Annotated in this window: 37 protein-coding genes; 23 read left to right on the top strand and 14 right to left on the bottom strand. The window is 63.0% G+C overall.

Annotated features, from left to right (window positions below; translation table 11 throughout):
- The coding region (locus R3P93_RS23305; RefSeq protein WP_317534247.1) for a hypothetical protein at positions 1-731 on the top strand (731 nt) is incomplete at its 5' end.
- 1070 nt (positions 732-1801) lie between these two features.
- On the opposite strand, the gene R3P93_RS23300 is transcribed toward R3P93_RS23305, so the two are convergent.
- The gene (locus R3P93_RS23300; RefSeq protein WP_317534246.1) at positions 1802-2506 is read right to left on the bottom strand and encodes a hypothetical protein; all 705 of its coding nucleotides are present in this window, start codon (positions 2504-2506) and stop codon (positions 1802-1804) included.
- Positions 2507-2768: 262 nt separating this feature from the next.
- On the opposite strand from R3P93_RS23300, the gene R3P93_RS23295 reads away from it, so the two are divergent.
- Positions 2769-3005, top strand: coding sequence for a hypothetical protein (locus R3P93_RS23295; protein ID WP_317534245.1), 237 nt, complete (start codon positions 2769-2771; stop codon positions 3003-3005).
- Positions 3006-3613: 608 nt separating this feature from the next.
- On the opposite strand, the gene R3P93_RS23290 is transcribed toward R3P93_RS23295, so the two are convergent.
- The gene (locus R3P93_RS23290) at positions 3614-4915 is read right to left on the bottom strand and encodes a nucleotide-binding domain-containing protein (protein ID WP_317534244.1); all 1302 of its coding nucleotides are present in this window, start codon (positions 4913-4915) and stop codon (positions 3614-3616) included.
- A complete protein-coding gene (locus tag R3P93_RS23285) occupies positions 4912-5526 on the bottom strand; it encodes an SLATT domain-containing protein (protein WP_317534243.1) in 615 nt (204 codons plus the stop codon). The genes R3P93_RS23290 and R3P93_RS23285 overlap by 4 nt, the downstream gene beginning before the upstream one ends.
- 481 nt (positions 5527-6007) lie before the next feature.
- Between R3P93_RS23285 and R3P93_RS23280 the strand changes: the two genes are divergently transcribed.
- Positions 6008-10045 carry an Eco57I restriction-modification methylase domain-containing protein gene (locus R3P93_RS23280; protein WP_317534242.1) on the top strand — a complete coding sequence of 1346 codons (4038 nt, stop codon included), beginning with the start codon at positions 6008-6010 and terminating at the stop codon, positions 10043-10045.
- Entirely contained in the window at positions 10042-13428 is a 3387-nt protein-coding gene (locus R3P93_RS23275; RefSeq protein ID WP_317534241.1) for an SNF2-related protein, read from the top strand. The genes R3P93_RS23280 and R3P93_RS23275 overlap by 4 nt, the downstream gene beginning before the upstream one ends.
- A gap of 429 nt (positions 13429-13857) precedes the next feature.
- On the opposite strand, the gene R3P93_RS23270 is transcribed toward R3P93_RS23275, so the two are convergent.
- Complete coding sequence (locus tag R3P93_RS23270; protein WP_283347921.1) at positions 13858-14202, bottom strand: hypothetical protein; 345 nt, start codon at positions 14200-14202, stop codon at positions 13858-13860.
- Between the two features lie 326 nt (positions 14203-14528).
- On the opposite strand from R3P93_RS23270, the gene R3P93_RS23265 reads away from it, so the two are divergent.
- Complete coding sequence (locus tag R3P93_RS23265) at positions 14529-14978, top strand: hypothetical protein (protein WP_317534240.1); 450 nt, start codon at positions 14529-14531, stop codon at positions 14976-14978.
- A gap of 551 nt (positions 14979-15529) precedes the next feature.
- Here the strand turns inward: R3P93_RS23265 and R3P93_RS23260 are convergent.
- Positions 15530-16351 (bottom strand): hypothetical protein, encoded by an 822-nt coding sequence (locus R3P93_RS23260; RefSeq protein WP_317534239.1) that lies wholly within the window; start codon positions 16349-16351, stop codon positions 15530-15532.
- A 110-nt stretch (positions 16352-16461) separates the two neighbouring features.
- On the opposite strand from R3P93_RS23260, the gene R3P93_RS23255 reads away from it, so the two are divergent.
- Both R3P93_RS23255 and R3P93_RS23250 read left to right on the top strand, forming a co-directional pair.
- Complete coding sequence (locus R3P93_RS23255; protein WP_317534238.1) at positions 16462-17637, top strand: ATP-binding protein; 1176 nt, start codon at positions 16462-16464, stop codon at positions 17635-17637.
- A 349-nt stretch (positions 17638-17986) separates the two neighbouring features.
- The gene (locus tag R3P93_RS23250; protein WP_317534237.1) at positions 17987-18511 is read left to right on the top strand and encodes a DUF6998 domain-containing protein; all 525 of its coding nucleotides are present in this window, start codon (positions 17987-17989) and stop codon (positions 18509-18511) included.
- A gap of 176 nt (positions 18512-18687) precedes the next feature.
- Here R3P93_RS23250 and R3P93_RS23245 read toward each other — a convergent pair whose 3' ends face one another.
- Genes R3P93_RS23245 through R3P93_RS23235 form a run of 3 tightly spaced genes read right to left on the bottom strand, consistent with a single transcriptional unit; the run spans position 18688 to position 20389 of the window.
- Positions 18688-19308: an HNH endonuclease gene (locus R3P93_RS23245; RefSeq protein WP_052053475.1), complete on the bottom strand. Its 621-nt coding sequence runs from the start codon at positions 19306-19308 to the stop codon at positions 18688-18690.
- Complete coding sequence (locus tag R3P93_RS23240; protein WP_317534236.1) at positions 19305-19469, bottom strand: hypothetical protein; 165 nt, start codon at positions 19467-19469, stop codon at positions 19305-19307. Before R3P93_RS23240 ends, R3P93_RS23245 begins: the two co-directional genes overlap by 4 nt.
- Positions 19469-20389, bottom strand: coding sequence for a PASTA domain-containing protein (locus R3P93_RS23235; protein WP_317534235.1), 921 nt, complete (start codon positions 20387-20389; stop codon positions 19469-19471). The genes R3P93_RS23240 and R3P93_RS23235 overlap by 1 nt, the downstream gene beginning before the upstream one ends.
- Before the next feature lie 331 nt (positions 20390-20720).
- Between R3P93_RS23235 and R3P93_RS23230 the strand changes: the two genes are divergently transcribed.
- Positions 20721-20984, top strand: a complete 264-nt coding sequence (locus R3P93_RS23230) for a hypothetical protein (RefSeq protein WP_317534234.1) — start codon at positions 20721-20723, stop codon at positions 20982-20984.
- 272 nt (positions 20985-21256) lie between these two features.
- Here the strand turns inward: R3P93_RS23230 and R3P93_RS23225 are convergent, their stop codons facing one another.
- Positions 21257-24139 (bottom strand): NACHT domain-containing protein, encoded by a 2883-nt coding sequence (locus R3P93_RS23225; RefSeq protein WP_317534233.1) that lies wholly within the window; start codon positions 24137-24139, stop codon positions 21257-21259.
- Positions 24140-25678: 1539 nt separating this feature from the next.
- On the opposite strand from R3P93_RS23225, the gene R3P93_RS23220 reads away from it, so the two are divergent.
- The 6 genes from R3P93_RS23220 (at position 25679) to R3P93_RS23195 (ending at position 36453) form a co-directional block, all read left to right on the top strand.
- Positions 25679-26155, top strand: coding sequence for a hypothetical protein (locus R3P93_RS23220; protein ID WP_317534232.1), 477 nt, complete (start codon positions 25679-25681; stop codon positions 26153-26155).
- Positions 26156-26413: 258 nt separating this feature from the next.
- Positions 26414-27076, top strand: a complete 663-nt coding sequence (locus R3P93_RS23215; RefSeq protein ID WP_317534231.1) for a TraI DNA relaxase — start codon at positions 26414-26416, stop codon at positions 27074-27076.
- Positions 27070-28959, top strand: a complete 1890-nt coding sequence (locus R3P93_RS23210) for a type IV secretory system conjugative DNA transfer family protein (protein WP_317534230.1) — start codon at positions 27070-27072, stop codon at positions 28957-28959. The genes R3P93_RS23215 and R3P93_RS23210 overlap by 7 nt, the downstream gene beginning before the upstream one ends.
- A complete protein-coding gene (locus R3P93_RS23205) occupies positions 28956-29420 on the top strand; it encodes a DUF4913 domain-containing protein (RefSeq protein WP_052053473.1) in 465 nt (154 codons plus the stop codon). Before R3P93_RS23210 ends, R3P93_RS23205 begins: the two co-directional genes overlap by 4 nt.
- Before the next feature lie 245 nt (positions 29421-29665).
- Positions 29666-30280 (top strand): hypothetical protein, encoded by a 615-nt coding sequence (locus R3P93_RS23200; protein ID WP_317534229.1) that lies wholly within the window; start codon positions 29666-29668, stop codon positions 30278-30280.
- Between the two features lie 353 nt (positions 30281-30633).
- Complete coding sequence (locus R3P93_RS23195) at positions 30634-36453, top strand: helicase-related protein (protein WP_449619218.1); 5820 nt, start codon at positions 30634-30636, stop codon at positions 36451-36453.
- 68 nt (positions 36454-36521) lie between these two features.
- Here the strand turns inward: R3P93_RS23195 and R3P93_RS23190 are convergent, their stop codons facing one another.
- Complete coding sequence (locus tag R3P93_RS23190; protein ID WP_317534228.1) at positions 36522-37124, bottom strand: DUF4190 domain-containing protein; 603 nt, start codon at positions 37122-37124, stop codon at positions 36522-36524.
- A 413-nt stretch (positions 37125-37537) separates the two neighbouring features.
- Here R3P93_RS23190 and R3P93_RS24665 point away from each other — a divergent pair, with 413 nt between their 5' ends.
- Positions 37538-38224 (top strand): DUF2510 domain-containing protein, encoded by a 687-nt coding sequence (locus tag R3P93_RS24665; protein ID WP_394855351.1) that lies wholly within the window; start codon positions 37538-37540, stop codon positions 38222-38224.
- A gap of 60 nt (positions 38225-38284) precedes the next feature.
- Here the strand turns inward: R3P93_RS24665 and R3P93_RS23185 are convergent, their stop codons facing one another.
- The 3 genes from R3P93_RS23185 to mobF form a co-directional block, all read right to left on the bottom strand.
- Positions 38285-38674: a hypothetical protein gene (locus R3P93_RS23185; RefSeq protein ID WP_317534227.1), complete on the bottom strand. Its 390-nt coding sequence runs from the start codon at positions 38672-38674 to the stop codon at positions 38285-38287.
- A 167-nt stretch (positions 38675-38841) separates the two neighbouring features.
- The gene (locus R3P93_RS23180; protein WP_317534226.1) at positions 38842-39687 is read right to left on the bottom strand and encodes a hypothetical protein; all 846 of its coding nucleotides are present in this window, start codon (positions 39685-39687) and stop codon (positions 38842-38844) included.
- Positions 39688-39772: 85 nt separating this feature from the next.
- Positions 39773-45955 carry a MobF family relaxase gene (mobF, locus tag R3P93_RS23175; RefSeq protein ID WP_317534225.1) on the bottom strand — a complete coding sequence of 2061 codons (6183 nt, stop codon included), beginning with the start codon at positions 45953-45955 and terminating at the stop codon, positions 39773-39775.
- 200 nt (positions 45956-46155) lie between these two features.
- Here mobF and R3P93_RS23170 point away from each other — a divergent pair, with 200 nt between their 5' ends.
- From R3P93_RS23170 to R3P93_RS23135, 8 genes are all read left to right on the top strand, one after another.
- Positions 46156-46536: a hypothetical protein gene (locus tag R3P93_RS23170; protein ID WP_317534224.1), complete on the top strand. Its 381-nt coding sequence runs from the start codon at positions 46156-46158 to the stop codon at positions 46534-46536.
- Positions 46533-47351 carry a hypothetical protein gene (locus R3P93_RS23165; protein ID WP_317534223.1) on the top strand — a complete coding sequence of 273 codons (819 nt, stop codon included), beginning with the start codon at positions 46533-46535 and terminating at the stop codon, positions 47349-47351. The genes R3P93_RS23170 and R3P93_RS23165 overlap by 4 nt, the downstream gene beginning before the upstream one ends.
- A 2-nt stretch (positions 47352-47353) precedes the next feature.
- On the top strand, positions 47354-47908 hold the full coding sequence (locus R3P93_RS23160; protein ID WP_317534222.1) for a PHD finger domain-containing protein: 555 nt from the start codon (positions 47354-47356) through the stop codon (positions 47906-47908).
- A 111-nt stretch (positions 47909-48019) separates the two neighbouring features.
- Positions 48020-48355 carry a hypothetical protein gene (locus R3P93_RS23155; protein ID WP_317534221.1) on the top strand — a complete coding sequence of 112 codons (336 nt, stop codon included), beginning with the start codon at positions 48020-48022 and terminating at the stop codon, positions 48353-48355.
- Positions 48356-48635: 280 nt separating this feature from the next.
- Positions 48636-49121, top strand: a complete 486-nt coding sequence (locus R3P93_RS23150; protein WP_317534220.1) for a hypothetical protein — start codon at positions 48636-48638, stop codon at positions 49119-49121.
- A gap of 189 nt (positions 49122-49310) precedes the next feature.
- The gene (locus R3P93_RS23145; RefSeq protein ID WP_317534219.1) at positions 49311-49745 is read left to right on the top strand and encodes a hypothetical protein; all 435 of its coding nucleotides are present in this window, start codon (positions 49311-49313) and stop codon (positions 49743-49745) included.
- A 118-nt stretch (positions 49746-49863) separates the two neighbouring features.
- Positions 49864-50811, top strand: a complete 948-nt coding sequence (locus R3P93_RS23140; RefSeq protein WP_317534218.1) for a hypothetical protein — start codon at positions 49864-49866, stop codon at positions 50809-50811.
- A complete protein-coding gene (locus tag R3P93_RS23135) occupies positions 50808-51158 on the top strand; it encodes a hypothetical protein (RefSeq protein ID WP_317534217.1) in 351 nt (116 codons plus the stop codon). The genes R3P93_RS23140 and R3P93_RS23135 overlap by 4 nt, the downstream gene beginning before the upstream one ends.
- A gap of 97 nt (positions 51159-51255) precedes the next feature.
- Here R3P93_RS23135 and R3P93_RS23130 read toward each other — a convergent pair whose 3' ends face one another.
- Complete coding sequence (locus R3P93_RS23130; RefSeq protein WP_317534216.1) at positions 51256-51534, bottom strand: hypothetical protein; 279 nt, start codon at positions 51532-51534, stop codon at positions 51256-51258.
- Between the last annotated feature and the right edge of the window lie 158 nt (positions 51535-51692).

The raw sequence follows: 51692 nt of genomic DNA, 5'->3' as shown, positions 1-51692 counted from the left end.
CCGACAACGGAAACATCGGTGCGGCCCATAATCTCGGAGTCACCGCTGACAAAGCTGGTCCGAACGCCGTCATCGAAGACCACACCGCCACCGAATGGTGGGCTCTTGCGGCCGACAACGGCATTGCCGCCGCCGCCTTCAATCTGGGAAACGCCGCGAATCAACTAGGCCCCGACGCCGCCATCGAAGGTCACACCGCCACCGAATGGTGGAGAATCGCCGCCGACAACGGAAACATCGGTGCGGCCCATAATCTCGGAGTCACCGCTGACAAAGCTGGTCCGAACGCCGTCATCGAAAGCCACACCGCCACCGAATGGTGGGCTCTTGCGGCCGACAACGGCCACGCATCCGCTGCGTTCAATCTAGGCATCATTGCAGCCAGGGCGAGCGTCGCCGCCAACAAGCTCGGTCCCGACGCAGTCGTCGAAGGACGCACCGCCACCGGATGGTGGCTGCTCGCCGCAGAACGTGGCGACCCCCGAGCCGCATACAAACTGGGAAACGTCGCGGATCGGGCGGGTCCGAATACCGTCGTCGAGGGGCGCATCGCCGTCGACTGGTGGGTGCTCGCCCACGAACGCGGTGGTCCCGCGGCGTTGATGGCCGCCTCCAATCTTGCAGCGGTCGCCGAGGAGTTCGGACCAGATGCCACTATCGGGGGACGCACTGCTTTGCAGTGGCGGCGTCTGGCTCGTGGTGAGACCGACGGCCCCACGGCGAACCCCTGAGTCCGGATGTATCGCCGTCACAGACTGATCGGGGCCCCGACACGGTTTCCGCGTCGGGTGCTGGTGAAGTGGAGTACAGATTCCGGGGCGTCGCTTTTGGCGGGGTCGGTGGTGGCCTGGCTGGCGACGAGGAGTTTGTGGTGGTCGGCTCAAAGTGGTGGGAGTACGCGGGCGCTGACAATTGCTGTTGGAACCGTTACGCCTCAGGAGCAGCTTCCGAAAGCACGAGTGTCCATTACAAACAGAGGAGCTATTTGCAGGATATGCGAATGACCAATTCACCACTCTAAGCAGATTTCGCGCTACCTTGCAGACAGCTCAGGGTCGACAGCGGCGTCCTGTTGATTCGTCGGATGCAACATGCAGTAATTCACTGGATAAGACCGTTATCGGACCTTGAGTTATTCGTCAATAACCATGGATCAGTCGGGCCTCAGCGTGCATGGAGTTACACCGCAGATCGACTGACTCACAGCGTGCACGGACGTGCACCGCCAGTATGTGCACGACCCGTCACGCGTGTCCTCACGATGGTGCAGGAGCGACGTGGCCCGAGTCGCAACAGGTCACAGCCCACCCGCACAAGGCGGGAGTTAGGACCACATCTCATCAGGAATTTCGCCCAGGCGGGTATGATTGAAATACAGTGCCCAACAACGCTTTCAAGCCGCTGCTGGTATCCCTGCATATCAAAACTGGCCGTATTGCTCCTGGCCCGGTGGCGGTGAGCGCCCCACGTCCGTCAAGGAAGCTTGACGGTGCACCTGGCATGGTACGCGTTATCGGTAGATCGCGCGATGTTTCGCGCAGGCGCACAGGTCGGAGATGCACTGACGCGCTCGACTGTCGATGGAGCCGAATATGATCAGGACGGCGATGTGCGCGAAGGTCGAACCGCTCCCCGGCACGTGAGGGCCTCCTGGTGACGGGTGAACGGTGGGAGTGAATGCGCCGGGATTGAATTCTGGGCGCGCGGTGTTATCGTATGAGTAGCAAGGAACCGGTCCTCCGGGCGTGAGCCTCGACAGCCGGTCTGGCCCCTGGTGTAGCTACGGCAGCCAGGGGTTGCTTCATTTCTGGGCCTTCTCCGGCTCGCTGACCTCGACGAAGTGCACATTGTCGGCGATCACGTCGAACAGTTTGCTGGTGCTGTTGGTGTGTGTGAGGGTCCGCCGATAGGCCATTGAGACCAGGTCGGGCAGCCACAGCAGGTGCTCGTGGCGCGGTGACGTCGACAGGAGACGGGTGTTGCGGGGGATCAGTTTCTCGGACACCAAGGCTTTGTGGTCGGCCTTGTCTTTGTTGCGGAAGTTGCTCTGATTGCGTTCCTCGAGCACGAATAGATCGATAGCTGGCCAGACATCGCCGCGGCCGGCTCCGAGCTCGATCGCGAGCTGGCGATAGCAGGCGGTCCGCGCGGTCTGAGCGTCGGTGTCGTCGGCTCCGACTGGGATTTGGTGCGCGATCACACATGCTTCGTTCCCATCGGCGAGGAAGTCGAGCATGTCGCGGGTCTGGTCGATTCCAGCTGAGGTTTGCAGCGCTTTCGTGGTGTGCCAGTACGTTCCGTCGGCGATGCTCTCGATGCCCACCCGTAGCTCATCCATCGCGTCAAGTTCGACGATGACGGCGGTGAACACATAGAAGGTGTCCCGGTGTGCAGCAACACCGTCTGGGGCCTGATACGACTCATCCAGGAAGGCCACCGGGCCAGAGGTGCGTTGGTAGGCGTCGAACACGATCTGTGCAGCGGGATCGGGGCGGCGCGAAGGCATCACGACATCCTAGGGGCGGGCTCAGACACGCCAGTTGTTGTCCACGGCTAGACGCATAGCCTGTTCATAGATCCGTCCGGTCGGTGTGCCAGAGGCGCACCGACCGGACACTGAGCTCGGAGGTGCGATGCGTGCAAGCGCGAAGGCGTCTGTCGCAACAGCGGCGGCAGCAGTATTACTAGTCGTGGCCCTGGCAGGCGCATGGACGATGACTCGCGATTCGAATACGCCAGTATCGAGAACCGAACAGGAGACCAGCACCGTGAGCGATCCAAGTAGTCGACCAGACGGCCAGCCCATCGACGACCAAACGGACGACGACTACGACCCCGCCTTGGAAGAACCGACCATCAACGGTGACGAATCACGGACCGCACGTGACCTCATCGAGGACTCGCGACCCGATTCCAACACCGTCGACGACGGATTCCTCGCGACCGACCCCGAAGAGGAATCAGGTCCGGGCGAAGGGTGGACCTCGTACAACCCTGGCCCATAGGCATTCCAGCCACAATGGGTGTCCGTCGGAGCTCGCTCCAACCAACTGTCCTACGGCGGCGAACGCCGGCAGGCAGTCCGGGCGCTTTAGCCTGTTCGTCGAACCCGCTCCACTGGAAATTATCGACTGGTTTCGGTTTCAGCGCATTAGCGAAACATGTTGCCGCATAGCATATGCAGACGTTTACTTGACGTAATATCTGTTATCGGTAATGAATGTCGTTGTAGAAATACCTGGTCAGGCGCGCGTTGACAGCGCAACTCGTTCGCTCGTGAAACGTGTGCAGCCGATCGAAGAACCGGCAAGCTCGACGCGGTGTGGTTTCATCCCGGCTCATCAACGAAGACGGCGTCTGCGAGGCGTTCAACAGCGCAATTGAAGAGGCGAGCTCGTGGTAAGTGAGCTCCGACGAATCCATGGCAAGGACGGCAGCTGTCCCCGCGCGCTCTCTCCAGCAAACGCTGCGTCTTGGCTTCGGTCACAATGTTCTGGTATAGACCCAGTTGCCCATTTCATGCCCTCCGTCGGTGGTGCCGGCCTGATCGAAGACTGCCCTATCTGACGCCAGGTCGGACTGCCGGTCCCCTGCGTGTCAAGGCGGTATCAACCTAGGCGGAAGCACCAGGCGTCGCGCTGATCGGCACGTCAATGCGGTCCCGTGCGACCACTACTCCATCCTGTACCACATAGCATTCGACCACATGCTCGCCGCGGAAGGAGGTGCGTTCGTGCCTGCCGGTCACGCGGTTCGGCTCGACGATCTGCCCGCGAATTTGGTTCCGATGCTCGGCTTCATCACCTTGGTTGAGCACTTTCCAACGGACATCGTATGAACCAGGAACGTCGCACTCGGCGATGGTGAAGTCCAATTCCTTGTTGGGCAGGAGCAGAGATTTGGCGTGGAGCATCTCGCGCAGGGATGCCGGACGCCAACCGTTTTGGGCAACGGTGCAGTCGATTGCGAGCATGTACTGGACGTCGATCGGGTACTTCTGCTCGACAAACTCTTCGGTGTTGTCGAAAGAGCGAGCCGATTCGACGACGGCCTTGAGTGGCACTGATGTTCCAAAGACCTCGCGCCACTTCTTGTTCGCCGAAGCCTTACCCTCTTCAGCGATCGCTTCGAGGCAACGGTTGTATGCCTTCTTGGCTTTCGACTGGAACCGCGCCTTGACCTTTACTCGCTGGCTACTGCCCAGTGCCAGGTAAAAGTCCTTGTCCGGCTCCTGGTGGAGGAACCCGAAGAAGTCGCGGACCATCAAATCGAACGATCCACTCCCAGCCGAGTCGTAGTCAGTGGTCTGAGCGAAGAACCGATGCACCAGTGTGTCAATGAGCAGGCCACCGATACCTACACCGTTGGCGTTCTTCCACGCTCGGGCCATCCTCGCAAGATGCCGCATATTCGTCGAGGTGCGGTCGTTGCACACCTTTGTGGCCTCGATCTCGGCGCGAGGCTTGGTGACCTTCCAACTTCCCGCGGCTGTGTCCGGGTAATCGAAACTGCCATCAGAGTTCTCGAACGCTGGCTGGACCTCGAACTTGAAAGCATTGCTCGTGAATTGCACGCGCACAACGCACTGATCGACGCGGATGTCGGTGTTCGAGTAGCGAGCCTTCAGGTCGTCCCGGACGCGCTCGAGCATCCTCCGCGGACCGGACTCACTGTTGTAATCGGTCCGGATATCGGAAGGGAGGATGTAGATCATATCGAGATCGGAGACACCTTTGATGGCGGTGTGCCGGCCGTAGGAGCCGACCATCAACTTGTGGGCGGTGTCGCCGTCCTTGGACCGGAAGTCCTTGTTCAGCGACTTCGTAATTTCGTCTCTGCGCGCCCCGACCGACGCCGCCGTGCCCCCGACTTTGAGGTTCGTGAGTAACACGTCGAAGATTTCCGATGTCTTCACGATCGTGCCTCGCCCCGACTAAGACGAAGCGCTTCGGGGAGGAACAGGTCGATCTCGTTGCCAGAGAAGGTCATCTCCTCGTTGTGCTTGAGTCCTTCTTGCGCCCGTGTGTATGCCTTCGAGGTCGTCCTCGGAGAGTCGGCGTAAGCGCCGCGGGTGGCCTCCTGGAGCTCGTCGCGCCGAGTCCTGGCCTGCTCATCGGAGATACCGCCGGACATCAGGTCGGAGATCAAGGAGATGTAAGACTCACGGATGTCCCAGAGCTGGGAGGCGACGCCGCGATGGGCGTCGGATTCGTCCGCGAACCTGAAATTCTTGGCCCCGAGGCTGATCCAGGTCACCAGGAGCGCGATGAACGATGTGACCAGACTGGTAAGTGCCGGGTCTCCGAATAGGCCGACCACCGCGACCAGGAAGGTGCCGGAGCTGACAGCCGTGAGCGCGATAAGGACGCCCTGCTGCCACCGGTGCTTCGTGAAGCAAATGTCGGCCTGTTTTTCGCGGGTTTTGTGGCTGTAGACCACGCGACCGAAGGACTCCCGTACCTGCGCTAGCAGGTACGAGTCCTCTCCAGCCTGACCTGTACAGCCAGGCTCCGTCTCTTCTGCCACGTCTCTCCGATCGTCGTCACCGGCCGGTGCATCCCCTTAGGGATCTCCGAGTCGTGTCGCCCGAATGCGACGCCTGACGACGGTCGCTGCACTTGGTGCCAAGTATGCCCACGGACACCGACACGAAGAGAATCACTCTTCGATTACACCCTCGCTTCGCCGACCTCGTGCCAGAGCAACTGCTTATGCCTGTCTACCCGCCACGGACCGCTTGATCTGGACCCGGCCTCGATACGGGAAGAACGCGAATCGCAGGTAGCGAGTCCACGTGACCGTCCCTCACCCGCCCAATTTCCACCGTCTTCTCTGGGCCACTTCTGCGGGCGTTGGGATGCCGCACATCACGAGATGTCAGCTGTGATGAGCAGCAATATGGCCTGTCGGCCACGCTGCGTATGGGCCGATCACTCTTCGTTCGACCTCCGCAAACTAGGGTCGACAACGTTGATCTCGTGATTGAAGTAACCCCCACGGAGGCTTAGTGAGCGACTTCGAGCAGTTCCTCGGTGACGCGGATGTCCGTGAAATCCCGTGGGCGAAGCCAACCGGTGCCCCGGTGTCGCTCGTTACTGACAGAGTGCTCATCGCGGACGGCACCGACGCATTGGAAATCGCGGTGGCCTCTGCAGCGATCAGACCCAAAGTCGACGAGGTTCGTCGGTTGTGGTCCATTAGATGGGGACGTCGGGCAGCGCCGGTCGTTCTCGTTGTCGCTTACGTTGTCGACGGAACTTACAAAGCTGCTGTGTGTGGCACTAAGGACGACCCTGTCGTCTTGACCGACTTGGACCTATCGCAGGTCGAGAGGATCTGCGCGGCCGCGCTCTCTGCGCCAGACCAGGCCAACGCTGAACGCGCCTTCCATCGGCTGCTGATCGGACAAAAAGATCAACTTGTTGCCGGCCTTACCAACGCTGGATTATTCGCCTCTCACGAACTGAGGGCAGGTGTTCCTACACGACCGGATTGGCAGAGTGAACGCGACAAGGGAAGCGCACTACTGCGGCAGCGCGGAACCGATCTGATTCGTGGCCTGGGATACAAGGCCACACCCCACGGATCTGTCGCACTGATCCTGACTTCGAACGACACCCACCGCGCAGTAGCCGTTCTGCTCGACGACAACGAGGTATTTGATCGCCCAACAGCTCGCTTCGGCGCAGTATCGCCGGTCGCGCAAGGTCTTGCTATCGCCCAACAACAAGGCCTGCCTTGGCTGGTCGTCACTAGAGGGACACAGATTCGGCTCTACCCTGCCAAACCCGACGTCGGCGTCGGGCGGAAGGGCCAGGCAGAGACATTCACGGAACTGGACTTGGCGTTGCTCGCCGACAGCGATGCCGCATACCTTCCTTTGCTCTTTTCATCCGATGCACTGAGCTCTAACGGCAGCGTCTCCGCGATACTCGATGCCTCGTCCGATCACGCCGCCGCACTCGGAAAGCGACTCCGCGACCGGGTCTACATCGACGTGGTCCCTCAACTGGCTGTGGCTGTCGCCAACCGGATGGGTGCGATATCTGAGGCCGATCTCGGGGAGGCCTACCACCGAACACTGATCATCCTGTTCCGACTTCTCTTCATCTCCTACGCAGAAGACAGGGGCCTGCTCCCCTACCAACGAAACCCCCGCTACACCAAGAAGGCACTTAAGACCTCCGCACGGGAATTGGCGGAGAACTCGGACATGACGTTCGACCCGACGGCCACCGACCGGTGGGACGACCTCCTAGCGATCTGGCGCGCGGTCGACGACGGAAACAAAGAGTGGGGCGTGCCGGCCTACAACGGTGGTCTCTTCGCAAGTGACGATGTGCACCCATCGGGCAAGGCCATAGCCTCGATGCGGCTGACCAACGCCGAGATCGGCCCAGCCCTTAGAGCGCTCGTCGTCGACACCGGGGAGGACGGAACTTTCGGTCCCGTCGACTTTCGATCACTATCTGTACGCGAGTTCGGCACGATTTATGAAGGCCTTCTCGAATCATCACTCAGTATCGCGCCGCACGATCTGACAGTCGATCCGAAGACGGGTGCCTATCACCCTGCTAAGCCCTCGGACACGGTCGAGATCCCATCGGGCCAGGTGTATTTTCACAATGCCTCCGGCTCAAGGAAAGCGTCCGGCTCCTACTTCACCAAAGCATTCGCCGTAGAGCATCTGCTCGACGCATCTCTCGAACCAGCCCTCACCGCGCATCTCGCAGCAGTTGCGCTGCTGCTTGAACAAGGTGACGACGCTCAGGCCGCCGACAGGTTCTTCGATTTCCGCGTAGCCGACCTCGCCATGGGATCCGGCCACTTCCTTGTAGCAGCAATAGACCGCATCGAGAACCGGTTCGCGACATTTCTCGCGACTCACCCGATACCAGAGGTGACGGAGGAACTACGTCGGTTGACCGTCACTGCGCAGGAAGCATTGGGCGCGGAGTCGCTTGACATCGAGCTGGAGTCCCGGGCGGTCCTGCGCCGGCAAATCGCGCGGCGATGCATTTACGGGTTGGACTTGAACCTCATTGCCGTCGAGCTGGCGCGCCTCGCTATCTGGATCCACACATTCGTGCCAGGACTGCCTATGAGCTCACTGTCGCACGGGCTGGTTGTTGGCAACAGCTTGACTGGAATCGCCACGGTCGATGAAGTACTGGACATCCTCGATCCCAACGCAAACGATGGCACCATCAGCATTTTCGAGGACCAAATTCTTGATGAACTGAACACGGCGCGCGAACGACTACTCAGAGTCGCTCGGACATCCGAAGCAACCAAGAAAGAGGTCCGAGAGGCTACCAAAGCACATGCTCAGGCACGCAAGGACGCACAGGGCGTCTCGGCGATCTTCGACGCCGCTATTGCCACCAGACTGGGATTGATCAATCGGGTCGCGACCCCGGACTCTGCGATCCGCGCCGCAGAGAAAAGTGACGTGCAGGAACAGATCAGGGATCTTCAAGCAGCGCATTTTCCCGTACTGTTTCCCGAGGTATTCCTCCGCGAGCGACCCGGCTTCGACGTACTGCTCGGCAACCCCCCGTGGGAAGAAACCACCGTCGAAAAACTGGGATGGTGGGCACTTCGCTTCCCTGGGTTGAAGAGTTTGAAAGATAAAGCGCAGAAGGAGCGGATTGCAGAACTCGAAGAAACGCGCACGGACCTCGTCGCCGAGTACGAGGCAGCAACCATTGAGGCCGGTCTGCTGCGCGGCGCTCTTCTCAAGGGCCCGTTTCCGGGGATGGGCACGGGCGATCCAGACCTGTACAAGGCGTTTACATGGAGGTTCTGGCAGGCACTTCGTCGAGACGGTGCAATCGGGGTCGTCCTACCGCGAAGCGCTCTCAGCGCCGCAGGCAGTGCCGAGTGGCGTGAAGACGTTTTAACGAACGGCACTTTCTCCGACGTAACCCTTCTGGTCAACACTAAAGGATGGGTATTCGATGACATGGAGCACCGCTACACGGTTGGCCTGGTAACGATCAGAAAGGGCCAGCACTACGCCGGTGCGCTTAAGCTTCGCGGTCCGTTCGCGTCACTTTCCGAGTATCGACAGAAGGTTGGACTGGGGAGTGCGGAAGTATCGACAGAAGACTTTCGGGGATGGTCCGACGGCGCAGCGTTCCCTGCAATTCCAGACGCTGCGGCGCTGTCGATCTTCATCAAGATGCGGTCACACCCGCGGCTCGACGTCCGTTCAGGATCGTGGAGGGCACGTCCTCAACGTGAATTCGACGCGACGAACGACAAGAAGCATTTCTCGACAGATCTATCCAACGCAGTCGGATGGCCGGTCTTCAAAGGTGCCTCTTTCGACATATGGCAACCCGACACCGGAACTTACTACGGATGGGCGGACCCCAACCATGCACAGGCCGAGCTCCAATCTCGCCGACACCGACAGGCACGCCTGAAAAGGTCCGCGTTCTCCGAATTCTCTCAATCCCAAATTGAAGATGAGACCACTCTGCCGTGTTTGAATACTCGTATCATGTTCAGGGATATATCCCGATCGACTGATACCCGGACGATGCGCGCTGTGTTGGTTCCCGCCGGGCGGGTTGCCACCAACAAAGCGCCGTACTTTTTGTTTCCGTCTGGAGATAGCCGGGACGAAGCGTACCTCCTCGGTGTCCTCTGCAGCATTCCGCTGGACTGGATCGCGCGTACGGTCGTCGAGCTCAGCATGAACTTCCACATTCTCAATGGACTCCCCATCCCGCGGCCAGACCCAGACAGTGTTTTGCGAAAGCAGGTAGTCGAGATCGCCGGACGCCTGGCAGCTACGGACGAGCGCTACCTCGAATGGGCTGATGAAGTCGGAGTTCCAACCGGTTCCGTCACAGACGAGACAATGAAGTCGGACCTGATTGCCGAACTCGATGCGCTGGTCAGCTTGCTGTACGAACTCGACCGCGACGAGGTCGTGCACGTCTTCGAAACTTTCCACCGAGGATGGAACTATCAACCGCGCTTGAACGCGGTTCTGAGTCATTTCGACTCCTGGAAGACCAAGGTGACAACGTGACCAACGACGGACCCAATGCGACATACCGCGCCGAGTTCAGCACCAACAAGGAAGGGATCGAACGAGTCGCGGACGCGATCAACGGCCTCCTGGGAGGCCTTCGCACCCGTCTCGTCGTTCCCCCTGCCCTGGCCATCGCCACGGCGTACTTCAATCCAGGTGGGTTCAATCTGCTAGCCGAGGAGCTCGAGCAGACCGGAGGTGTGAGGCTTCTGCTCGGTGCCGAACCTATCGAGGCCGAGGACCGTCCACGTGTTCGCGCCCTTGCCGAGCGCCGTCGCCGACGCGGGCCGTCTGCGGAGGTGCAACGTGCGTTAGAGGGCCACCGTCGCTCGTTGGAAGACGACCGCGACCTCCTGGGGTTCACACGGGACTCCGACCGGCAAGCGCGCAGGCTCGTTCGATGGCTGAGTGACAATCCGTCCGTTCAGGTTCGCCGCTACGAGCAGGGTTTTCTGCACGGCAAAGCCTTCATCGTCGAAACGGATGCGACAGCCGTGATCGCCGGATCGTCGAACTTCACTTACGCCGGTCTCGCCAAGAACAAGGAACTCAATCTCGGCAAGTACGACCCCCACACCGTCAACCAGGTGCTGGACTGGTTCAACGAACAATGGGAGGCATCGGCACCCTACGATCTGGCTGCACTGTTCGAGGCTCGCTGGTCACAGCACCAACCGTGGGATGTGTTCCTCCGAATGCTGTTCGAGCTCTACGGCGCTGACCTCGATGAGGAGACTGCCATCTCCTCCCGACTGGGGTTGACAGCCTTTCAGGCAGACGGCGTCTGGCGCGCCCGCCGCATCCTCGCACGGCGTAAAGGTGTCCTGATCGCCGACGAAGTCGGACTCGGTAAGACCTTTCTCGCCGGCGAACTTATTCACGAGGCCGTGTTCGACCGTCGCCAGAAGGTACTGATCATCTGCCCGGCCACCTTGCGTGATTCGACGTGGACACCGTTCCTGCGGGAGAAGAATCTGAGGGCCGACGTCTTGTCGTTCGAGCAGCTGGTCGCGGACATCGAAGATGCAGGTGCACGAACAGCGAGGCTGCAAGCGCTCGATGAATACGCCATGGTGGTCGTCGACGAGGCGCACGCGTTGCGCAATGACAAGACGCTGCGCGCAGATGCGATGCGGCAGTTGCTATCCGGGCCCAATCCGAAGGATCTCGTCGAACTGACTGCGACACCGGTCAACAACAGTCTCGAAGATCTGTACAACTTGATCACGTATTTCGCGCCGAACGATGCCGCTTTCGGCGATGTCGGTATCCCCTCGCTTCGCGCGTACTTTCAGCGTGCAATCGCGATGAATCCCGATGATCTCTCCCCCGAGCATCTTTTCGACGTTCTCGACGAAGTGGCCGTTCGCCGCACCCGTCGGTTCGTCAAGAACCACTACGTCGGGGACAAGATCGTCATCAACGGTGTCGAGAAGGAGATCACGTTCCCGACCTGCCGGGTGGTCAAGGTCGATTACAACCTCAACGATGTACTGCCCGGCGTGTTCGACGACCTCGCGATCGCGCTCGGCGCGAACGTGCAGGATGACCCCGATTCCGATGCCCTCGCCGCCGGTGTGATCCTCGACGATCCCGGCGCGGTGCTGACAATGGCGCGGTACGTGCCTTCCCGCTTTCGCAAGGACGGCGACACCGAGCAGTACGAGGCTCAGAATGCGGGTCTGCTCCGGTCAGGTCTGCTCAAGCGATTCGAGTCGTCGTCGTTTGCGTTCGAGCGCACCGTCGGCAAGATGATCGGCTCCCACGATCAGTTTCTCGCCGCACTGGACGCCGGCCTCGTCCTGACCGGCGACACCCTGCGGGAGTGGGCGACGACCAACGTCGAGGACGTCGACGAGTGGATGGACTCCTTGGACGATCTGGACGGTGTCGCGCCTGCCGCCGACTACGACGTCGCGGCACTCACCGACGCAGTGCGAGCGGACCGCGACCTGCTCGAAGCATTCGAGCTCCGGGTACGCACGGTCCATTCGGGCACCGATCCCAAGATCAAGGCCCTCGTCGAGGAACTCGCCGCTATTGCCCACGACGCCGCTGCCGAGGGCATCGGTGAGCAGGACACCCGCAACAAGCGCAAGGTTCTGGTGTTCACGTACTTTGCGGACACTGCGCGATATCTCGAGACTGCCTTGGTGGGTGCGATACAAACCGATCCTCGGCTTGCGGTGTACCAGGGACGTGCGGTCACTGTGAGCGGTCCGGACAAGATCAACCGGTCCGACGTCATCATTGGCTTCGCGCCGCTCACCGCCGGGACCGGTGTGGAAGAAGACAAGTACGACCTCATCGTGACCACCGACGTTCTCGCCGAAGGCGTCAATCTGCAGCAGGCTCGGCACATCATCAACTACGACCTGCCCTGGAACCCGATGCGTTTGGTGCAGCGCCATGGCCGCATCGACCGCATCGGATCACCGCACACGGAAGTGTTCATGCGGTGTTTCTTCCCCGACGTCGACCTCGACAGGCTGCTGCGCTTGGAAGAGCGGCTGCAACGCAAACTCAAACAGGCGGCGGCGTCTATCGGTGTCGGTGAAGTCCTCCCCGGCGTCGCCCCGGTCGATCGCAGCATCACCGACACACGAGAGCGCATCGAGCAGATCCGGCGGGAAGAAGCGGCGCTGTTCAACGATGACGGCAACGCCACGCTCTCCGGAGAGGAATACCGCAGGCGCTTGGCGAACGCGTTCCGCGACACGAACACCAAGCATCGCGTCCTCGCCCTGCCGTGGGGCTCGGGCACCGGCTTCGCGCGAGCAGGAGCCGATCCTGGTTTCGTGTTCTGCGCGCGCATCGGTGACCACGCGAAGCCCTGGTATCGATATGTCCCCCTGAATGCGGACTTGACCGTCCAGACTGTCGGCGACGATCCCGTCGTTGTCGAGGACACTCTGTCGTGCCTGGCGCACGCCGACCCGCAGGTCGAGACGACGCCGGTGATCCTGGGCGAAACCATGTACGAGGCAGCGTTCGCCGCGTGGGCGATAGCGCAGCAGCACATCCACACGCAGTGGATGTATCAGACCGACCCTGCCAATCTCGCAGCTCAGGTGCCGCGGGTGATGCGCGATGCGGCAGCTCTGGTTCGCGATCACGGCAGCTTTCTCGGCGATCTGCAGGATTCGCTGGCGACCAGGCTCAATGCACCGTATGCGCTGCGTATTCAACGCGAGATTCGCCACGAGCTGACCATGGCGGGCGTATCGGACCGCGACAGAGTTCTTGGGTTGCGGGACTTGGCCGATCTTCGCGGGCTGACTCCGCCTCCCGCGCCGCCTGTGCTGCCGGTGATCGACTCCAACGACATCTACTTGGTCTGCTGGACGGCGATAACACCGGCGGACCCTGTTGTTGCCTAACTATTCGTCCGATACCACGCATGCGACTAGGCCCCTGGTCGGCCTGACATAAGGGCCGCTTATCGGCACACCTAGCCCATGATGGACCTGCACAACACTTCCCGGCCCGTATGGTTCGTGCGTAGCCGTGTCGGACAGCGGGTGTGGCGTGCAGCCACTGACGCAGGGAACCCGAGTGAGTTGGGTCGGGACGGTCGGTAGCCTCGTCAGATGAGACAGCTGGCGAGGCAGCACGACAGGCCTTCTCAGTGCTGCGCGTCGCCGCAAGTGCAGGGTCCACCACAGCTCGCGCAGTGTCCAACGCAGGTTTCGCGTCAATAGGGTCGGGCCTTCGTTGCAACCAGCCCCCGACTCAAGCGATGTTCAGGACTGCGTACTACGGGACTGCGCATTACGGGCAATGGAAGCGAGATGGGTCGGCCGCGACGACTATCCGCAGACGAGTTCGCGGATCTGCGCAAGTACCTGCTGAGCGTCGCTGTCGACAACCTGCATGAGAATTTGGTCGCCAGGTTCGCTCGGCTCGATGACGGCTCGGATGACATTTCCGAGAGGAGTGCCGAGCTGGTACAGGCGAACCTCTTCCCACTGATACGAGGGTAGTTCGGCCGGCAGGTGCCCCAAGCCATAACTTTTGAGCTGGTCAGAGATACCAGCGCGGATGTTGACGCCGAGCTTCGCCGCGCCATGGGCGAGCTTGAGCTCGTCCATGGTGGTCAGGTACAGCCCCTGAGTTGCGACAACGTGGTTTCTGAGATCTTCGTACGACGTCATGACGGCTCTTCTCCGAGTTCGGGCGTGCAAGTTCTTTGAATTTAGCAGATTCCGTACAAATTACCGCTAATTTTACGCTATTTTTTCCTCAAATCAGCAGAAGCTTCCCAGACGGCCTGCCTGTAGGGAGCCGCTGCAGGCTTGACATGGCGTATCCGACGTTGGTCTACCGCTTGACGTCCATCGTGGAGACTTAGATGCCTACCCCCTGCAGCAAGAGGCACCAGCGAACGCGAACCACCCGAAAAACCCTGCACCAGCACGATGACAACAGGTACAAATGTCAACGATCCCTGCTGCTCCCTCCAACTGAGGACGACAACCCGATGAGTGAGAACCAGACAGATGTAGATGGCGATGCGAATCGGACCAACTCGCAGATCAAGACAGTGGCGGATTTGAAATCCCCGCTGATCGCTGCGATATCACAACGCCTCGAAAACTTGACCATCGACAACTTGCTTGAGTTAGCTGCGCACATCGGCGTGCCTGTTCGGCTCCAGACCAGCGAATCGCCGACCGCTGTGACAGAAGTCGAGACCTTCCCGCTGGTCGACGTCGTCGATACTGGCAACAGCGACGGATGCGACAGCGACGGTGTAGGAACTGCGTACCGACGATCGTCGGCTGCAGAGATCAAGGAACGGGTGAGCTCGAGCCGCGATGCATCTTCGACGAATTGGCAATCGATCGGCGGCGGGGGGAAGCGCGGCAACAAGCAGTCATCCCGCCATCGGCATGCCGACGAGCGCCAAATGCGGCGAAAGTCTGTCTAAGAAGGCCAGACCGAAGGTGAGCCCACCTGATCTCGCCGACCACCAACCGCAATCCTGGTGTTTGCCATGAGCGGTTGCGCGATGTAGAGCTTGTCACACAAACTTCAGGCTGGTTCCTGACACATTGGCCGCTTTGAGTACCGGGTATTGGCTGTGCCAATGGGCAGCTCGGTGCACGCACAGGAGAAAGGCGAATGGCATGTTCGGTTTGTGGCGATCGAGATGGCACTATTCCGAGCCTGGATCAATTCCTGATCTGGTGGCCCAGACCTCACTCGAGCTCTGGAATGCCCGGGATCTGGTGCCGTCGATGGGTAGCGCGCACCCAGTGGTTGCAGACCTCAGAGATGACCGTTGGCGCTATCGCGGATGGTGGAGTATTGCAGACGCGCACGACGAGCTACCGAAGCGAGAGGACCCGCAGATATACGACAAGGTGCGGTACGACCGACGGCGCTGGTCGGGCGGAGATCCAAAAGAACCAGTTGTTCACCCGACTCACACCTTGTACATCTCACAACACTGATCGGACCGACGCTGCCCTTCCGCCGTTAGTCGAGCCGTTGCCACTGCGGTCCAGGATCCGCGAAGCCATCGTCAGAGACCAGGGAGTCCGGCATAGTGGTGCCGACCGGGGCCATGTATACCTCTGCTTTCTGACGAAAGCGGGTCTCGGCCACGACGACTTCCTGCTCGAAGACAGCACCGGGCAGCATCGGCAACAAGCCATGATGGTGCAACCATTGGATGACGTGGAGAGTGGAGACAGTCATCTCCATGAGGCGACACACCAGTGGTGCGGCAGCCCGAAAGCGTTCCTTCACCCCGTGCTGTTCGGTTTCCCGCAGTCGTTCGGCATCACCGTGCACCACGTCGCCGTAGATCCAGGCGAAGGCCAGGACATTGTCGGCGAGCGTGTCACTCGTCCGACCGTCCGACAGTCGACCGGACTGGACCGAATACGCCTGGGCCGTGCGCCCGTTGGGATCGAACTCTGACCACTCCGACTTGAGTCCGCCCAAAAATGCCGAGGAATCGGTGGGTGGACCGCCAGGAAGGTCCGGCAGGGTCACTCCCCGGAGGAAACGTTTCAGGGCATTGAGCATCTTGCCGTGGTGGGCCTCTTCGTCTTGAAGAATCAGTGGCCGCAACCGAGCCGCCGCCGACTCGACTACTTCCTCCGGCGGGAGGTCCTGCACCAGCCACACACCGTCCGGGTCCTTCTCCACGCGAAGCTCCACCCGTCCAACCCGCTGCACCATCTCGAGGTCGCGATACATCGAGTGCGCCTTCACCCGACGTGCCCGCAGCACGAAGGCGATCAAGTAATCGAGGTAGCGCTTGTCGAGCTCGATCTCGGTAGGCCGTGCCATCGTCTCCCCTTCGGCTCGCGGCTGTGGCAGCAGACGCACACAAGTTGTCAGCGTATCGGACAGTATCGGCATATATGGCTTTTACGCCATATACAGCTATAGTGCTCGATATGGAATTAGAGCTGAACCCGTTCAAGCCTGGCTCGGGGCTCCGCCCTCCTGCCCTCGAAGGCCGTGGCCCTCAGATCGACGCCTTCGACCTTCTCGTCGCCCGCAGCAAACGACGCAACTACGACCGTGGACTGATCCTCACCGGACTACGAGGAGTGGGAAAGACAACCCTGCTCAATACACTTGCAGAGCACGGCGATCGCCAAGGGTGGTTGACCATCGGGATCGAAGCCAGACCCAACGATGCCGGTGTCGCGGCAGTGCGGGCCAAGCTCTCCCAGGAGTTGACCGTGGGGCTTCGCCGATACAGTCGAAAGCACAAGCTCGCAGCACTGATCGATCCCCTCATCGACATCGCACGCGGATTTTCCCTCGGAATGGGGATCGGGCCGGCGCACGTCGATATCAGCGCTGGCGGCAGGGCCGCAGCCAGCGGCGACATCGAACTCGACATCGAGGAACTCGTCGAAACGATCGCCACCACTCTCCATACCAGAGGCAGTGCTTTCGGGCTGTTCATCGATGAAATGCAAGACTTGGACCGCGACCTGCTGTCCGCACTATTGGCTGTCCAGCATCGCGCCAACCAACGTGAATGGCCCTTCTTCATCATCGGTGCAGGTCTGCCGAACCTGTCCGCGGTTCTGGCCGACGCCCGCTCTTACGCCGAGCGGCAGTTCCTTTACAGCACTATCGGCCCCCTCGACCCGCACGCTGCAGCGGATGCCCTTCGGATCCCCGTCGAGCGCCACGGTGGCGCGTTCACCGACGACGCCCTCGACTTGCTCGTCGATGCCAGCGGTGGTTACCCCTACTTCCTCCAGGAGTACGGCAAAGCCATCTGGACGGTCGCCGGAACCACCCCATTCGATCTCGAAGATGCCGAACTCGCCGTCGACGTCGGCCGCCGTCACCTCGACGACGGATTCTTTCCCTCGCGATGGAATCGCGCCACCGAACGAGAACGCCGCTACATGCGCGCCATCGCGGACACCGGCGAGGACACTCCCCGATCGGGAACGGTCGCCGCCCACATGGGCTCCACCCCATCCGGGGTCAGCGACGTCAGAGACTCCGCCCTCCGCAAAGGCTTGATCTGGGCACCAGAACACGGCCGCATCGCCTTCACAGTCCCCGGCATGGCCGACTTCATTCGCCGACAACCCACCCAGTAGCCGCACGCTTCAGTATCCCAGAGCGGTTCCCACCTCATCGACTTCCGACCAGACGTAAAAGCCCCTGAAAAACGAGGATCTCGTAGAGCAGCACACTGCCGAACAACGCGGTCGGTGATAACGGGTCGGCCATCGAAATTATGCCTCTCGTCGTGGGTACACCATCAAACCCACAGCACGCAGAGCGCCAACGAACCGGTTCCGGAACACACCCAGGACGCGGTGTCAGCGCGCCGATCGCCGAACACAACATCGCCAGCTGTCGTGTTGATTTCCCGGCCGCTCCATGCCGAATCTCGCTGCCACCGATCGGCATAGGCTCGCAACCATGCCCGTGGACTTGTCTTCGATGACCATCGCCGAACTGCTCCGTCTGTGGGCCGGCACAATGACCGAACTTCGAACCAGGGGCATGGTGCGAACGGCCAACAATCCGGTCGGAGACATCGCCGAGGCAATCGTCCACGAGCACTACGGCGGAACGCGTGGTTCGTTCAGTCAGAAAGGCTGGGATGTCCAAGACCTGGCCGGTCGTCGCCTTCAGGTCAAAAGTATGAGAAGGACCGGCCAGCGCGGAAGGCGGAACCTCAGTGCGATCCGTGACAGTGACTACGACCTGGTCGTGATCGTTGTTTTCGATCCCGATTTCATCTTGACCACGGCGTTAGAGGTACCGCGCAAGGTCGTCGAGGAGTTGTTTGCAATCCGGCCCTACGTCAACGGCCGCATCATCACCGTTACCGACGCCCTATTGCAGCACCCGAAAGTGTCCGCGATCGATATGACAGCCGCCTACGAGCGGCTCGGTGCGCTGGGCAGAAGTTCTATCGAGTCGGGCCCGACGAATGTCACCGAGCCGGACTTGGACTACTGAATGCAGTCACCTCTCCGACATGTTGGATTGGACTTGTCCGGTAGAGACTGACGTCCTCGAAGATCGAAACAGCCTGCCGCGCATGACATAAGCGCTGCTTCTCGGCCACGGTCATGATGTGCCCGGCCGAGGATTAGGAGTCCCCTGGCGTCCTACGTCTCGACGCGCCACGCGGTTCAAGCGCGCTCAGCCTGGACCGCGCGGGTGGCGCGTAGCCATCGGCGCAGGTAGCTCGAGGACGATGCCAGCCCCGGATGCTCGGTGAGGTAGTCGGTGAACCATCCCGACAGGCCGTCCCAGTGCTGCGCATCGCCGGGAGGGTGCAGGATCCAGCCCAGCTCGTCCAGTCTCCAGTGCGCTTTCGCAGAATTACGCAGCATCGAGGTGGTGACCCAGTTCGTGGCCTCGTCGACGCCGCCACGGGAAACGGGGTCGACGTGATCAATGGTCGGGAACAGCTCCCACAAAGCGAAGTGGGTCTCGGTCATCTTCCCGTTGGGGTGAGCGGGAAATTCCTTCGGCAGCAACATCGACAGGGTGCGGAGCGCTCCGGGATGGATCAGCCGGTCGCCGGAATATCTGTCGACGAATCCGTCGCGGTAGAACGTGCGCAGCATCTCGGAAAGTGTGTATCGGCGTTGCGCAGCTGCGCCGATCACGAGCGGGTAGTCGGTGTCGATGATCGCCCTGGCGGCCTCGTCTTCTCCAGCGCTCAGGGCTGCGCAGGCTCGGGCGAGGACGTCCGCTTTCTGCGGCGGCTGGGCCGATCCGTTGGCCACGGCGTTCTCCCCGGTCATGCGGGGAGACCGCGGCCGGCCGACCGGAGCACGTAGTCGACTTCCCATACAGCGGTGCGTCGCCCGCCGGGAATGTCGTTGATTCGGTCATCCTCGCCGATCAGCATCCACAGATCTCCGCAGCGCACCCCGTTGTACGCCTTCTGACACGGCCGCAGCATCACTCACCGACCTCTGGCAGGGCTCCTGCACAGGTGAGCGTGCCTGTGATGACCACCCAACCGACCCTGTTGTAGTCCGCAGAGAAGCTCCACGAATGCGCGACAGCCACAGCACCGAAACTGACGGTCGACCTGTCCAGTGACACCTCGACAGCCGCCTGGGGCAGATTGACCTCACCTGATTGATCGGCCCCAGACCCGTTCGCCTCCCACACCGCGTTCTGCGAATCTGCATCGCGGAATGCGACAGACACATCCGGGTCGAAGCGCAGGCGTCCTTCATCGGGTCCATCTGCATACTTGCTGTCAAGCCTGATATCGAGTGCAGACTCGCCCCCGACCGACGGCCCGGCCACATACTCCCATCCCCTAAAAGACGACTCACCTGGCCCGTACGCTGCGCAGTTGACCGATGTCGATTCCCATGTTCCCGACCAAGCCCCCGACACCTCGACCCGCGCGGTTCCGGGCACTCGCGGCACGAGATCCGGGACTGGCGGCAGCGCCGGCTGCCCACTTTCGTCTAGGTGGCCATCGCTGTATCGGAAAGTCGGTCCCTCCGGCGGGGGCGGAGCGTCGGTGGTGCTCGTGGACTGCTCCGTCACTTGCGTTTGCCGATTTCGCTCGTCCTGTTCTTCGAGCTCGGCCAGCACCGGCGACGACTCGGGCAGAAGCTCACGAATCCCCTCGTCCTCGGGTTTGGCAACGTACAAGATCACCGAGTCGCTCTGAGGCGACGAGCGATCTGGCAGCGGTTCCTGCCGAACGACTGCCCAATTCGAATCGATCCACGGCACGCGCTTACCCAGGGCGTCCCGGTCCTCGAAGTTCTCGAACCCAGCAGCATCGAGAGTGTCGTGGGCGTCATCGAGCCGCAGGCCTGTCACATCCGGGACCGGAGGCGGTTCTGGCTCATTCATCGAACATCCGGACAGCATCATCGCGGCAGTTGCGACGATGAGGCAGCTGTGCGCCACTGGCCGTAGCGGCCGGGGCGGTGTGCTGTCCTCGAACAGTTTCCCGTTCACTTCGTCCTCCGTATCGGAATCCTGACCGTTGAACTAGCAATCATTCCAGGGCGAACAGTCATTCACTGCCTCGGTGGTCGCGAGGCGAAAGCGAAATATCATTGCCTTCGACGGCTCCTCTGAGCGCCATCGCGTGTGGAACGCCGTCATGTTAGCCCCGCTAGTGCGGTCACTTCTTCGGACTGACCGAGTCCTACCGGATTCCTGCGGACTCATCACGTGCATGGGCGTGTTCGACCCGATCTACGCGACCGAACGCCTCCACCGCACCCCGACGGATCACGCCGCGCAAGTTCTCAACACCTGGAGCGCCGGCGGCAAATTGGTACAGGCCGCCATCATGGTCATCTGGGGAGTCCTTGCCACACTCACCAGCCCGCTCACCGCGATCATTTGGTCGGGATTGTTTCTGTTCGCCACCCCACACCTGAACTGCAGAAATCTACTTCCCGATATCCGATTGTGTCACAACGGCTTTAGCTATTAGCGGAAGCTCACCGCGATCAATTTCGGAGCACTGGATCATCAGGCGGCGATCTGTCGTGCGAATGCAGGCAGCGTGCCAGTACGTTGGTCCACGGTGTTGGAGTGAGCCGGTGTTGTCATCCTGGCGGCGGGGTTGGCAGTCCTACTAGCGCGCCTTGGCTCTCCTCGACGTCATCCACGCGTGCGCATCGGAACAAGATTGAGGCCAATTGGTCGCCGTCAGATACGTCATGTTACCGGTAATTACCGTTGCCGATAACGTCGCGTCTGCCTTCACGCGTCAGCGATTTCCGCGCCAGAATCGAAGGTTTCACTTACGTGACGCCACACCGGCGGACTGGAAAGAGCACGCCAGATCTGATCACCAATGAGAACGCGGACACACCAATACTGCGGTTCCAACTCAAGGGCGATGTGCGCAAGACTTGTGATGGTTGTACGCGATAGGTCAGTCGTAAGTAGTGACACCCGGGCGTTCGCGGCGTCTCCCAATAGAATCACTGAGTCAGTCTCGTGAGCTACTTCGGTCACAAATACAGCGTCGAAGAATTTTCGGACATAGCGGTCCATCGCGCCGATGATGTCAGGAGCCAATAAGTTGGTCACCGCGCCGAGTTGGCGGACGTCTAGCTGTTTGCCTCCGAAGGCGACTGGGAGCTCAGCTTCGAACCAGATGGCGAGGGCTTGTTTGTCCAGCTCGGTCTTGCCGGTCTGCATATGGGCTACGAGCTGGTTGGTCGATGATCCCAAGGCGTTCGTGCGATCTTGCTCGACGTATCGGAGCACCGACCACGCTGCCGCTGAACCTTCCAGGTCATGCGCCAACGATCGCTGCAACGCGTAGACGATCCGCCGCCGGGCATTCGAGTCCGATGCGCTGATTTGACCGAGCACGTTTGCGAGAGGGGAAGCGTAGTCGGAGAAGCCCGATGAGTACTCCAACAGCTTCAATGCCTGGTCAAGTAGGGCGTCACGGTATTTCGGCTTGCTTTTGGTAGTCGCCAGTCCGTCCGCCAAGATGTCGATTGCGACCTGAGACCCGAACGGTACGAGCCGATTTACGGCGTGATCGGGGCCTTGTTCCGCGAGTAGGTCGACCAGTGATTGCTGCATCTCGGGTCGATCGACGAGGAGTTTTCCGGCGGCAAGCAGAAAGATGTTTCGCCAGTTTATTGCGTCGCGGATCGCTCGCATCCTGGCGATGATGTCTTCTTTCTCGCCTGAGGCAATCGATCTGGCGACGAGGTACTCGCGAAGGCTGCGGATTTCGAATCCGATATCGTCGGCATTCTGCGGCACGAGAAGGACGAGGCGTTCTGTCGATGCCTGCATGATTTTCGAGGCCAACGATGCTGCCTCGGATTGAGACTGCCCTTCGCTGATCAGCCTGGCGAGTGTGATCCGGTGCAAGTCGGACCTGCCGATGACCGCATCTTGATGGTTGGTTCGCTCGGTGCGGTACTGGATCTCGCGGGCAGCTTGTTCGTGGATGCTGTTGACATCTTCGCGGTGCTGAGTCAGCAGGAAACCTAAGCCGCCGCTTTTGTTGCTTTCCCTGCGGTAGACGGTGTCGTAATAGGTGTTGAAAAGTTCCCATCGGGTTTGTGGGGCCCGGGCAGACGCCTCGTTGATCATGGTCATGATCGTTGTTTGCAGAGGCGTCCCCATTAGCCGCGCCGTCAAGGGGGTCTCAGCGGCTTTCTCGATCCGGGCGACGACTTCGCGCGCGAACGCCGGCTCGTCATGATGACGAAGCTCGATCAGACGGCGCGCGTACGCCAAGCTCTGATCGACGGTCAGTTCGAGGAGTTCGGCTGTTTCGAAGCTCAGGCCGCCCAGTTCACCGGCATATCCTTGCGGACGACTGGTGACGACAACGAACAGGTCGATGTCGTTCTCCGCTACGTCCTCGAGCAGGTTTTTAACCGCATCGTTGACTGCTTCGCGTGCGGTCGGTGCCACGACTTCGTCCAACCCGTCGAGGATCAAGACACATGGCCAGTTTTTCAGCCACACGTACAGCTCGCCGGCGGTAATCGTGTCTACAAGTGGCGCAGATAGGTCCTGGGCGACCCATTTCAATAGGTGGATGCCGAGCCCTCCTGCAGCGTCGTCGGCCAGCTTGGCTAAATCGACTCGAAGCGGCCACCGTCTGTTTTTCGGTAGGTCGATTTTTTCGTGCGACAGGTGTTCCAGGGTCGCGACGAGTTCGGGATACCGTGAGAGCTCGGACTCGGTTCGTGCGAATTCGGCACGATACGCTGCCGTGATCAGTTGGCTGAGCGTTGTTTTCCCCTGCCCGGGCCCTCCGAGAAGAAGCAGGTGCTTACCACCGGGGTTGTACTGATCCCTGGTTTTCCGCCAGACGCCGTCGGCCAGGCATCGATCACCCAACGCGATCGCGAGCCTCGCCGCGTCGGTGCGGCCGGCCCCGCCTTTGCGGCTCACATTGGCGGGTAGGTCGATGGCGATCTGGTTCACCCGAAGACGTGCCTGTGCGGGATCACCGGATTCGCTGAGCCGGATCGACTGGTCCTGCATCAAGGATCTGCGCGCATGTTTGACCAGCGTTTTGCCCACATCCACAGGCTCACCGGTGAGGACTTCGGCAAGCTGCTCCAAGACGTCACCGGGCGTAATGAGACCGGCAAAGGCGCGCCGGACATCGCTTTGTCCGTCGAGCAGACGCCCAATGGTGTCGAAGTGCCACGTGGTGATATTCGAGATGCCCATATCAACGGCCGCGGCATCGGATAGTGCCTGAGTCGTATCGATTCCTCCGCCGGCACCGGGTCCCAGCGTGACGTTGGTGAGAAACAGGATGTTGTCAGGTAGACCGATCTTCTTCCGCCGTGACGAGTCTGGGTTTCTCCACACCGACAGCTCCGCCTCGACCTGTTGTCGAAACCAGCCAGTGTCGACCGTCGTTCCCCTCGGCTCCTGAAGGAATTTTGCTTGGAAGACAGTGTCCCCGGTCCAATCCTGGTCCGGGTCGTCGATGGCCATCTCCAAGGTGCCGGTGTAGAACGCTTCCCGGCCGTTGTCCGACCCATCTCCGAAAATCTGGACGGCAGCGCCGAATCTGCCGAGCAAGAGCGCTTGCACGAGATGCTCGAACTCTCGGGTGTTCATCCGGTGCAGCGCGTAATCGGTCACGTCACGATCCTGCACGTCCGGACGGGGAAACGACTGAATCTCTACGAACGACCCGCCGGTGCCACATACGTGGTGACACCGGCGGGTCTTCGACCGTTTGAAGTGAGCCCGGTACCGCGGTACCGGGGAACACTGCCTTCAGCTGGTACTAAAGCCTCAAGCCGGTACGACCGACCGTACATAGGTCGTGGACGTGAGGCAACCTCCGGGCACTCACTGGTGTACGATTCATCGGGTACGATACCCACGAATGAGCAGTACCAATAGAAGTAATATCTATAGGTACTGTTCCCGGAGTGCAGCGAAAATTTTGGAAACCCGATCGAGGCGATGACGAAATCAGGATCGATCCCCACGAGCACCTTCTCGGCGGCTGTCACGTTCGCTCGGCAGCCGACGAGCCCCGAGGCTGCGCACCTTCGCGCCGGGTTCGTTCGGCGCGAGGTCGATGACGACCAACCGTCGCCCCTCCAGTTGGTTCTGAATGGAACCTCGCGCGGTGGTCGAGGCGGGCACACGCGTCTGGCGTTGCTTCTCACGGCGCTGTGGACGTGCGCCGGCGGTGACCACACCACCCGCAGACCTGCGAGCTGGTGGGCTGAAATGATCGGCCATCCTGAACCATCGACGCGTGCGGCGACACGATCTGTTCAGACCGGGTTTCGCACGCTTGCCGCGCGCGGATTCGTCACGATCACAGCAGGGCAGAGTGGATATATCTCGGGGATCACCCTCCTCGACGAACTTCATCGGTCCCGGCCGTATCAACGCCCGTACGACACAAAAGAGCGGTACCTACGGATCCCTGCGACCCTGTGGACTACGAATGGTTTGATCGGTCGACTGTCAGCACCTGCGCTGTCGATGTATCTCGTGTTACACAACTACTTCGATTCACGCGAGCCAAACAAGTCCACTTTTTTCACCCGCGCCTTTGTCGACAAGCATCACGGCCTGAGTGAGGATACGAGATTGTCGGGACTGTCCGAACTCGCAGCACAAGGCGTTGTGTCGGTACGGGAAGAATGGACCACGGTCCAATTTGCGGACGGAGCCCGATCGGTTCAACGACGCTACTACCGCCTCACGCCCTCGTTCCGCCCTCCGGACGATTCAGTCGCGACGAACGGATCTTGACCGATGATGCCAGCCAACCTGCATGTGCGCCAGGTTGGCTGGCATTCCTCTCCCGGACGACACCCAGCCCAGACGGGCGGCCTCCAGGAGCGCTTCCGGTTAGCCGAAGTGTTCGGTTATGTTCGCAATTGCATTCACTGCACTGCATACGAACATGCCGATTTTGTACAGCACTGTCAACGCTTTAGAACTCTTACTCTTTTTTTCTCGAGTCATTATTCAATGAAATCCTCCTAATTTATTTTGAGTGATAAATACAAAGTCTAAAACCCTTTAGAATTACTAACTCAATCTATTTATTATAGCATAAATCGGGCCGATAATCTTGAATACATTCACGCAGAAGCGCACGCACATACGCGAAATCTGAATTCGTCTGGGCCACTGCGTACGCTCTTGCCCATGCCGAGCGATGAAGTCGACCCACGCGAGAACCCGGAGTACGTCACCTTGTCGTCCGCTGCGAAAGAGTGCGGTGTCCGGGTACAGGTTTTGCAGGAACTGGTTGCTGCTCGCGCTCTGGTCGACGGGGTCGTCAGATCGCGGCGCGGACACATCTACATGCACGTTGCTCATGCTCCGAGCTGGACGCAGGTCGAGCAGCTGGTCCTCAAGCTCTACACCGACCAGCTTGGAGTCGTCGACCGAAGGGTGCGCACCCTCGAGACGGAGGTCGAGGCGATTCGTTTCGACGTCAACGAGGCCCAACAAGATCTGGATGGCCCGCTCGGGGATGACCTTCGCGGCGCATCACTTTTCCATTCGTACGACCGCGAAAACGCAAAGACTCTGCACGGGGCGTTCGCCAAGCTGCAGACCGATGTCATGAAGCTCGAAGCGCTCAAACGGCACCTCACCGAGGTGCGCGGAGTCTACTGACATTTCCCGAGCCATACGGAGGCCGAAGGCTGCGACAAACCCGCGTCATGCGTTATGGTTAGGCTGTTCGACCGTCGATGAGGGTCACGGTCGAGCGTCCATCCAGCAACAGCGCTGCACCGCACCTCTTTCGGGTGTCGGTGCGATTGTGTTGTGGGCTGGCCGACGCTCCCAGTGAAGGCCCTCCATGTCGATTCCTCACTCGCTCTCCCTCAGCACTGACCACATCTCGTTCACCATCGACGGTGGTGAACGTCGATGAACACTCGCTCTGTCTCGACGGCCGAGCTGCAGCGCCGCTCACAGATCGCTGCCGCCGCCTACGAACGTGGTCGTCGCGCCACCCTGGCTGCCGCTCGACGCCGCAGCCTGTCCGATCGGGCGCACGTGCGCCGCGAGGAGATCCGCAGCCGCTCCCACTCGTACGAGCCGCGCAGTGACAGTCGCGCGTTCGGGATGCTCGACACCGACGTGTCGTTGGTCCGGGCGGCGGCGTATCTCGCCGCGTCCGGTGTCGCGCACGAGCTGATCGCCGCACAGACCTTCACCGATCCCGTTCAGCAGGAGTGGGCGGACGCCACCGTCAACCGGACGGCTGTGCACGAGGATGCATGGCGGGAACGGTTGGTCGACAACGGTATCGACGACGCGGTGCTCCGTCCTGGTCTGTCGCTGGACGTCCTGGAGTTGCCCGCCGAGCTCGATGGCCTTGACTTCGACGACATTGCCGAACACACCCTCGACGTGTCCTCGACCTCCGCCGACGTCGAACCCCTGAGGCTGGTCGACCTTCTGCGGGAGACACCGCGCCAGGATCGCTCGTCGGGTTCGGTCGTCGACATCACCGACCGGGTCGCGCAGATCATCGAGATCGACCGCGGCGTCGACGCGGCCGTCGAGGGTGGTGTGGACGCATGGTGACCAAAAGGCCGACCGCCAAGGGTGCCGGCACGCAGTCCTCGATGTTCCCGTTGATCGCGATAACGCTGGTGATCGTGCTGATCGCCCTCGGATACGGATCGCTCTGGCTCGGGCACGCGTTCACCGACACCGGTGAGTCGATCCCCGGGAACCCGTTTCAGGCCCTGTTCTCCGTGGCCGGCGGGAAGCTGACGTGGCCGACCGTGTCGACAGTGATCTTCGTGATGGCGGTGATCATCGGCTCCGGTCTCGCCGGCGTCGGCGCGGCCGCCACGGCATCACGCGGCGGCAAGAACGACGTCGATGCCAAGGCCCGCCTGATGGGGTCGACCTCGAAACTGAGCGGAGTGACCGGCAAACAGGCCCGTGACCGCGCGAGAATGCTGCGCCCGGATCTCGCAGGCGCGGACACCCTGACCGACGCCGACATCGGTGTAGCCGTCGGTCGTACCGTGCAGGGTGATCGGAAGGTGTTCATGTCGTGGGAGGACATGCTGTTCGCTCTCGCAGGGCCTCGCACGGGTAAGACCCGCGCACTGGCCGTCGATGCCCTGTGCACGGCACCGGGCGCTGCCTTGTTCACCTCGAACAAGCGGGACGGTCACGACTTCACTCGCGGGGTGCGTGAGCAGCTCGGCTCGGTGTGGCGCTACGACCTGCAAGGTATCGCCGAAGGCCCCCGCACCGGTGGCGATGGGTTCTGGTGGAACCCACTACGCGGAGTCACCTCGATCGTCGCTGCACGCAAACTCGCCTCCTACTTCGCTGCAGCGTCGCGTGATGATTCGGCGCGAGTCGATGCTTACTTCGACGGTGGGGCGCAGGAGTTGTTGGCGCAGATGATGTTCGCTGCGTCCTGCGGCGGTGGGGATTTGCTGCACGTCTACGGATGGCTGTCCGAGGAGGAGAACGAACTCCCCCAACGGCTGCTGCAAGCCGCAGGGCACGACATCGTCGCCCTACGACTGAAGTCGGTGCGAGAACTCAACCCCCGTCAGCGAGATGGCCTGTACGACATGGCGCGCCGGTTCATCGGGTTGCTGGAAGAGAAGACCTACGCGATGTCGGTCCTGCCGCCCAACCGGGTCGATCTCTCTATCGACGGGGCACCGGACACCAAGATCGGCAGCGGTGTGCGGTACCCGCATTCGATGGACGAGTTCGTCGTCGAGGAGTTCGTCACCAGCCGTGACACCCTCTACGCACTGTCGAAGGAAGGCCCCGACTCGTCGTCAGCACTGACCACGGCGCTGATCGGGTCGATCATCGACGCCGCCCAACGCACTGCTCGGTTGAGTCCGCGCGGCCGACTGCCGGTGCCGATGCTCGGCGTTCTCGACGAAGCCGCGAACGTCTGCCGCCTGCCCGAGCTTCCCGCGTGGTACTCCCACCTCGGCTCGCAGGGCATCTGCGTGATGACGGTCGTGCAGAACCTCTCGCAAGCCCAGAAAGTCTGGGGCCAGGACGGAGTCAAGCAGCTCCTCGATGCCGCGAACTTCTTCTGGTACGGCGGTGGACTCAAGGACAAGACCACTCTCACCGATCTGTCGGCTCTGGTCGGTGATCACGACGTCGAACGCTGGTCGACCTCCCGCAGTGGCGGGATGTTTGACAGCGGGTCATCCTCGAAGTCTCAGTCCTGGTCGAAGGAAGCGATCCTGACTGTCGACGACCTCGCGTCGATGCCGAAAGACCGCGCCCTGGTGCAGATCTCCGGAAACCGGCCCGTGCTGGTGCAGAAGATCGACTGGTCCAACGGACCCAACGCCGATGCGATCGAGGCATCGCTCGCCCTGTACGGAATCCCCGAGAAAACCCAACTCCGGGTCGAACGGGCAGCGCTCGACACCACGGGCGAGATCGACGAGGAGCCGTTCCTGTGACCGCTGACGACGACTTCCACCCCGACGACGACTTCCCCGACGAGAACTTCCCCGGCGACCACGACGACAACTCCGATCCGGATCCCGAGAAGGCTGCGTCGACGAAGTTCCCGAGCTTCGATACCTGGTTCGAGACGTGGCTGTCGGCAATCGTGGCCCGCAAGCTCTCGTCGTCGACCGGGAAGAACCGGGTGTTCTGCCCACGCTGGTTCGAGCATCCCGAGGTCGTGGTGCGTCTGCACGCACTGTGGACGGCATGGGAGGCAGCGTCCGCAGCCGAGGATGGGGCCGCGATGTCGGGGTGGTGGGTTCATCACGCGGATCCGCAACTGCGCACGATGCTCGACGCCGAGCACGGCCCGATGTACCTGTGCAGTCGCGACTCTCATCAGAAGACGCCGCCGATTCGGCTGAACCTGGTGCAGGCCCCGGCCGGCTGGTTCGACGAGCTCACCGGCTGAAAAACCTGACACAACCCCTGACCCGAAACAGCCAGAAGCCCTGGTGGGTCCTGCATGACCCACCAGGGCCCTTTGTGGCCGGAGATTGCGCCTCCAGCCGACGACGACGTTAACGACCCCCACCCGGTCTCGGGTTGCGCGGGTCGCATACACCTCTCGCCCGACTCCAGGAGCGCACGCTGTGGCCAAAGATTCCGACGATTTCCAACTCGATTTGTTCGCCGAGACAGAGGACAGTGACACCCATGATCGACCCGATAACGCAGGACATCATGAAGCTCTACCTCCAGCACCAGGGGCTGCCGCCGGAGTTGAGCCCGACCGATCAGCAGGCGTTCCTCGAGAGCGAGAGCGAGCGGATCGCGGAGCGGATCGACAACATGAAGATCCACATGCAGGACCAAGTTCTGCGGAACTACATGCGCGACAACGGCCAACCGCCCCCCTACATGGAGAAAGTCGGGTTGATCAACCAGGCGTGGGCGCAGGCGACGGACTTCGTGATCAACGAGGAGATCTACGGCCAGCTCCCGAAGGAGATGGAGGCCTACCCGCCGGATCAGGAGAGCCCGGAAGCCGAAGCCGAGCGGGATCGGGCGCGGATTCAGGTTCACAAGAGCGATCCGGAGCGGTGGCGCAACCCGCTGAACTGCGAGGACCCGATCGAGTCGACTCGGCGGCTGATGCGGCTGTTGTGGAAGGACAAGCCGAGTCGGTTCCAGTACTACGCGGTGCACCTGCTGGCGGCGAGGATGGAGGACGACCAGCCCTACCCGACGTCGACCGAGCACCCGCTGTATCCGTCGTTCACGAGCCTGCTCGACGAGAGGGTGGCCGAGCACGCGGCAAGCGGAAAGTAAACCGCCGCAGCGAGTCCGACGCCCAGCTCGATCTGTTCTCGTTCGACGCCGACGGGGCCGCACCGATCGACCCCGCTGCCGTCGATGTCGGCGGCACACCGCTCCCGTCCCCGGTCGATCCCGAGATTCTTGCCGCCGACGCCGCATCCCGACAGGGGCGCGAGCTCCGGCCCGCACCGGAGGTCGTCACGGGTACTGCCGTCGACGGCCCGGCATTGCCGCCGTCGGCGACGGAGCTGGTACGCGACGCCTACGGCCGGCTCGCCCGCGAGGACGAGGCGTACGTGCGGTTGGCGCGGATCCGCGCCGACCTCGACGGGACGCTGACCGCCGAGCAGGTCACCGATGCGCTGATGGAGCTGCGGCGCGCGGGCGATGTGTCGCTGATTCCGGAAGAGAATCAGAAGACTCTCGGGCCCGCCGATCACGCTGCGGCGGTGAGCTACGGCAACCAGAGTCGGCACCTGATCGCCGTCGACGGTCGCCGCGTCGATCAACTCCTCCCCACGCGGAGCGCTCCCCCAACCGCAGTCGAGATCGACTCCTCCACAGTCGAACCGACACCCGAGCCTGCGGCGGCGACAGCGGTGCCGGATACCGCCGAAGGGATGGCGGTCGACACGCAGACGGTCGCCGAGCGCCTGTGGAACGTCGAGCCCGTGGACTTCCGGCCCGGCACGCAGGTCCTGGTTCCGTCCGGAGCGAAAGCCCGTGTGGCAGCGAACATCGAGGCCCTGCGCGTGCTGGCCGCTGTGACCGCGCAGGATCGCTATGCCACCGCCGACGAGCAAGCAGTACTGGCCCGCTGGTCGAGTTGGGGTGCAACTCCACAGGTCTTCGACCCGCGCCGCGACGATTGGGCGGCCGAACGCGAGCAGATCCGTTCGTTGCTGGACGACTCAGCGTGGGCGCAGGCGCAGCGGACCATCCTCAACGCTCACTACACCGACCCGGCCATCGCTGCGGCGATGTGGAAGGCGACGATCCGGGCCGGGTTCACCGGCGGCCGCGTTCTCGAACCGGGGTGCGGGTCGGGCACATTCATCGCCCACTCCCCCGGCTCGGCGCAGATGGTCGGGGTGGAGCTCGACGCCACCACTGCCGCGATCGCCGCGGCGTTGAATCCGTCGGCGCAGATCCGCGCCGAGGGATTCGAGAAGACCACCGCTCCGGCGTCGTCGTTCACCGCGGCGATCGGCAACGTCCCGTTCGGTGACTATCGGCTCTACGACCCGGTCCACAACCAGGCCAAGCACTCGATCCACAACCACTTCATCGTCAAATCGTTGGCGATGACGGCACCCGGCGGGTACGTCACCGTCCTGACCTCCCGCTTCACCCTCGACGCCCAGAACCAGCGGGCCCGCCGCGACATCGCCGCCCTCGGCGACCTCGTCGGGGCAGTGAGGTTGCCGTCCAACGCTTTCCGCCGTGTCGCCGGGACGGAGGTCGTCACCGACATTCTCGTGTTGCGTCGCCGCGCCGACGGGGTGAAGCCTGCGCCGCTGACCGAGCGATTCCTGCAGCTCGAGAACGCCACCGCTCTCGACGATGCCGGCGAGGACAAGGGTGTGCCGATCAATGCCGTCTACACCGACCACCCCGAGTGGGTGCTCGGTGAGCTACGGGTCGGGCACGGCCAGTACGGCAACGAGTCGCTGTCCGTCGACGCCACCGACAGCGACGTCGACCTCGCTTCCCTGGTCGAGGATCGGCTCACCGCGATCGTCGATGTCGCGAAGGCCGACGGGCTCGGGCTCACCGCATCGTGGCGCGACACCCTCGGCCCCACCCGAGAGGACTTCGAGCGCGGACTGCTGGCGATCGGGAACGGACCGGCCGAGGACGAGCTCGCGGTGGGAACGCTGCGGCACGACGCGCAGATGGCGACCATCGAACGCTGGAACTCCCGCGATTGGGAGGCGGTGAACACTCGCGGAGCCAAGCAGGTCGCCGAATGGGGTGAGCTGCTCGCGCTCCGCGACACCACCCACGCCCTCATCGACGCGCAACGCGGCCCCACCGACCCCAGTCAGCGGCAGGCCTTGCGGGAGATCCTCGGTGAGCAATACGACGCCTACGTCGCCCGCTACGGCCCGATCAACCGGTTTACCATGACAACACCCAAGGACCTCACCGAAACCCAGCACGACGCCGCTCTGGCGAAGTCGATCGAGACCTGGCGCAAGGACGAAGGGGTCGCCGGCGACCCGTACGCCGGTGAGGTTCCCGAGGACGTCTACGCCCGACTGTCCGACGATGCGTGGATCAACCCGCGCCAGCCCACCAAGCTGCAGAGCCACCTCGGCAAGGCGCTACGCACCGATCCGACGTTCGCTGCGGTGCTCTCCCTCGAGCACTTCGACGAAGAGACCATGACCGCCCGCAAGGCGGCGATCTTCCACACCGACGTGCTGCATTCGCGTGAGCTGCGCAGCCACGCCGAGACGGTCGACGAGGCGATGGCCATCAGCCTCGACGAGCAAGCCCGTCTCGATGTCGGGCGGATCGCCGAGCTGCTCGGAACGACCGTCGAGCAGGCCGAGACGCAGATGGAAGGACGCGCTTTCCGCACGTTGACCAATCCGACACGGTGGGTGTCGGCGTCGAGCTATCTGTCGGGCAATGTCCGCACCAAGCTCGCCGACGCCGAAGAGATCGCCGCCCTCGATCCCCGCTACCAAGCCAACGTCGACGCCTTGACCGCGGTCATCCCGCCGCGCAAGACCGATGTCGATGTCGCTCTCGGTGCTCCGTGGGTGCCGATCGAGACCTACACCCAGTTCGTCCGCGAGACCTTCGAGGTACCGGCAGATGTTCCGGTCACCATCGAGCGGGCATCGGGGCGATGGACCGTGGCGGTCGATCACTATCCGGGTGCAGGTGAACAGGACCTCAAGTGGGGTCTGGTGCCCAAACGCGGATCATGGTCGACGAAATACAACTTCGAGCACCGGCCCGCCGGAGACCGCGGTATCGGCAACGCCGGTATGCGCGCCGGGGACTACGGCTGGCCCGCGATGCTCACCGATCTGCTCAACAGCGACCCGATCGAGATCACCAGCTCCAAAGAGTTCCGCGAGAGTGCCGGCGCGCCGACGGTGCACGATGCCGCGACCCGCGCCGCCCAATCGAAGGCGCGACGTCTGGCCCAGGAGTTCGGGCAGTGGGCAATGCACGCCGACGAGGTGCGCCGCGAACAGCTCCTCGACATCTACAACGACACGTTCAATTCCCTTGTTGCGCCGGTTCATTCGGGCGCGCACATGGCCTTCCCGGGCCTGGGTGAGAAGTACTCGCCGTACCCGTATCAACGCGACGCCGCCGCGCGGATCGTCTCCGAGCCGACGGTGCTGCTCGATCACGTCGTCGGGGCCGGCAAGACCGGCACCATCCTCATGGGTGCGATGGAGCTCAAGCGCCTCGGGCTGGCCGACAAGCCGTGGGTGGTGGTGCCCAACCACATCATCGACCAGGTCGTGCGCGAAGCGGGTCAGTGGTATCCCGGCGCGCGAATCCTGTCCGGATCGGCGGCCACCGATGCCGAAGGGCGCCGATTGCTCGTCGCACAGTCGGCCTCGCAGGACTGGGACATGGTCATCGTCCCGCGGTCGGCGTTCTCCTCGATCGGGGTCGATCCCGGCACCAAAGCCGAATACATCCGCACCCAAGTCGCCGACCTCGATGCAGCGCTGGTCGACGCGACGTCGGATCTGACCATCAAACGACTCGAAGCGATGAAGACCAGGCTCGAAGAAAAACTCGAAACCGCGCTCGAACAGGCAGGGAAGGACCGAGGGCTGACGTTCGAAGCGTCGGGCTGCGACTACCTCTTCGTCGACGAAGCGCACGAGTTCAAAAACCTCGCCCGCGCATCCGGGGTCACCGAGCTCGCCAACGAAGGCTCGCACCGGGCCACCGACATGGACCTCAAGCTGAACTATCTGCGGTCGATGCGCCGCGAGGAAGCGATCACCAAAGGCATCCCGCCGGAGGAGTACGTCGAACGCGTGGCCACGTTCGCCACCGGCACCCCGGTTGCGAACTCCCTCGCCGAGCTGTGGGTGATGCAGCACTACCTGCGTCCGGATCTGCTCGAGGACGCCGGGGTCGCCCAGATCAACGACTGGGGAGCAACATTCACCGACACCGTCGAACGGGTCGAGCTCAATTCGTCCGGATCGAGACTGCGGGCAGTGACTCGGGTCGGGGAATTCACCAACGTCGGTGATCTCATCGGGATGACCAGCGTCTACACCGACGCGGTCACCCGTGATCAGGTGCCGGCGAACCTGCCCGTCAAGGACGGTGGACGCAACACCGACGTCACGTTCACCCCGGCGCTGGAAGTGCAGGACTTCATCGCCGACCTCGGGTATCGCGCTGATCATGCCGACGCCAAACGCCCGGATATCGACAATGCACTCAAGGTCGCCAACGACGGCCGCAACGCCACCCTCGACCCCAGGGTCGCGCACCTCGATCCGGCACCGCCGGAGCATTCACGTGCGCACATCGTCGCGCAGCGAATCCTGGACGTGCACAACGACTCCAACGAGAACACCTACCTCGATTCCTCCGGTGAACCCCACCCGACACCGGGTGCGTTGCAGATCGTGTTCTGCGACCGATCCACCCCGAAAGCCGACGGGTCGTGGTCGATCTACGACGGGATCCGCGACGAGTTGCTCGCCGGCGGGATGGAGCCCGCGCAGATCGCCTACGTCCACGACTACCCGAAGCCGTCGGAGAAGGCCCGCCTGTTCGAGATGTGCCGCACCGGAAAGGTATCGGTGGTGTTCGGGTCCACCGAGAAGATGGGCACCGGCACCAACATTCAGGATCGCGCGATCGCATTGCATCACGTCGACGTGCCGTGGCGACCAGCCGACCTCGAACAGCGTGAGGGCCGAATCATCCGGCAGGGCAACCAGAACGCGCATGTCAAGGTGTTCAACTACGTCGCCGAGAAGACCTTCGACACCGTCATGTGGCAGACAGTGCACCGCAAGGCCCATTTCATCGAACAGCTCAAGAAAGCAGATCGCTCGATGCGCCGCGTGGTCGACCTCGACAGCGACTCGCTCGCCGAGAACTCGGCCATGACCAAGGCCCTCGCCACCGGCGACGATCGGTACATCCAGCAGATCGAACTCGACTCCCAGCTCCAGGAGCTCCAGTCCGAGGCGGATTCGCATTTCGCCGAGCAACGCTCGATCGAGCGTGACCGCGACCGGCTGCGCCGCGAAGTACCAAGAGCACGTCAGAGGGTTGCCCAATTGACCGAAGCAGCACCAGTCCTCAAAGGCCGGCGCGAGGTCGACCAGTGGCCCGGCATGACCATCCGCGGCGTGTTCTACTACAAACGCAGCGACGCCGCGAATTCGATGGCCTCGGCGCTGCAAGGCACCTATCACTCGCTCAAAGGCGAAGGATTGACCAAGACAGTGCTCATCGCGGAGATGAGCGGATTCCCGATCGAGGCCTCCCGTCCCGCCCAGGACAGTGCGCTGTATCTCTCGTTCTCCGGACTCGGGTCGTCGACGAAAGTGATCGAAGCCCGCGACCTGCACCCGAAGATCGGAGACAGTGACCGCAGCCAGCACGCATTCGGCTTGCTCACGCGGGTGGAGAACATGGCCTACACCGTCGACACCGACCTGGCCAAGGCCGAACGCTCACTCGATCGAGACGAACAACGCCTCGACGACCTCGAACTCGTCGAGCTCTCGGACTTCCCGAAAGCCGTTCAGCTCAAGGACCTCTCGAACGAAGTTGCTCGTCTACGACGGGAAATCAAGGAGGCCGAGACCAGCCCCGAAGCCCTCGCCCGCGATGCTGCACGTGCCGAACGCGCCGCAGCGAAAGGCCGCGAGCCCAAGTGGTCACTCATGCTCAACCCCACCCCCGCACTCGTCGAGGACCTCGGCATGGGCAGCGCCGACGATGTACGAGCGATGATGCACGACAAAGCTATTGCTGCTCAGCTTGCCGCCGCGCAGAGCGCAGGGGCAAACGGGCCGCTGGCATCAGGCGATACATCGACCCGGCCCGGCAACTTCCTCCGTGCAGTGGACGATGATTCGGGAACGGCCAAGCCGTGGAAGAGCACCGAGCGCGAGGGTCCGGAGTCAGGCAATGAAACCGACAACGGGCGCGACCTCGGCATTTGAGACTGCCATTCGACCATCGATGACCCGTCAAGATATCTTGACGGGTCATCGATCCGATCAGGACGGTGTCAGATGCTGGCGACCACGATCAGTAGGAACCAGAACACAACGTAGATGTATCCCAGCGCGAGTCCGGCAACGGCCAGCCCGTGTCCGCCTTCTCCGGTGCGCTTGATCTGACTCAGCGCAATGTGTCCGAAGACGACACCGAGCAGACCGCCGATAATCCCGAACACCAACGCCAAAACTGCAAACGTATTGGTGGATCGGCCTTGCAGGTGTGATCCATAGACGGGCTGCCCGTCCGCGGTGTACCCGACCACCGGCGCGGTCAGAGGACCGCCCGGAAAAGCCGCGGGCTTCCGAGCGATTTGAACAGCTGCGAGTATCCCGCCACCGACTATCAGTAACAGAGAAATGAAGTTGATGATGCCCGCAACTACCGACATCGGGTTGCCGCCATCCGAGACTCGGGCAAGCGAATTCAGCAGCATTCCGACACCGAACCCTAGCCCGAGGAGATGCCACCACGCGATCGCCGTGGAACGACGATAGGCGGTGAACACGATTGCTCCAAAACCTGCCGCGACGAGGACGCCGACCAGAGCGAGCACAGTCATTCCGGCGGACGGACTGTCGAGTGCGATATACACCGAGACCGTAACAAGCACGGAGAGAAAATTACCCAGTCCTACTGCCAGGCAGGTCAACCCGAGCTGCGGACCGATCCGACGGGGTGTCGCCTCTGCGTCCGCATTCGCCGACGTAGGTGGGTGAGAATAGTGATGTTCAGACATTCTGGGCATTCTGCTATACCCGGACACGCCTGTTTGCGCCCAGTCTCGTCGTCAGTCATTTGAATGACGCCACAAAGACCCTGTTTCACTCGCATCCAGTCGGCGATCGCTCTCGTGGTGACGTTCATCGACCACAGAGTCGAGTCGTTGTTTCGGATGCATTGCTCGCGTGTGGCTTTGCGACGTCCGGGGCCGAGCGAGGCCGAGAGGGTGCGCACGATGCTCTTCTGTCTCGATCGGGTCCATCGACCTGCGTAACGCAATTACATAGTTCGAGCGACTAAGCGGTGACAGCGCAGAACAGCAACTTCGATGGGAACTCGTTGAACGACTCAGGTAGGAGCGACTCGACCGCTGGTGCTGGCGTACCAGAAGGCTGGCACCCAGATCCCTCCGACGGCAGTACCGAACGATGGTGGGACGGTCAGGCTTGGACCGGTGCTACTCGACCCGCGTCAGTACAGCAGTCGCCAGCCGCCTCGGCGAACAAGACGGCAAGAACGCGCATTGCAGTAGCTGTCGGGCTTGCGATCGTCGCGATCATCGCAGGTGTCGTCGTGTGGACGGTGACCGGCAACGACGAGCAAGAGGACTCAACGGCCTCTGACACCACGACGAGCGCGCCTGCCGTCCAATCGTCCAGCGATGACTGGTTTTCTGCTATCTGCGCTCCCGGTACCTTCGACGATGGCGGTGCCTACCAAAGCCTTCCGAACTCAGCTGACGGAACCGCGCAGTGTCGATCGAAGGTCATTGCAATCGCTGGCCGAGCGAGTGGTCCGATGGTGTACATCGGCTCGTACGACTCTCAGTTCAAGCTCGAACAAGATCTACTTCGAAAGGGAAGCTACGCAACGTTGGCGACGTCGGACGGCAATACAGTGCTGTTCGCTCTGCCCCGAGAAATCCCCGGCAGCAGGTCCGTTCTTTACCCTCTGGAGAAGTTCGGATTCGAGATACAGGTCCGCGACTAGCGGCCGCCACCAGAAGACGCGGTCTCGGTCAACCGCATCCCCGGTCCAGTCAGAGCGAGGTCAGGCACGACTCCACTTAACCTGTGCCCACCAGGCGTACGGGTCGACGACAACGCGCGTGACATTGCCCCCGATCGAAAAGTACTGATCGACGGCTCCGACCACGGTCGTGGTACCTCGCACACCGGCACTGTAGACACGCGCCCCATTGCGGTCGTACATGTTGATGCCGAACCCTTCTTCGGTCGCAGACCCGTTCACGTTCAAACGGAGAACGGAACTGGCATGGCCCGCGCTGTATGTCAACGCCACGGCATCTGTACTTGCCTCAGAACCGGAATAGCTATTGCTATAGGTACCTGCAGACGCCCCCGCCGGTAGTGCCACAAGAGCAATCGCAGCAGCCGCGGCGACGGTGCCGGCCCTCATCACGTTCTTCAGTTTTGTCATGTCGGCGAGGATATTTCGTTCCGTCCAGGGCCGGTATCCTCCGAATGCCCGACCCCAATCCCCTCTGCCCCAGACTTTTTCGTGCTACAACCCGACCTCGAAAGTAGCGATATCGGCACGTAGCGCTGAGGCTGGCGTGCGAGTCGGGAAACTCAAAAGAGCAGTACCTACCGCAGAACGAAGTCTCTCGCAGTCTTCAATGTCGGCTCGACGATGTCCATCGCGTACACGTTCCGGTGCGAGCTTCCCCAGTTGTAGGGGAAGTGCGCTGCGGGGTGACTGAAGTTGGCGATCACGGTCTCCACGCCGGCGAACTCGGCGTACTCCAGCCATTCGTTCACCGGGTCGATTCGCTCAGCGGCCTTGACGTGTGGGTTGATCAGCGTTCGAAGTGCCCTGCTCTGCAAAATAACCAGGGTCGGCTCGAGTATCCGAACTGTTGCGGCGAGATGCGGCAGACAAGCCCGGTCCATCGCTGGTACTTTCTCGGCCTGAAACCGGCGGCCCTTGGACGAGTCAACGGGACGAACAGCGGAGCACAGGCGTTTGTTCACGAGGGCATAGCACTGCATGACGTGCTGTGGCTCAGGGTCGTTTGTCAGAGGCAGCAGCTCACCTGCGCGGTCGTTACCTAGTCCGCGACCGAACGCAGCACGAAGCGCACTTGTCGTGCCGAGCATGTGCGGGTGGCGGGTACTGAATGCCATCCCAATCGCTTCGTCTTGCTGCCTGCGACGCGTCTCCAACGATATGTGTCGATCCGGACGCCCCATTTCCATGCCCAACACAAGCACCCGAAGAGGATTGCCGTCTTCGTACATGTCGTAATGGAGCCCAACGTGAGATAGCTGTCCCTCGTAAAAGTCGGCGCTCCGCTTCGATGCCGCGCTGCTGCAGCTCGCCCCAGAAGCACATACGAAGCCGTGCGCACCGTAGACCGAACTCGTCAGATACTCGTCGAGTTCTGCGATCCGATGACGGGTCCGATCCGGATCGCTGGTGAACTGAGCCATCATCGAAAAGTACCGGGGAAACACCGACACCACAGAAGAATCACCCGCTCACCCACCTCAAGGGTCTCGCGCTGACACGAACAAGCTAAATCCCGCGATCGTTGTCGTATCCATGCTCGTGCACCACAAGATCGGACGGCTGCACCGAATACGTGTCCGGATTTGGCCGACGCTCTCCTTCCGGTCCGGGTGCGTCTGCGAGCAGGCGCGCGATGTTTCGCTGCGCTTCCGGATCGACGGTCACGACTTCCTCGGCACGGCTATCAGTGACACCCGTGATTGCTCGAACCTGCACGGCGCGGTCTGTACCGGCGGCGGCGCGGACACGTTGCTCGGCGGCATGGCGATTGCCGGCCAACGTGACCGACCGCAGACGCCGTCCCCGTTCTGCGATGGCGCTGTCGAATACGACAGCGGCGGCGAGGTCGGCGGAGCGGCGGTCGGGATCCGCGGCGCGCTGAACAATCGCCGGCCATTGGTCCGTCTCTGCCTGGACACGTCCTGCAGCATCGCGGGCTGCCCGTTGAGCGTCGCGAACCTGACGTTCGAGGCGCTCCGTCCGTAGCCGCGCGTCGGCGACTGCGGGTTCGAGGGATTTGCGTTCGCGCCGCCTTGTGGTCGACAGCTGCTCGGTGAACGACGTGTATTCGCTGCGTGCAGCCTCGTGTTGCGCACTGATCCGACGCAGTTCGCTGTCGAGCTCGCGGGCTGCGGCAATCGCGGCGGCTTGCTCGTCGAGTCGGGCATACAGCTTCTCGGTGTCCGTGACGACGGTGGGTTCAGTGCGTCCGCGTCCGGCGCGGTCGACGAACGCGGTTAGCGCGGAGTCCGGGACGAGCCTGATCGGGTCCTGCTCCATCATCTCGAGCAGAGCTGCATCGGCCTGCGAGAGCACCAGCTGAGGATCAGGGGCACTCTCGGTAGCCTCTTTCATCGACAGCTCTGTCGGAGCAAGTGTTTCCTGCTCGCGCTGCTCGGTCACGGCGGAGACTGCTGCTGGCGCGTCGGCGGCCTCGACGGAAGGCTGCACCCTCGTTGACGTAGTCGGGGTGCCGTTTATCGCGGCACGTTTCGCTGCCTGTTCGGCCCGCCACAGCATCGCTTCGGTGCGGTCGACCTCGGTTTTGAGCTCGGCAAGGGCGGCGAGGTCGATGCTCTCGGCCGCCAGGCGGGCGGTGGTGACGTCGACGGCGGTGACTTCTCCCCCATCTGCGGCGGTGACGCGCTCGTATTCAGCGGCGGCTTCGTGCGCCCGGGTGCGTGCGGCGGTGGCGGTGCCGTCGACGAATTCGGCACGCCAGATCTCCCAGTCGAGACCGCGTTGAGCGAAAGCGCGGGCATCGTCGTCGCCGCCGGCGGCCGCGATGTCGGCGGCGACTGCGGGACGGATGACGGTGTCGATGTGATGCCAGAGCGCTTCGGCCTCGAATTCGGTGTCCATCCAGTCCTGGCGGGCGTCGAGCATCGCGATCCGGGCGGGGCGTTGCCGGTCGGCTCGCTGCTGTAGCTCGGCGAGCATCGTGCGGGCATGGAACTGTGCGGGGCTGGTGCCGTCGGAAATCCGAGCACGTAGCTGTCGGTACTTGACCTTTGCGTCGTCGAGATCTGCGGTGAGCAGGCGGACTCGTTCGTCGGTGGTGACCGTCGGGTACGGCAGCTCGATCGTCTCGATTTGCGAGCGCAGTGCCTCCCACACGTCGGCTTCGGCATCGTCTGCACCGGACTCGACGACGTCGGCACCGGTGTACTCGTCGTACCCGCTGTCGTGCTCCGGCGGCGGCGCTTGGTCGTAGTCGACCGGGGCGTCGAGTGCGTCGAGGGAGGCGAGGTAGTCGGAGTCACTGCCCAGCGGGATTGTCGGCGCGGCTGCGTCGACTGCTGCTGTGGGCGCGTTGACCGGTGCCGGGAGGTTGTCCGGATCGGCGAACTCGGCCGGCAGCACGTCGGCGGTGGTGTCGCCGATCGTCTCGTCGAGTGGGGCAAGGACTTCTTCGTCCTCGACCGACAGTGGTTCGACGGTGGGTGGGGTGTAGGTGCGGGCGAGGTGGTTCTCGCGCACCAGCATCTCGGCCCGCCACGTCAGCGCGGTGGCGAGTTCGTGGGCGGGCAGGGTGACGCCGTGATCGACGGGGTCGATGCCGCCGTGCAGGAACTCGTACGCGGTCCCGAGCAACTGGCCCGGTGTCCACAGTGTCGGGTCGGCGGCATCGACGGTCGCGACGAGCGAGGGCCATGCCGGATCGGACATGACGCGCACGGCGGCGGTGTAGCCGAGGAGTTCGGTCAGTACCAGTGCCCAGGATGGTGCGAGGACCGAGCCATCGGTGTCGGTGTCGGTGTCGAGGGCGGCGGCGGAGAGTTCACCGGACAGTCGCCACCACAGTGCGGCAGCGGGCAGCTCGTCGGGCAGCGGCGAGGTGGCGAGGGAGTCGCGGACGAGGGTGTGGACGTCGATTCCGGCGCGGGCAGCGGCGGAGAGTCGGTCGGCGAGGATCGGGAAGTACGGATCGCGGGCGATGTGGGTATCGAGTTCGTCGACGAACGGACGCCACCGCTTCACGGCGTCGTTGGTGGTGCCGATGATCGTCTCGGCGCGGGTGTCGAGGCGGCGTTGCGCTTTCACCGATCCGGCCGCGTATTGCTCGGGTCCGGTCGGGCGGCGGTCGGCGGGGTCGACGTCGTGCGCGGCGCGGAACACCGCGAGGTCGGTGAGCAGGTCGAGGTCGGGTTCGCCGGTGAGCAGTGCGCGCGCCCAGACCGGTGCCGTTGTCGGTGTCCACGTGGCGACGTCGGCGGCGATGCGGTCTCGATGACCGGTGATGGCGTCGGCGCGGGCGTCGAGGTAGCTCGCCCACTCCGGTTCTTTGCGCAATACCTCGGGGATGGCGGGCAGCCACGGCAACGGTCCCCGCGCTGCGGAGTGGCGTCCGGTGGCGTCGAGCCGCCAGTCCAGGACTGCGGCCCGGTCGAACGCGCTACCGATTTCGCGTTCGGTGATTGCGGTGTTCAGTGCGTCGACCGGGTCGCGTCCGTGCGCGGCGAGGATCGCGAGGTGTCCGCGCAGGACCGGCCACGCGGCGTCGTCGGTGAGGCCGGCGATCGCAGTGTCGGCGGCGGTGTCGATCGCGGCCATCACTGTGGGTCCGGCGAGGACTTCGCAGGCGGTGGCGACGGAGTAGTCGTAGGCGTTCGCGGCCGGTGCCAGGTTGACGTGCGGGTCGTCGGCGGCAGTGAGGGTGGAGTGCGCGGAGACCTGCGCTCCGTCGCGGCGCAGGATCGCCCGGAAGTCGTCGACGGCGGTCGGGGGGAGCATTCCGCGTTCGGTCATCGCGGTGTGCAGGTCGCCGTCGGAGGCAGTCGCGAGATACATGTGGTTGTTCAGTCGCCCGCGGGTGAGTGCGACGTAGGCGAGCTGTCGGGTTTCGTCGCCGGTGGCCACGACGTGGCAGGTGTCAGCGGTCGACCCTTGCGCGGAGTGAACCGTTCCGGCGTAGCCGAGTTCAGTCGCGGACTGGACGTAGTCGGCAGCCAGGGTGACGGTGCGTCCGAGTTCGAGGTGCCGGACCACCAATGATCCGTCACGGCCGACTTTCTCGACGGTCCAGCGGTCACCGTTGCGGACCCAGTCGGTCTGCGAGAGCGGGTTGCGGCGATCGTTGGAACGGGTGCGGACGATGTCCCCGACGCTCGCGCGGAGGCCGTCGGCGAGGACGGCTTCACGTCCGACCTTCGCGTCGGTGGCGGCGAGGCGGTCGGTGCGGGCGCGGGTGTTGAGTTCGGCGACGAGCTCACGGGTCGGTGCGAGCAGCAGTGCGTCCTTGCCGGCGGCGCGGTCGGTACTCCACGCGCTGTAGGCGTCGTCGGTGACGGTGGCGATCGAGCCGACGTGCAACCTCGAGTGGTCGATGTAGAAGCCGATCGCAGCGTCGTCGCCGTCACGCAGTGCGAGTGATGCTGCGCCTTCGGCCGCGCCCGTTGCTTTGTCGCGGAAGCGCACCACCTGCGAGAGGGTGAGCGCACCGACGCGGTCGTGGATGTCGCGCAGGACACCGCCGGATGCGACGGACGCGAGCTGTTGATCGTCGCCGATCAATCGCACCGTTGCTCCGCGTTCGGCGAGGGCGGTGACGGCGTCGTCGAGGTCGAGGGTTCCGGTCATTCCGGCTTCGTCGACGATGACGAGCGTGTCCTCGCCGATGTTGGTGTACCACTCGGGAACGGACACCGGATCGCCGTTGCGTAGACGCTTGGTGATGTCGACGAACTTCGCCAACGTATCGGTAGTCGTCAAGATATCTTGACGCAGGACTGCGGCAGCGGCAGCGGTCGGTGCGAACCCGACGACGTGCCCGCCTGCGTTCTGCCACGACCGTGTCAGTGCGGTCATAGCGGTGGTCTTGCCGGTTCCGGCGGGTGCGAGTGCGAGCTGAAGTTTCGCACCGGAGGTGGCCATTGCGCGCACCAGTGAGCGCTGTCCGGCGTTGAGTTCGCGGCCGTTCGCCGCGGACTCGAGCAGCGCCATCTCCACATGCTCGTCGGCCACTGCAACACCGTCGTTGCGCTGTGCAAGGGCGACGATGCGCGTCTCTGCGTCGAGGACGGCAGTGGTGGTGAACAAGGTTGTTTCGTGGCGGGTGTGCACGTCGCGGCCGTCGCGTCGACGCATCACATTCGGGGCGATGTCTGCGGCGACGTCGTCTCCGAGTTCGTCGCCGAGAATGACGGCGAGGTCGGTGCTGCACGCGCGGTCGGTGATCGCTTCGACGAGGTCGGTGATGCGATCGGCCGGCGGATTCGCGGTGCGGACCTGGCGGATCGCTTCGGCGCGAATGTTGTGCCGTTGGTAGCGCGAACGGGCTCGGGAGACGACCTCGACGACGTCGGCGGCGGTGTAGTCGATCCAGCGCGGGTCGTCGACGTCCACGCTCGCCCGGGTGCGCTTCTTGCCGGTCACCTCGGCGACCATTTTCGACAGTGCCTTCGGTGATCCGAGTACGTCGATCGCCTCGGCGCGCCACCCTCCTCGTTGCTCGGCGTGGGAGCGCGGTTCGTGTTTGGCCTGCCGGGTTTCCAGTGTCGCGCGCTGCGCGAGCCGTATCGCTTCGATGGCGGTCGGTTCGCGGTGATGCTCGGCCTGGAACTCGCGTGCGAGTTCGGCGGTGCGCACGACGATGGCGGCGTTACGGGAGGACCAACGCTCCGCCAGACGGGTGTCCAGGCCGACGATTTCACGGACGGGCCGCTTCGACCTGTCCTCGCTCGGCCGTTCGGCGAAGTCGACTCCGATGCGTTCACGCAGTTGCGCTTCGAGGGCGGTGTTGTAGACCTCGGAGGCGGGAACGTTGTTGCGGTACAACGCGGCCCCGTCGAGCGCGAGCCACTTCGTCGTCCCGTCCGGCAGGGTCGTGGAAACCTTGTTCGAGATCGCGACGTGGGTGTGCAGGTTCGGATCCCCGGCGCGCGAATCGCGGTGGGTGAACGCTGCGGCGATCAATCCGTTCGCGTCGACTTGCGCGATACCGCCGTTGCCGAGACGGGTGAAGCAGGCGTGCTCTTCGAGGTACTCGAGTGCTGCTGCGATCGCGGCGTCGTGTGCTGCTTCGATCTCCTGCGAGATCTCCCGCGGCGCAACCGCCCACAGCGCCGACACCGACTTGACCGGAGTGAACGTGAGGTCGAACCCGGCGACGGCTTTGGTGTTCTGCCGCCCCGATTTGGCGACCCACCCGGACAGTTCACGCTCGTCGGCCGGGGCACGTCCGTACTCGCGCTCGAACATCTCGCGCGCGACGCGGGTGCGGATCGTCGCGCGCGATTCGGCTTCGATCGGTGCGTTCCATTTCGCGCGGGCCGCGAGATTGTGCTCGACGAACGCCTTCGCGCACGCGACCCGATAGTCCGACGCTCCGTTGTCGATCTTGAACGCACGTCCGAGCTTGATCGCGGCCGACGCTGCCCGCTCGGCGTTCTTCGTCGACGCACCGACAGCGAGCTCGGCCGCGAACTTCTCGGCGTACATCGTGTCGGCCTCGGGGTGCAGGCCGTCACCGAACAGCGCCTTCATGTGCGCCTCGGAAACGTGCTCCCCCGCACCGATCGTGTTCAGCTCGGCGAGACCGGACCCGGTCCACCGGCCCGGTGACTCCCCTTTTTCGGAGTAGTACTCGGCCAGTGATGCGGCCCCTCGTTCGGTGGAATCCGCCGCTGCAACCTGCCTGGTCAGGTACGTATACCCGTCCCCCGCAGTGAGCTTGTGCAGACCCATCATGGACCGGATCCTACCAGTGAGATCCGCAAAGCAGCCTAAATGCATGAGGTCTGTGGGTTGGTTTTGGCTTTGGATCGGTAAATGGTGGCGGTGGAATTGGCTGGACGAACTGTGGTTTCGGTGGTGGTGGATCTGTGATGTGGCGGGAGGTTGTGTCAGGATCTGTGAGATTGTCGGGGTCTGGGGCTATGGTTGGCCGCATGGCGTCGACACAGGCTCGGATGACTGCGCGTGCTCGGGCGCGTGCGGCGCAACAGAAGGTGCTCGCGGATCGTCAGCGCCGGGACGCAGCGAACATGGCGTCGTTGACGGCGTTCTTCACCGCCGCCGAGCAGATCGACGCCGCGAAACTCGCGATGGCCCGGGCGCTCGACGACATCCGTGCCCGTGAAGGAACACTCGCCGCCGCCGCGACACTGACCCAGATCACGACCGGGGAAGCACGCAAACTCCTGGCCCTGCTCACCGACACCGCCGACACCGATCCCTCGGACGACTCCCACACCGCCGACACCGGCACCGGCTCGTCGCCGGACACCGTCGCGGCACCTGCCGACGACACGAACGGAGAACACAGATGAGCGTCTACACCGACGAACTGGTGGCGGCATTGACCGACGCGGGCTACCCCGCTCCCCACGCACCGGACACGGATCCGAACGTGCTCGCCTGGAGCAGCGACGGCACCGTTCCGCATATCCATCTCGACGACACCGGCCGGGTACGCGTGCACACCGCGGCACGCCTGGACGCCGAGTTCACACTCGGCCCGCAGCGCCAATCCGCCGCCGACTGGGTCGCGCTGCTGCACCCGTGCCTCGCATCACCTGTCGCCGCCGCGACCGGCACTGCGATCGCCGAACCCGCGTCGGTCGTGCAACGCAGCGCGGCGCTGGTGTGGCTCGAACCTGACTTCGACAGTCACGGGACGTACGCGGTCTACACCGACAACGCACGCATCCGCGTGTCGGACAAGATCGGCATCGCGACCGCAACCGACTTGTTCGGCACCGCTATCGGACACCAACTCGGCGTCACACCGTCGGTGCTGTCTCTGCTGCAATCGGCACACCTGGGAACGGTGATGATCAACGCCGACCTCGCCTACGCGTCGGCGGTCCAGTGGTCCAGAATGTGGCTGCCCGCGATCTCCTTCCGCGACACCCGAGGGTTCATGGAGCGAGCTGCCATCCGATTCGGCGGACACGAGAAACCCGCGCAACCGTCCGTTCCCGACGCGCGTTTTCGTGACTTCCACGCCCCGACGATCCAACTCGCGGCCGGAGGATCGAATACGACATCGACCTTTGCCGACGCGTCCTCCGTTGCGTTCGTTGTGCTGCGGAACGCGCGGCGTCGACACCTCGCCGACGGTCACCACGTATCGGGACGCTGACCGTGACCGCGACGACGCAACTGGCACTGTTCGGCGGGGACACCGTCGTCGAACCGGAGAGGTCGGTTCGTCGGTCGTGGCGTCCGTTGCAGGGACCGTTGACCGCCAAGACCGTGGCACGGTTCTGGACGAAAGTGGTCATCACTCCGACGTGCTGGCTGTGGCGATCGGCCGTCAGCTGTCCGGACGGCTACGGCCGCTTCACCTTCACCGACGGCGACACACCACGAACGTTGTCGGCGCACCGGTTCGCACTGTTGCTCGCGCACGGCGACCTCGGAGACGGGATCGTCGGCGAGCACGACTGCGACGAAACCCTTTGTGTGCGAGTCGATGACGGCCACCTCAAACGCGGCACCCAATCGACGAACCTTGCACACGCCGTTGCAACCGGACGCCACATCGGACCGACACCCGCAGGCGGCGATCCACGCGGACGATACGGACGAGCCGTGGCGATCCGCGATGCACTCCGCGACGGCTACGACGCCGACCGACTGCGCGCCGCCCTCGCCGGATACAGCTTCGACGCACAAGCACCACCAACACTGTTCTGACACGACCACCGACAACGTTGTCGGTGGCGACCGGTAGAGATAGATCCATCAAGGCTTCGGGCCGCTGCACCGCACCGGTGAGAGCAGTCCTCAACGAAAAGGACTTACGAGATGACGCTCTCCTCGCTCTTCACCGACGACGTCGGACCGCTCCCCCTGCTCGCTGTCGCCGGTGCCGGATTCCTGATTTGGTACGTGCGGTATCTCGGCGAGAACGACCCTGGATGGAAGGGTTTCGTGGCGAACATTCTCACCGTTATCGGTGTCGGCGCGTACCTCGTCGTTCTCGCTGTCGTGTTCGGCGCGTTCATTGCGGTGATCGGTGCGTTCATCGCGGTGATGCTGTTCATGGTTCCCCTGTTCGCGCTCGGCGGTGCCAGCGGAGTCGATGACCGCAGGGCCCGTCGCGGGTACTACCGCAACCAGTACGACAACGACTACTACTGACCGTGCGGCACGCCCGCAACTGGCGCTTTGCATGCACCGCACTCGTGCAGGGTGACGTCGGCGCAATGGCGCTGTGCATCCTCTGCAACAGCACTCGTGCACAGATTCCGTGCGCCGCACCGGACTGCGGCTGCACGACTGCACCGCGACACCGGTACAGAGTCGTTGACGCCGCTGTGCCGCTCACCCAGCTAAAGATCTGGAAGATGCGCTGCGCTGATCTCGTCCGGTAGCTCGAGCTCTCCGGAGGCCGACATCTGTTTGTGGCAGGATCTGTCTTATGGGGTGGGAGCAGATTTTCGAGTCGTCGATACCGTTGGTCGTCGGGTTGTTCTCCGGATGGGTTGCATCGCGTGCCGCACGCAAAACACCACACGAGAAGTTGAAGGCGCTGATCGAGATTCAAGCAGCCTTAGGCCCTAGCGCCGACCCCAGCGGGACCATAGAAAAGTCGATCGAGCTCGAGCTGAAGCGGCTCGAACGGTCAACAGTGTCTGTCGACTCGACGTGGCTTCAGATTGTCTGGGCTCGGTTCCTCAACAACCCAGCAGCTGTAATAGTTGGCTGCGGCCTAGTCCTCTACTCAGCGTTGTTTGTCGTGGCACTCAATCGCTTCGGCGGTTCCATGGGTGGCGGTGGTACGACTGATGCGAACGACAGCAGCTATGTCTGGGTCTTCGTCGGACTGGTGCTTGCTGCGACGTCCGTTGTTGCGGCGACATACGCGAGCTACAGACGGGATCGTCGCGCTCTGCTGCGGGACTGACATTGCTTGCGGTGATGCTCTAGACTTGGTGGCAAGTTCGAGCGTCGATGAGGGTCACGTTCGAGCGCGCCCCACCCGTACCAATTCACCCCGCACTGCGTTCACCGCACTGTGGGTTGTGTGGCTCTGTGAGCGATCGGTACCTGTCCGGTGGGGATTTCCGCGCACCGAAACTGGAAGGCCCTCACCATGTCTGTCTCTCCCGCTGTCGACAAAGACACCGCCATCGCGCGCGCACGCGCCGCGATCGAGAACCGCACCAAATACATCGAGTCACTCTTCGACGCCGCCCAGGCATCCGCTGATGCGCGCGAGAAAGTCGCCGACGCAACCCGCGCGGCCGAACGCGCGAACGCCGAACACGCCGCCGCGTACAAAGAAGCGATCGACGCCGGGTGGACGGTTGCCGAACTCACCGGAAGTGGACTGACCGCCCCGACACCGGTGGGCAAGAAGGCATCCAAGGCGTCAGCGAAACGCGCCACCGGTCGCGGTACGCCGCGCCGCCGAGTCGGTGCCGAGAACACCACCGCGGCACCGGACCGACACCACGATGACGACGCCTCGTCGCCTGCACCCGACGTATCGACCGAACCGCAGCCCTCGACTGCACCCGCGCACTGAACACTGCTGCCCTCGCACCACCCGCGCACCGGCACCGGTCGCGAATCCCCAGTGCGCCCCTGCACGCTCGACACATCTCGCGTGCGGGCGCACCCCATCACGTCAAAGGACCACACACATGACCCAGCCCGGATTCAACGTCGAAGTAGCCTCCCTCGACCGCAACGGCGACCCAGGCTTCGTGCACGCACGCGGCTCGTTCTACACCTCCCGCTCTGCCGCACAGTTCGCACTCACCCAAGCAGCAGCACTGGCAGACACCTACGAGTTCGACACCGTCTCCGTCGTCATCGACGCAGTCGGCGAGGGAACCTCACGCCGTGATGTCCAGTTCATCGGCACCCCCGGCGAACTCGCCGCCGACCTCACCGCACTCCCGGACTACAAGAACGGTGTCCTGCGCACCGTCATCCCCGCACCACGCAACGTCACCGCGGCGGTAGCCGCCATCGTCGAAGCAACACCGCCGCTACCCGACTCGGCGGTCGACGGCCCCGACGCCGTCGCAGTTCTCGACGTGGAGGTGTACTCCACCCGGCCCGGCCCGATCCCGAACTCGCGCACCGACGTCGGCGCGTACACACCGCAGGATGCGCACCGCATCGCCGAGCAGCTCGCGGCAGATCTCGGCGGCACTATCGAGCCGATGCGCAACGAGACGGTGCTGCGGGTCACCCACTCAGCGGACGTCTCCGACACCGACCGCATAGCCGCCGAGCGGTCCGTGCAGGTGCGGAACCTGCGGGCGAACCTCTCCGTCCTCGACCCGGTCGCCGACGCCGAACACATCACCGCACTCGCCGCCGACCTCGACGAGCTACGAGCTCGATCGAGGCCGGCCGGCCGCCCGGACAACACCGCAGCTGTGTCCGCGTCGGTATCGACGCCGTCGATGGCGCACGCAGCGGACGTCGAACGCTCCTCGACACGTCCGCGCGGGTTGGTCACTCCCCCGACTGGACGCTCGTCCAGAGCTGCACAGGCCACCTCGTCCACGCTGCACACCGCCCCTGCCCCGACACACACAGCGGCGATATCGCGGTCGGCCGATCACGGTCTCGGGTGACCACTGACCACCAGCTCCCACCGCAGAGCAGGGAAGGGCGGCACCGACTACCTCGGGCCCCGCAGCGCGCCGACGCGGTCGGCGACGGTAAGCCTGCGTTCCGGCTCGACGGCGGCGACCTCGGCGCGGTCCTGGCGTTCGAGGCGGTGCTGTGGAGCGAACCGATGACCGGCGTACTCCGCGAAATCGACATCACGCCCGGCCGGGTACGCGTGGTCGTTCTTCAGACCGAAGCGCAGAAGGGCCTCTACCCGCGATACACATCCAGCGGTGACCACGATGCGCCGTATCTGGCCGACTACGACATCGACTTCGGCGACGAGGTCCGGATCGGCGATCGCCACTGACACCGCTCGTCCGACTCAGCTCGGCCGTACACGCGAGAAAGGCACCCACACAGCCGCTGTGGGTGCCTTTGTCGTTCGGGCCGGGTTGGGCGCGCGGTCAGCGCTGCGGGTGCGGCGCGGTGCCGGGTGCGCCGAAGATGCCGGTCGCCAGTGCCCACGCGGTCAGGGTGCGGCGTTCGGCGTCGGTGGTCTCGTCGGCGTGGAGGTAGTCCCACTCCTGCAGCGCATCGAGGTCGTGGGCGTCGGCTCCGACGTGTCCGCACCACCACAGGTACGCCCCGATCGGGGACTCCACCTCGTGCCCGTGGGAGTCGACACTGCGGGTGTCTCGTTCGTTACGGGGTCCGGTGCGGGTGAGGGGACTGTCGAGGGTCACTGCCCTGCCCGAAACGTGTTGAGCCTCTGCCACAGTGCGCGTTGAGCGCGTCCGTGCTCCACGAGGTGATCGAACAGGTACTCTTATCCTCACCCCACCTCCAGGCGTCTTCGACGTCATGTGAGCGTCGGCGTGTCGGCTTTGTTTGCACGTGAGCT

The organism is Rhodococcus cerastii, assembly GCF_033042195.1.
GTDB lineage: Bacteria > Actinomycetota > Actinomycetes > Mycobacteriales > Mycobacteriaceae > Rhodococcoides.
Note: the sequence above shows the minus strand (reverse complement) of the source record. Positions and strands in the feature narration are given on the sequence as shown.

Excerpts from the sequence above, each read along its gene's own strand:
- R3P93_RS23300 (WP_317534246.1), bottom strand. The coding sequence starts at position 2,506 with ATGCCTTCGCGCCGCCCCGATCCCGCTGCACAGATCGTGTTCGACGCC.
- R3P93_RS23270 (WP_283347921.1), bottom strand. The coding sequence starts at position 14,202 with ATGACGTCGTACGAAGATCTCAGAAACCACGTTGTCGCAACTCAGGGG.
- R3P93_RS23265 (WP_317534240.1), top strand. The coding sequence starts at position 14,529 with ATGAGTGAGAACCAGACAGATGTAGATGGCGATGCGAATCGGACCAAC.
- R3P93_RS23260 (WP_317534239.1), bottom strand. The coding sequence starts at position 16,351 with ATGGCACGGCCTACCGAGATCGAGCTCGACAAGCGCTACCTCGATTAC.
- R3P93_RS23255 (WP_317534238.1), top strand. The coding sequence starts at position 16,462 with ATGGAATTAGAGCTGAACCCGTTCAAGCCTGGCTCGGGGCTCCGCCCT.
- R3P93_RS23250 (WP_317534237.1), top strand. The coding sequence starts at position 17,987 with ATGACCATCGCCGAACTGCTCCGTCTGTGGGCCGGCACAATGACCGAA.
- R3P93_RS23245 (WP_052053475.1), bottom strand. The coding sequence starts at position 19,308 with ATGACCGGGGAGAACGCCGTGGCCAACGGATCGGCCCAGCCGCCGCAG.
- R3P93_RS23240 (WP_317534236.1), bottom strand. The coding sequence starts at position 19,469 with ATGCTGCGGCCGTGTCAGAAGGCGTACAACGGGGTGCGCTGCGGAGAT.
- R3P93_RS23235 (WP_317534235.1), bottom strand. The coding sequence starts at position 20,389 with ATGAATGAGCCAGAACCGCCTCCGGTCCCGGATGTGACAGGCCTGCGG.
- R3P93_RS23230 (WP_317534234.1), top strand. The coding sequence starts at position 20,721 with ATGGGCGTGTTCGACCCGATCTACGCGACCGAACGCCTCCACCGCACC.
- R3P93_RS23220 (WP_317534232.1), top strand. The coding sequence starts at position 25,679 with ATGCCGAGCGATGAAGTCGACCCACGCGAGAACCCGGAGTACGTCACC.
- R3P93_RS23215 (WP_317534231.1), top strand. The coding sequence starts at position 26,414 with ATGAACACTCGCTCTGTCTCGACGGCCGAGCTGCAGCGCCGCTCACAG.
- R3P93_RS23210 (WP_317534230.1), top strand. The coding sequence starts at position 27,070 with ATGGTGACCAAAAGGCCGACCGCCAAGGGTGCCGGCACGCAGTCCTCG.
- R3P93_RS23200 (WP_317534229.1), top strand. The coding sequence starts at position 29,666 with ATGATCGACCCGATAACGCAGGACATCATGAAGCTCTACCTCCAGCAC.
- R3P93_RS23195 (WP_449619218.1), top strand. The coding sequence starts at position 30,634 with ATGGAGCTGCGGCGCGCGGGCGATGTGTCGCTGATTCCGGAAGAGAAT.
- R3P93_RS23185 (WP_317534227.1), bottom strand. The coding sequence starts at position 38,674 with ATGACAAAACTGAAGAACGTGATGAGGGCCGGCACCGTCGCCGCGGCT.
- R3P93_RS23180 (WP_317534226.1), bottom strand. The coding sequence starts at position 39,687 with ATGGCTCAGTTCACCAGCGATCCGGATCGGACCCGTCATCGGATCGCA.
- mobF (WP_317534225.1), bottom strand. The coding sequence starts at position 45,955 with ATGATGGGTCTGCACAAGCTCACTGCGGGGGACGGGTATACGTACCTG.
- R3P93_RS23170 (WP_317534224.1), top strand. The coding sequence starts at position 46,156 with ATGGCGTCGACACAGGCTCGGATGACTGCGCGTGCTCGGGCGCGTGCG.
- R3P93_RS23165 (WP_317534223.1), top strand. The coding sequence starts at position 46,533 with ATGAGCGTCTACACCGACGAACTGGTGGCGGCATTGACCGACGCGGGC.
- R3P93_RS23155 (WP_317534221.1), top strand. The coding sequence starts at position 48,020 with ATGACGCTCTCCTCGCTCTTCACCGACGACGTCGGACCGCTCCCCCTG.
- R3P93_RS23150 (WP_317534220.1), top strand. The coding sequence starts at position 48,636 with ATGGGGTGGGAGCAGATTTTCGAGTCGTCGATACCGTTGGTCGTCGGG.
- R3P93_RS23145 (WP_317534219.1), top strand. The coding sequence starts at position 49,311 with ATGTCTGTCTCTCCCGCTGTCGACAAAGACACCGCCATCGCGCGCGCA.
- R3P93_RS23140 (WP_317534218.1), top strand. The coding sequence starts at position 49,864 with ATGACCCAGCCCGGATTCAACGTCGAAGTAGCCTCCCTCGACCGCAAC.